The sequence below is a fragment of the Planococcus sp. 1R117A genome (genome assembly GCF_051417975.1).
Taxonomy (GTDB): Bacteria; Bacillota; Bacilli; order Bacillales_A; family Planococcaceae; genus Planococcus; species Planococcus shenhongbingii.
In genome coordinates this window covers 1,094,360-1,152,030 of record NZ_JBPRLO010000001.1, presented here as the reverse complement: position 1 = coordinate 1,152,030, position 57,671 = coordinate 1,094,360, and the positions used below count along the sequence as shown (strand labels likewise).

The window sequence follows — 57,671 nt, the reverse complement described above, 5'->3', positions numbered from 1 at the left end:
CGTAACTTGCAGCAGGGTCCGGACATCCGGATCCATTGTCGTATCCCATAGCTGTGTAGCGTTCATTTCTCCTAACCCTTTATAGCGCTGAATATTCGGCTTTGGTGTTGGAGACAATTTTCCAAGCGCATCTTTCAATTGCGCATCGGTGTACACATAATCTACGTGCTTACCTTGCTTGATTTGGAACAATGGCGGCTGGGCAATATAGATATAGCCTGCTTCAAGCAATGGCCGCATGTAACGGAAGAAGAACGTCAGTAACAGTGTACGGATATGGGCACCATCAACGTCAGCATCCGTCATGATAACAACTTTATGGTAACGCGCTTTCGCCAAATTAAACTCTTCACCGATTCCAGTACCAAGTGCTGTAATAATATTTCGAATTTCAGCATTCGTAAGGATTCTGTCAAGGCGCGCTTTTTCAACATTCAGGATTTTACCGCGCAATGGCAAAATCGCTTGGAAATGCCGATCACGGCCTGATTTTGCCGAGCCTCCCGCAGAATCACCCTCAACGATATAGATTTCACTAATTTTCGGATCCCGAGAAGAGCAATCCGCCAGTTTACCAGGCAAGCTTGATACTTCAAGGACCGACTTCCGGCGTGTAAATTCACGGGCTTTTTTGGCAGCCATGCGGGCATGAGAAGCCATGATGCCTTTTTCAATAATTTTGCGTGAAACAGATGGGTTCTCCAAAAGGAATCGCTCAAAACCGCCTGAGAACAAGTTATTGACAATAGGGCTGACTTCCGTATTGCCGAGTTTCGTCTTGGTTTGGCCTTCAAATTGAGGGTTCGGATGTTTAATCGAAATGATGGCAGTTAACCCTTCCCTAACGTCATCGCCTGTCAGATTGGCATCTTGTTCTTTCAGCATGCCATTTTTACGGGCATAATCGTTTACAACGCGAGTCAAGGCAGTTTTAAAGCCGGATTCGTGCGTTCCGCCTTCATGGGTATTGATATTATTGGCAAATGAAAAAATATTGGCAGCATAGCCTGCATTATATTGCATGGCCACTTCTACAGAAATGCCGTCTTTTTCAGCTTCCACGAAAATCGCTTCATCGTGGAAAGGATCTTTGGATTTATTTAAATGTTCGACGTAAGATTTAATGCCGCCTTCAAAATGATAGACTTTCTCTTTCTCTTCGCCTTCGCGTTCATCTCTTACAATAATTTTCAAGCCGCGGTTCAAATAAGCGAGTTCCCGCAGGCGATGGTCCAGAAGATCAAATTCATAGACAGTGGTTTCTTTGAAAATATCAGCATCTGCTTTAAACCGGATCGTCGTTCCTGTGTTTTCAGCTTCGCCGATCACATGCAGCTCTTCTGTTACCGCTCCGCGTTCAAACTTGATATAATGCCGTTTCCCATCACGGTTAACGTAAACTTCTGTCACTTCAGACAATGCGTTTACAACCGAAGCACCTACACCGTGCAAGCCGCCGGATACTTTATAGCCGCCGCCGCCGAATTTACCGCCTGCGTGTAGAACAGTCATAATGACTTCTACTGCCGGACGGCCCATTTTTTCCTGCATGCCGACGGGAATTCCCCGGCCGTTATCTTCTACTCGGATCCAGTCATCGGGTTCGATTGTTACTTGAATTTCGTCACAATAACCTGCCAGCGCTTCATCGATACTATTATCCACGATTTCCCACACCAAATGGTGAAGTCCTCTTGAACTTGTTGAACCGATATACATTCCGGGTCTTTTGCGAACAGCTTCCAATCCTTCTAAAACTTGAATCTGATTTGCATCATATGATGGTTGAAGATCTTTTTCTTCCATTGCCATTGCGTTCACCTACTCTTCCTTACAACATTCTGTTTCCTCTAGCTAACTTATAATTTGTGTTGCTGAATTTTTTTCAAAATGGCTTGGGCCCGCAAAGGCGAGCCGTAAGTAAAATCATCCGTCACAATATATGATTTTACTTTCTCTATAGGGACAAGCAGCTGTATAAAAGCAGCCGGCACCTGGTTTTCATAAGTTATGACGGCAATTATGTCGATTATGCGGATGGTCTGCTTTTTTCCAATCTGGATGTAAATAGCCGGTCACTCCTTAACCATCCCTTGTGCCACTTCGAAAAGACGGGCATTTTGAATGGTTTCATGCTGGATTCCGTCTACACTCGTCGTTGTTACAAATGTCTGGACAGAACCATGAATGGTGTTAAGCAAATGAGATTGCCGATAATCATCCAATTCCGATAAAACGTCGTCCAATAGAAGCACCGGTGCTTCTCCGACTTCCTGCTTAATCAATTCGATTTCCGCTAGCTTTAAAGACAGTGCGGTGGTTCTTTGCTGGCCTTGCGAACCGTAAGTCTGGACATCGTAGCCATTGACAAAAAACTGTAATTCATCACGGTGCGGACCGACAAGTGTCAAACCACGCTCTATTTCCCGTTTTCGTACTTCAGCCAGTTTTCGCTCTAAAAAAGACGCCATCTCTTCAGGCGTCCATTCGGGCTTTAGACCGCTGATTGGTTGATAGCGGATTTGAAGTTGTTCCAGCCCGCGAGAAATGCCGTGATGGATAGGTTCGGCCCATTTTTGCAATAACTCCATGAACTGATAGCGTTTTCGGATAACTTTCACAGCTGCTTCGATAAACTGGTCCGTGTAAACATCAAACATGACGTCATTAATGGCTTGTTTACCGTAGTTTTGTTTCAATATATGATTTCGTTGCTTTAAAAGTTTTTGATACATTGACAAGTCATGCAAATAGACGGGTGAAATTTGGCCGATCTCCATATCAATAAAGCGCCGACGAACTTGCGGACTCCCTTTTACTAAATTCAAGTCTTCGGGAGCAAACATCACTACGTTTAACTGGCCAATATAATCACTGAGCCGCCGTTGTTCCAAATGATTGACTTTTGCCTTTTTCCCTTTTTTAGACAAGATGATTTCCAAAGGCAATTTACCATATTTACGGAAAACATCAGCCTTTATTTTACCATAATCCGCTTCCCAGCGTATCAATTCTTTATCATTGGTCGTTCTGTGGGATTTCGCCATAGATAAGACATACAATGATTCCATTATATTGGTCTTTCCTTGAGCGTTCTCTCCAATAAAGACATTGATTTCTGGGGAAAAAGACAAATCCAATGTTTCGTAATTCCGATAATTCAAGAGTTCAAGGCGGTCAATCCACATCGAAGCTCATGCCTTCGGCTACAACTATACGAAACTCCCCATTTTCAGGAATTTTTACCGTATCGTTTGGACGCAGCTTGCGGCCTCTACGATCTTCAGCTTCTCCGTTTACAAATACTTCATGTTCACTGAGAAACCATTTCGCCATTCCTCCCGAACTAATAATATCGGTCTTTTTAAGTAGTTGGCCCAGTGTGATAAATTCTGTGTCAATTGCGATTTCTTTCAAAATGCACTCATCCTTCAATTCGTAGTCTATCCCTCTACTTTACCCTATTTAGGGTAAAAAGTAAAAAGGATAGCCTGTATGGCTATCCTAGAGGGTGGTTTCTCTTTTTAATATGTTCGGACAGGAAGAATTAATTGCAAAATGGAATCATCCAATGCCGATTTCAAAATGAAAGGACGCATGGCTCCAGTAAATTGAATTAGAACGTCCTGGCCATCGATTGCTTTTAAAGCATCCATCATAAATTTAGCGCTAAAAGAAATCTTCAGCTCTTCGCCTTCAATGCTTTGCGCTTGAAGCTGCTCTTCTACTTTACCGACTTCCGGAGAATTAGAAGAAACTTCTACTTCGTTGCCGGAAGTGGTGGAAAAACGCACCACGTTATTGCGTTCTTCGCGGGCTAATAGTGAAGCACGGTCAATTGCTTGAAGCAATGAACGTCCATTAACGGTCACTTCTGTTTTGTATTCAGATGGGATCAGGCGGGATGTGTCTGGGTAATTGCCTTCAAGCAGCCGGGAGAAGAACAAAATGTGTTTGGATTTAAACAACACTTGCTGATTCGTCATAACGATTTCAACGGGGTCTGAGTTGTCATCCAGAATTTTATTCAATTCAGTTAAGCTTTTCCCAGGAATTACAACACTGTATTCCCCTTCAGGCAAAGTTTCCAATTTTGTTTTGCGGCGGGCTAAACGGTGGCTGTCTGTCGCTACACAAACCAATTCCCCTTCTTTTACTTCCCAGTGAACACCAGTCAATACCGGGCGGGTTTCTGAACTTGATACTGCAAATACCGTTTCACGATTGATTGTTTTTAATAAGTCAGCCGGAATGGTGAACAAACGGTCATCTTGAATGTCCGGAAGCTGTGGATAATCCAGTGCATCCAAACCGATCAAGTGGAATTCAGATTTTCCAGAACGGATATGTGTTTGGAAATTCCCTGTAATTTCAATTTCCACTTCATTGGTCGGCAGTTTGCGAATAATTTCTCCAAATACTTTCGCCTGGAGCACAATGCTTCCGCCTTCAGTAACGCGAATGATTTGTTCCCCATCTTCTTCAGCCGGGATGAACGTCTGGATTGTGATATCTGAATCACTGCCTGTTAATCTCATTCCTTCTGAAGAAACATCCATTTTAATTCCCGTTAAAATCGGAATCGTTGTTTTTGAACTTACCGCTTTCATTACATCATTTAAACCTTCGACTAAACGTTCACGCATTATCTCGAATTTCATTCTCGAACCTCGCTTATATATATATTTTATTTAGAGATCTTTAAGTAATAATAGTAGTAGGGGCTGTGAATATGTGGATAACCCTAATTTACTGAATAAAGGCAGCTTATCCACATGTAGATAAGCTGTGCACAAGCTGCCCTTTAAAATATTGGGTTATCCACAAGTGAATTACCCTTTGCCAAGCGCACTTCTGATATCTTTTACATCTTGCTGGAGCTGCTGATTGTCTTTCAACATTTTTGAAATCTTCTCATGGGCATGAATGACCGTCGTATGGTCACGTCCCCCGAATTCTTCCCCGATTTTAGGCAAAGAAAAATCCGTCATTTCACGGGACAAATACATAGCCACTTGACGAGGATATGCAATATCTTTCGTGCGGCGTTTTGTTTTAAAATCCTCTAATTTAACATTAAATTGATCTCCGACTGCATGCTGGATGTCCAAAATCGTGACAACTTTAGGCTTGGAGTTCGGCATAATATCTTTTAATGCTTCCGCAGCAAGTTCTGCACTCATATCGCGGTTTATTAAAGAGGAATAAGCTACAACACGGATTAAAGCCCCTTCAAGTTCACGGATATTCGAGTCGATCGAATTAGCGATATACGTCATAACATCGTTCGGGATATCAAGGCCGTCTGCTTTCGCTTTTTTGCGCAGAATTGCAATCCGCGTTTCCAGATCCGGCGGTGTAATATCTGTGATTAATCCCCATTCAAAGCGGGATCTTAGGCGATCTTCCAACGTCGGAATTTCTTTTGGGGGCCGGTCGCTGGAGATGATAATTTGCTTTGATTCTTCATGCAGCGTATTAAAAGTATGGAAAAACTCTTCTTGCGTCTGCTCTTTACCGGCCAAAAATTGAATGTCATCAATCAAAAGAATATCGACACTGCGGTATTTATTGCGGAAATCAACGGTTTGGTTATCACGAATCGAATTGATGAATTCGTTCGTAAATTTCTCCGAAGACAAGTAAACCACTTTGGCATCCGGGTTGTGTTCGAGGACATAATGTCCTATTGCGTGCATTAAATGTGTCTTGCCAAGTCCTACTCCTCCATAGATAAACAGCGGATTATACGCTTTTGCAGGGGCTTCAGCTACTGCCAATGAGGCAGCGTGAGCAAAGCGGTTGCCGGATCCAATAACAAATGTGTCAAATGTATACTTTGGATTCAGCATGCCAGGAAGAAATTCCTGATGCTCATTTTGCCCTGGTTTTATGCGAGGGGCAGGAAGTTGAAAATCGTCCATATCCTGATCTTTTGGCACAACAAATTTTATCAGCAGATCATTGCCTGTGGAATCCGAAAGAATTCCAGTAATTAAATGCACGTAATGGTTTTCCAACCAATCACGTGCAAACGAATTAGGCGCTGAAATTGTCACTGTGTCATTCTGATAGGATAAAAGTTTTGTTGATTTTAACCATGTTTCAAAACTGGGTTTGGAGATTTTAGTTTCAACTTGGGCTAAGACACTCGACCAAAGTTCGTCTAAGTGTTCCAATAGCTCTTCTCCTTTATATGTAAAATATTTTTTAAGTATACCATACACAAAATCACAGCTTGTGGATAACCTTTATAAACAAGCCCGTGAATAACTATCCACATCTTACCCACAGTTTGTGGATAACTTATTTAGAGTAAAAATTATTAACAAGTGAAAACAAGTTAATGTTAACAAAAAAACTGAGACATTACAAGAAGTTCTTAAACTTATCCACATTTACTTTATTGTGCACAACAAAGCTATCCACAGGGGCTTTATATGTGAGGAAGTTGTAGATAAGGGGTGTGGATAAAAAAACTAGAAAAAAATTGGTGCACAATAATAATTCTGTTTTCTGGAACGATTGTGGATAACTTGATTCGAAGGAGGGAGAAGAGAAAAGGCTATTTTTGATGCTGTTTTGAAAGAGATAAGGGATTTTCTTTCTTGCTTAAACGGTATGTGCCGATCTGGTTGAAAATCGGCAAGAAGTCGGAATTAGGCGGCCAAATAAATGATGGGATTTTTATCTGTATATATAGAAACTGTTCTATAAGAGAAGCATTCGCCAGGAATTCTCTCTTCGGCAAGTTTGCGTCAGAACCGCAGAATCTTATGTTGTCTTTTTAATAAGACATTGACATTTGATGCATTGCGACTATATAATAGTCAAGACTGTCTTTGAGAAAAGAGTTAACTTTTATTCAGGAGGTGTCACCATGACATTACGCACATACCAACCAAATACACGTAAACACAGCAAAGTACACGGCTTCAGAGCACGTATGAGCACTAAAAACGGACGTAGAGTAATTGCCGCACGCCGTCGTAAAGGAAGAAAAGTATTATCAGCTTAAGTCCACTGACCGCATCAGTGGTCTTTTTTTCTTTTCTGCTGAATTTCAGTGGAAATGAACCAAAATAAGCAGGTGAAAAAATGAATAAGCACCAACGAATCAAGAAAAACGCCGAATTTCAGCGGATCTTCAAAAAAGGGAAGTCCTTTGCGAATCGCCAATTTATCGTTTATATGATGAAAAGCGATCAGCCAGAGTTTAGGCTGGGGTTATCTGTCAGCAAAAAAGTAGGAAACGCAGTTACGCGAAACCGCATTAAGCGTTATATACGGCAAACATTCTTGGAATTAAAAGAAGATTTGCTGCCAAATGCGGATTACGTTATTATCGCCCGGCAACAGGCGGCCGAATTGGATTTTCACGAAAGCAAGAAAAGTTTGGAACATGTTTTAAAAATTGCGCGTGCTCTGCCTAAGAAGTAGAAAGAGATATCGTTTGAATGTTATTATAGAAGTAATTGAAAAATAGTTTGGGGGAAGAAGGTTGAATAAGCGAATAGTTCTGCTTATTTCACTGGTGGCAGCAACTCTGCTGCTTGCCGGTTGTACTGAATTCGATCAGCCAATCAGTGGAAAAAGTGAAGGATTTTGGAACGAATTTATAGTCTGGCCATTGGTAGCAACAATCACGTATTTCAAAAACTTACTTGGAACATACGGATTAGGGATTATTGCAGTGACCATTATCATCCGATTAGCTTTGTTGCCATTAATGATCAAACAAACCCGCAGTTCTAAACGGATGCAGGAAGTGCAGCCGAAACTGAAAGAGCTGCAAGCAAAGTACAAGTCGAAAGACGCAGTAACTCAGCAGAAATATCAGCAGGAAATGATGGCTCTTTTCTCAGAAAATGGCGTTAATCCAATGGCTGGCTGTCTGCCGGTATTGATTCAAATGCCGGTATTGATCGGTTTTTATCATGCAATCAGCCGGATGAACAGCACACCGTCAATCGATTTAGGAAGCTTTTTGATTTTCCCTCTCGCTGAACCGAGCATTATCCTGGCTATTATTGCGGGTCTTATGCAATTCATCGTATTGCGGACTGGGCCAGCAATGGACAATCCGCAAATGAAAATCATGATGTACTTTATGCCGGTTATGATTATAGGCTTCGGGATTGTCTTACCGTCTGCATTAACGTTGTATTGGGTAGTCGGAAACATAATTTCTCTTATTCAGAACTTGGTTATTTACCGTCCATGGGAAAAGAAAGATGTAGCGTTAGCGGCAACGCCAGCAGCTGCGTCGAAAAAAGAAGTGAAGCAACCTGTTAAAACGAAAGCAGGAGGGGCTAAAAAGTGAAACAGATTACGCAAACGGGTACAACTGTTGAAAACGCGATATCTGCAGCATTAGAAAAACTCCAAGTGACACGTGACGAAGTAACCATCCATGTGATTCAAAGTGAAAAAAAGGGATTTTTGGGCTTTGGCTCAAAACCGGCTGAAGTAGAAGTGACAGTGAATGAGCCAGAAGCTGCGCCGCTTGTAAAAGAGGAAGCAGTGGCGAAAACAGCTGTCATCGAACCGGAAGAGATTTTAGAGAAATTGGTGGAAGAAGCGCCCAGTGAGTCAAATGAACAGGCGATCCAAGAAACCAAAGACTATATTCAATCGATTGCAAAAGGCATGATGATTGAAGATTTGAAAATCACCCATCAACAGAACGGCAAACAAGTCAGTTTTTATTTAGAAAGCGAAAAAGTGGCCATGCTGATTGGAAAACGGGGGAATACCTTAAACTCTCTTCAGCAGCTTGCCCAATTAGTCGCCAATAAATATTCCAACCAATTTATGATGGTTGAGCTGGACGCTGAAAATTATCGGGAGCGCCGGCAGGAAACACTGGAACAATTAGCTGAACGCATGGCTGACAAAGCAATTCGAACAGGAGGGCGTGTTCAATTTGAGCCAATGCCATCCTACGAACGAAAAGTGATTCATCAGGCCTTGTCCCGGCGGATGGATATCGATACGTACTCGGAAGGCAAAGATCCGAATCGCTATCTTGTAATTGAACCTCTAAGATAAAAGCAGTTTGATCAGTTATTGAATAAAATAAAGTGGACGGTTTGCTTCCGGGCAAGCCGTTTTTTTATGGCTTTTTAATGAAACTTTACAAAAAGTCAAGCGCTCTGCCTTTCGAATTACATCCATTTATGCTAATGTAATATGTTAGAAAGTCGTGTGCTTTTACTAGTTGTCCACATGTGGACAACTTTTTTAAAGAGAAAATTTGATTTTTTAGTTTAAAAAGTCTGGGGATAAGTTTTATGGCCAGATTTTTATTTTTTGACCATTCAAGCGTTTACGCTTTTTTACTAATTTAATCAGTTGTTTTAGGTTTTTTGAATTGTCTAGCTGCAAGAGCCAGCTTCTCGGGTCATAAGCCACTCCGGTGTCTAGTTCAGTGCCTAGCTCTTCGGGTCATAAGTCAACCCAGCTGTGTGGCAAAATGCGCCACTTCACTGGTTCATCTTATGCCTGTCAGAGCTAAACAGGCACTTCTACTTTTCGAGGCTGTGCGGCAAAAAGCGCCGCTTCGCCGGATCGTCTTATGCCTGTCGAAGCTGAACGGCTCTTTCCGCTTTTCAGATTGTCTAGCTCCGGTGCCCAGCCCCTCGAGGTCGCTTCAGTCTGACCAGCAATGGCAAAAAAACGCCATTACCGGCCAGACTTCCAGCACTTGTCGGGGCTACATGGACACCTACGCTTTTCTAAATTGTCTAGCTGCAAGAGCCAGCTTCTTGGGTCATAAGCCACTCCGGCTGTGCAGCAAAAAGCGCCGCTTCGCCGGATCGTCTTATGCCTGTCGAAGCTGAACGGCTCTTTCGCTTTTCTATATAAGGAGGAATATCATGGAATTCGATACAATTGCTGCGATTTCCACGCCAAGCGGTGAAGGCGCTATTGCCATTGTCCGTTTAAGCGGACCGGAAGCAATCGGGATTGCAGATAAGCTGTTCCGAGCGCCGAGCGGAAAGAAATTAGCAACGCAGGCCACGCATACGATACATTATGGGCATCTGGCGGATCCGTGGACGGAGGAAGTAGTGGAAGAAGTCATGGTATCGTTCATGAAAGCTCCAAAAACGTTTACCCGCGAAGATGTTATTGAAATAAATTGCCACGGCGGCATTGTGTCCGTCAACCGTGTATTGGCATTGGTGCTTCGTGCAGGTGCGCGACTGGCAGAACCTGGTGAATTTACGAAACGGGCATTTTTAAACGGCCGCATCGATTTATCACAGGCTGAAGCAGTCATGGATTTAATCCGCGCTAAAACGGACCGGGCAATGGATGTGGCGCTCAACCAAATGGAAGGGCGCTTGTCGAAGCTGATCGGGACGCTGCGCCAGGCTTTGCTTGAATCCATTGCACAAATGGAAGTGAATATCGATTATCCGGAATATGACGATGTGGAAGAAATGACGCGTCCGATTATGCTTGAAAAAGCCCAATGGGTGCGATCGGAAATTGAAAAATTGCTGCAGACCTCTTCTCAAGGAAAAATTTTAAGAGAAGGGCTTTCCACCGTTATTGTCGGCAGGCCGAATGTTGGAAAATCGTCTCTTTTGAACAGCCTAGTGCAGGAAAACAAAGCAATCGTAACAGAAATAGCGGGGACCACCCGTGATATAATAGAGGAATACGTGAATGTCCGCGGTGTGCCGCTGCGTTTAGTGGACACAGCCGGAATCCGTGAAACGGAAGATATAGTGGAGCGAATCGGCGTTGAGCGGTCACGCAAAGTGTTGAAAGAAGCAGACTTGATCCTTTATGTATTGAATTATTCGGAAGCCTTAACTGCAGAAGATGAATTGTTGTTTGAAGCGGTGAAAGATATGGATTATATTGTAGTCATCAATAAAACCGATTTGCCGAAGAACATAGATCTGAATCAAGTACAGGAATTGGCGGGCGACAAAATGCTGGTGACGACTTCTTTAATTGAAGAAGAAGGGATCGACCAGCTGGAAGAAGCCATCGCTGAATTGTTTTTTGAAGGCCAGATTGAAGCAGGGGATATGACCTATGTTTCTAATGCGCGCCATATTGCCTTGCTGCATCAAGCGCATCAGACAATTTCAGATGCCATTGAAGCAGCGGATATGGATGTGCCGGTCGATATGATACAAATAGATGTTACTCGAACATGGGAAATTCTTGGGGAAATCATTGGCGATACCGCTGACGATGGCTTATTGAACCAATTATTTTCTCAGTTCTGTCTAGGGAAATAAAATTTGAAGGGAATGAACGAACATGCCACAATATGAAGCAGGCACGTTCGATGTCATCGTAGTAGGGGCTGGACACGCAGGAGCAGAAGCTGCTCTTGCCTCAGCTCGCATGGGCGCTAAGACGCTTGTGTTGACGATGAATCTGGATATGATCGCGTTTATGCCATGCAACCCGTCAATCGGCGGACCAGCAAAAGGCATTGTTGTACGTGAAATTGATGCACTTGGCGGTGCCATGGGACGCGTTATCGATAAAACACACATTCAAATGAGAATGTTGAATACAGCTAAAGGGCCGGCTGTCCGCGCACTTCGCGCACAAGCCGACAAAGTGCTTTACCAGCAGGAAATGAAGCGCCTGATGGAAGAAGAGCAGAATTTAACGCTTCACCAGGGAATTGCAGAAAAATTAATTGTTGAAGACGGCAAAGTAACCGGATTAATCACTCAAGTAGGGGGCATTTACCGGGCAAAATCAGTAGTCATTACGACCGGCACTTTTCTGCGCGGTGAAATCATTATCGGAGACCTGCGCTATTCAAGCGGTCCAAACAACCAGCAGCCATCAATTAAACTGGCAGAAAACCTGGAAGAACTCGGCTTTGAAACAGTTCGTTTCAAAACGGGGACGCCGCCCCGCGTCAACAGCAATTCAATCGATTACAGTAAAACAGAAATCCAGCCGGGCGACGAAGAGCCGCGCGCCTTCAGCTACGAAACGACTGAGTTCATTACAGATCAACTGCCTTGCTGGCTGACTTATACGAATGAAAAAACACATCAAATCATTGACGAAAATCTTCATTTGTCGCCAATGTACTCAGGGATGATCAAAGGAACCGGACCAAGATACTGCCCATCGATTGAAGATAAAGTGGTGCGTTTCAACGATAAGCCGCGTCATCAGATTTTCTTGGAACCAGAAGGTCGTAATACGCGTGAGGTTTACGTACAAGGGCTTTCAACCAGTTTGCCTGAACATGTCCAAAGAAAACTGCTGGAATCGATCCCAGGGCTTGAGAAAGCCGAAATGATGCGTTCTGGATATGCCATCGAGTATGATGCAATCGTTCCGACGCAATTATGGCCAACTTTGGAATCAAAACAAATTGAGAATTTATACACAGCAGGCCAGATCAACGGAACTTCAGGATACGAGGAAGCGGCAGGACAAGGCCTGATGGCAGGCATTAACGCCGCTGCTAAAGTGCTTGGGAAAGAAGAAGTGATTTTGAGCCGTTCCGATGCTTACATCGGCGTTTTAATTGACGATTTGGTGACAAAAGGAACAAGCGAACCGTATCGTTTACTGACGTCTCGTGCGGAATACCGTTTATTGCTGCGCCACGACAATGCGGATATGCGATTAACGGAATTAGGCCATAAACTTGGCATGATTTCTGACGAACGTTATGCGAAATTCCAAGCGAAAAAAGAACGGATTGAAGATGAAATCAAACGGTTGAGAGGCATTATGATTAAACCGAATGAGATGACGCAGCAATTGATCAGAGATGCAGGAGGCAGTGAATTGAAAGATGGCATTCGCGGAGCAGATTTACTCAAACGCCCGGAAATGTCATACGACATGATTGCCCAGCTGATAGCTTCTGAAATTGACTTGGAAGCTGAAGTGAAAGAACAAGTCGAAATTCATATCAAATATGAGGGCTATATCGAAAAATCACTTCAGCAAGTGGCCAAACTGAAAAAAATGGAAGACAAAAAAATACCTGAAAACATTGATTATCATTCAATTTCAGGCATAGCGACTGAAGCTCGGGGTAAATTGTCCGAAGTTCGCCCACTTTCCATTGCACAGGCTTCCCGAATTTCAGGGGTGAATCCTGCTGACATTTCGATTCTTTTGGTGTATATTGAACAAGGTAGAATCGCAAAAGTATCTGTTTAAACAAGAAAAGTGCAGGCGCCTGTATAGATTCGCCAGGTTTAAGGCGCCGAAGCTGGACACATAAAAGCACAACATCTGCTCAAGTAAGGAGCAGGACGATAAAGCTGGACAAACAATAAATGGGCTGGCATAGACCAGCCCATTTTTACATAGTAGAACCGGACGGAATTTTAACACATAGAAGACAACAAGAGGGGGAAGAAACAAGTGAACGAACAACAATTCAAAGATGCCCTCAGTGAAAAAGGAATCGAGCTGTCAGAACTTCAAATGGACCAATTCCAGATTTACTTTAAAGAGCTGGTCGAATGGAACGAAAAGATGAACTTAACAGCGATTACGGATCAGCCGTCTGTCTACCTGAAACACTTTTTTGATTCCATTTCAGCGGCTTTTTACCTAGATTTTACGAAACCGTTAAAAGTCTGTGATGTGGGGGCCGGAGCCGGATTTCCCAGCATTCCATTAAAAATATGTTTTCCGCATATTGAAGTAACGATTGTGGATTCGTTAAATAAGCGCATCCAATTCCTTACACATTTAAGCGATAAGCTGAATTTATCAAACGTTCAGTTCATTCACTCGCGGGCAGAAGATTTTGGTCAATCAAAGCATCGCGAAAGCTATGACTTGGTAACGGCAAGAGCAGTGGCAAGGCTTTCTGTATTGGCGGAATTATGCGTGCCTCTCGTTAAAAATGGCGGAATATTTGCAGCCATGAAAGCAGCATCAGCTCCCGATGAATTGAAAGATGCAGAAAAAGCTTTGTTGAAGCTGGGAGTGAAAGAAGAAAGCATTCATTCGTTTAAATTGCCAATTGAAGAAAGTGATCGGTACATTCAAGTGTTCCGGAAGTTTAAAGAGACCCCTAAAAAATACCCTCGTAAACCCGGTATCCCGAATAAATCACCAATAACTTGAAATGTGAAAGTATCAGTTAATGTTTCACGTGGAACACTGGCATAAAGAAAAAGGTTCAACGATTAACAAACAGTAAACAAGTGAGCTTTTAAAAGGTGGTGCTTGAGGATGAAAAGTCCTTTTTCCCGGTTCTTCGGAGGCGAAGACAAAGCAGATGAACCAGAACAACCAGTAGAGGCAACAAACAAGCTTTCAGAAGAAGTAGTTAAGTTGCCAATTGATAAAATAAGCGCAAATAAATTCCAGCCTCGTACGGTGTTCGATGAAGAGAAAATCGAAGAACTGGCCCGTACGATTCATATGCATGGGGTTATTCAACCGATTGTTGTAAGAACGTCGGATGAAGAGGGCAATTACGAAATCATTGCAGGTGAACGGCGTTTTCGGGCAATGTCTTCTTTAGGATGGCAAGAAGTTCCGGCAATCGTCCGTCAGCTTAGCGATAAAGAAACCGCATCGATCGCATTGATTGAAAATCTGCAGCGTGAAGAACTGACTTCGATTGAAGAAGCGAATGCTTATCAAAATTTGCTTGAACTTCAAGGAATCACCCAGGAAGCACTTGCGCAGCGTCTTGGAAAAGGGCAGTCTACTGTTGCCAATAAACTGAGGTTGTTGAAATTGCCGGAAGAATTTCAAACAGCTCTGTTGAACCGGATCATTACGGAACGACATGCCCGAACACTGCTGAAAGTAAAAGATGTTGAAATGCAAAAAAAGCTTTTTGATGAAACAGTAGAACAAGGCCTTAATGTAAAACAGCTGGAGTTGAAAGTTGAAAAACTTTTGTCTGCTGAACCCAAAAAAGCAAAACCGAGAAGAAAAGCGATAAGCCGGGATATCAGAATCGCGATGAATACGATTAAAGAGTCCTTGAGTATGGTAACAAAAAGCGGAATTGATTTGTCGACTGAAGAAGAAGAACACGAAGAGTATTATCAAATTACCGTTAAAATACCGAAGAAAAAATCATAAAAAAGCTCTTTCCAATGATGGAAAGAGCTTTTTTAATAGGAATGTAATCATAAAATATCCATGGTTTTGTTACAATAAGGAAAGAAACTATTATTATTTTTGTTTTTATAATGGAATTAGTTATACTAGAGCAGTAAAATGAGAGAAGTATGAAAGAAAGTTGGTGCAAGTGTGGGTAGAATTATTGCGATCGCCAATCAAAAAGGCGGCGTAGGAAAAACAACGTCTTCAGTGAACTTGAGTGCCTGCCTTGCTTACTTAGGCCAAAAAGTTCTATTAATAGATATCGACCCTCAAGGAAATGCGACCAGCGGAGTTGGGGTCAATAAAGGTGAAGTCGACCAATGCATTTACGAAGTGTTGATCGATGACGTCGATATAAAAGATACCATTAAGGAAACAAAAGTAGAGAATCTGCATGTTGTGCCTGCCACCATCTCACTTGCAGGGGCAGAAATCGAACTTGTTTCGACTATTTCAAGAGAAGTGCGCTTAAAGCATGCACTTCAAGAAGTAAAAGAAATGTACGATTACATTATTATTGATTGTCCTCCTTCGCTTGGTTTGCTGACAATCAATTCATTGACGGCCTCAGATGCTATTATTATTCCAGTACAATGTGAATACTATGCGTTAGAAGGGCTGAGCCAGTTATTAAGCACGATTCGCCTTGTGCAAAAGCATTTAAACCACGACCTAATGATTGATGGAGTGTTGTTGACGATGCTTGATGCGCGGACGAATCTCGGCATCCAAGTGATTGAAGAAGTGAAAAAGTATTTTCAAGATAAAGTTTATCGGACCATTATTCCACGGAATGTACGATTAAGCGAAGCACCGAGCCACGGGGAACCTATCATTATTTATGATCCGAAATCCCGAGGCGCAGAAGTGTATTTAGAATTGGCAAGGGAAGTGATTCGTAATGGCTAAAGGATTAGGAAAAGGAATTAATGCATTGTTCCCTGGCGAATCATTAAGCGAAACAGAAACAATCAACCAGATCAGCATCGGTGAAATTCGCACTAACCCTTATCAACCGCGAAAAGTATTTGACGAAATAGCTTTGCAGGAGTTGTCAGACTCCATTAAAGAACATGGCATCTTACAGCCGGTTGTCTTGCGAAAATCAGGAAAGTATTTTGAACTGGTAGTGGGAGAAAGACGTTTCCGTGCTGCGAAACTGGCGAAATTAAAAGAAGTGCCGGCAATTGTCAAAGAGCTGACTGATCAGCAAATGATGGAACTGGCAATTTTGGAGAACCTCCAGCGCGAAGATTTAACACCTATTGAAGAAGCAGAAGCTTACCAGAAATTGATGGAAGCATTAAATTTAACGCAAGAGCAATTGGCGTTCCGATTGGGTAAGAGCCGGCCGCATATCGCTAACCACATCCGCTTACTGGCATTGCCTGAAAATGTGCGGCAAATGATTTCCGACAAACAGCTGACGATGGGGCATGGCCGTACATTGCTCGGACTACGGCAGAAAAAACTGATACCGGATATCGCAGAAAAAGTCGTGAAAGAGAATTTAAACGTCCGCCAACTGGAAAATTTAGTCCAGCGATTAAATGATGATGTTCCACGTGAAACAATTGAAAAGAAAAAAGATTTATTCATAGAAGAAAAGCAATCGGAACTGAGAGACCGTTTTGGAACAAATGTCCAAATCAAGAAAAGCAAAAACAAAGGGAAAATCGAAATTGAATTTTTCTCTGAAGAGGATTTGGAACGCATACTCGAACTTTTAAATTAATCCGTACCTATTCCCATAAGTCGGGGGAATAGGTTCTGTTTTGTAAAAGGAGAGCGGAAGGGGAAGTAGAAAGATGGTTCTCTTAGGAACGTTGATTAACGCTGTTTTGATTGTAGCAGGGACATTTATTGGTAGAGCGCTCCGAAACATTCCTGAAAAAATGAAAGAAACCGTAATGTATGCCATCGGACTTGCAGTAGTGGTTCTTGGACTGCAAATGGGCTTCGAAAGCCAAAATTTTGTCGTCGTCATTATCAGTTTGGTACTTGGTGCAGTTATTGGGGAATGGATGAATTTAGATGATAAGTTGAATAACTTCGGTCATTGGATGGAAGATATGCTGGGTGCGAAAAAAGAAAGCAAGGGCAGCCTTGCCCAAGGTTTTGTAACAGCAACGCTTATTTTTATTATGGGTGCCATGGGGATTATTGGGGCTTTGGAGAGTGGCTTGAGCAATGAGCACGGCGTATTGATTTCAAAAGGATTGATTGATGGTTTTACATCAATTATTTTGGCTTCAACATTAGGAATAGGCGTCATGCTTGCAGCGATTCCCGTGTTCGTTTATCAAGGATTAATCGCGTTGTTCGCGACTCAAATCAGTTTGATCATTCCTGATGCAGCTTTGGATATGTTTATTACGGAAATGACTGCAACAGGCGGCGTTATGATTGTCGCCATCGGTTTGAATATGATTGGCCTTACTAAAATAAGAGTAGCGAATTTATTGCCGGGAGTATTGGTCGTTGGATTAATTGTTACGGTAATCTATAAGATGAATTTAGGTTAACCGGAGGTAGGAAGGTGTTAAAGTGACTACAGATACAGTAGCAAATGCAGAACAAGCTGTGGAACAAGGGAAGAAGTTTCTCCTGGATCAAGAAATGTGGCTCAATATCGGTTTTGTCGGTTTAAAAGTGATGTTGATCATTGTAATGTCGGGAATTATTGTAAGGGTCGCAAAAATGTTGATTCGCAAAACATTTGCGGTACGCATAAAAGGTCCTTTGAAATACAACGAGCGGCGGCAACAGACGATGTCCAAATTGCTGGAGAACATTGTGTCGTATGCAGTCTATTTTATGGCGATTATCGCGGTATTGTCAGCCTTCACAATTGATATCACCGGGTTAATTGCTGGGGCCGGGGTTCTTGGCCTTGCCATTGGTTTCGGGGCTCAGAACTTGGTGCGTGATGTAATCACCGGATTCTTCATCATTTTTGAAGATCAGTTTTCAGTGGGAGATTACGTCCGGATTGGCCAAGCTGAAGGTACGGTTGAAGAAATTGGCTTGCGCACCACGAAAGTAAAAGGGTTTACAGGAGAATTATTTATTTTCCCGAACGGCAACGTGACGGATGTCGTCAATTTCTCTATTCATAACTCGATTGCAGTAGTGGATGTCAATATTTCTTATGAATCGGATATTGCACGAGTGGAAGGGCTAATCCAGGAGTTTCTAGTGGATCTTCCTGAAAAATACGAGCAGATTATAAAACCTCCTGAATTATTAGGGGTGCAAAACATCACCACAACAGAAATAATCATGCGAATTACAGCAGAAACCTTGCCGATGCAGCATTTTGCGGTTTCCCGCGGTATCCGCCGGGATTTGAAAGACTATTTGGACAAAAAAGGCGTGGAAATTCCTTACCCGCGGATGGTCATGGTGCAGCGGTCGCCTGAAGACTCCAATCCGTCGGTCATTGCTAAAAAGTAACGAAGGAGACAGGGCGATGGAAAAGAAAGAGTATGGACTGAATGATATCGTGGAAATGAAAAAAGGGCATCCTTGCGGAGCAAATGCCTGGAAAATTATCCGCATGGGCGCTGACATCCGAATCAAATGCGAAGGCTGCCAACACAGTGTCATGATTCCGCGCGTCGAATTCAATAAGAAAATTAAAAAAGTTTTAGTAAAAGCCGAAGAAGAATAATAGAAAATCTTATATGAGTATAAAGACAATACTTATATAACAATAGTAATGAATTTATAGAAGTTTTGAAAAATGGACAGAACAGTATTTCGTTCCTATAATGGAATGGTTGCAAAAAAATAATTCGTGTTAGACAGAAGAAAGGTTGTGAATCCTTTGGCATTAACTGCAGGGATTGTAGGTTTACCAAACGTGGGGAAATCCACATTATTCAATGCTATTACTAAAGCGGGGGCCGAAGCAGCCAACTACCCGTTCTGTACAATAGATCCAAACGTCGGAATTGTTGAAGTGCCGGATGAGCGCTTAGACAAACTGACTGAGTTGGTGGTACCGAAGAAAACCATACCGACAGCTTTTGAATTTACAGATATCGCCGGCATCGTAAAAGGCGCAAGCAAAGGCGAAGGGCTTGGAAATAAATTCCTTTCTCATATCCGTGAAGTAGACGCTATCGTTCAAGTGGTACGCTGTTTTGCTGATGAAAATGTCACACATGTATCCGGAAAAGTTGACCCGATTTCAGATATTGAAGTCATTAACTTGGAATTGATTCTTGCGGACATGGAAAGCATTGAAAAACGCATTGCCCGCGCTGCCAAATTGGTGAAGCAAAAAGACAAAGATGCGGTTGCTGAAGAGCCGGTATTGATGAAACTTCGTGAGGCATTCGAAGCTGGGGACTTAGCCCGTTCCATCGACTTTACAGAAGACGAACTGCGCATCGCAAAAAACTTGAATTTATTAACGCTTAAGCCGATGCTATACGCAGCAAACGTAGCGGAAGATGAAATTACCGATGCGGACAACAATGAATATGTTCAACAAGTCCGTGACTACGCAGCTCAGCAAAATTCAGAAGTCATCGTCGTTTGTGCGAAGATCGAAGAAGAAATGGCTGAACTGGAAGACGAAGAAAAAGAAATGTTCCTTGAAGAGCTTGGCATCAAAGAATCCGGTTTGGATCAATTGATCAAAGCATCATATAATTTGCTTGGGCTGGCAACGTATTTCACTGCTGGTGTACAGGAAGTGCGCGCTTGGACATTCAAAAAAGGCATGAAAGCTCCTCAATGTGCCGGTGTTATCCACTCTGACTTTGAACGCGGATTTATTCGTGCCGAAACAGTAGCTTACGAAGACCTGGTAGAAACAGGTTCAATGACGGCTGCAAAAGAAGCAGGAAAAGTTCGTCAAGAAGGAAAAGAATACGTTGTCCAAGACGGAGACGTAATGCTGTTTAGATTTAACGTTTAAAAGCGGAGGTGCCCGTTTAGCCCCGACAAGCGCTGGAGGTCTGGCTGGTAATGGCGATTTTGGCCATTGCCGGACGGACTGAAGCGACCTCGAGGGGCTGGGCGCCGCAGCTGGATACGTCTAAAAGCGAAAACGGCCATTCTCTTTTGACAGGGATAAGAAAGACTTATGCTTATAAAATCTCATTTCCGGAATCAGCCAGTTTGAAAAAGTATTGACCCCTTAGCCATTGGAATAAAATAAAAAATGACCGGATGCTTAGCTGCATTCGGTTTTTGATATAGGAGGATTGAAATGTTGTTATTTGTATATGGAACGTTAAAGCGTGGCGGAAAATATCATGATTATTTAGGTGAAGCAGAGTTGGTCGCAGAGCATGCAGTTGCCAAAGGGGAACTATACGATACTGGGCTTGGCTATCCGGCAATGACTTTATCTGAACAAGGTGAAATTCACGGGGAAGTCTATTACATTCCCAAGGAACTATGGCCGGCAATCGACTATCTGGAAGATTATACAGGCGGTGCAGCTACAGATCTTTTCAACAAAGTGACGATTGAAGTCGAAACTGAAGGAAAAGTATTGCAGAGCGCTGTCTATATCGCGGCATCTGAAAATTTGTTGAAGAGAAAATTGGAAACGGGCAACTGGGATGTGGCAGTAACCGTTTAAAAACCTTGATAAATGTCAAAAAAGCGCTGATTATTGATCGGCGCTTTTTATATTGGGATTTTGTTCATAAATATGGAGGCGAGGAAGTTCCGGGTCATCCAGCACCCAAACGTCGCTGCGTTCTTTCAGCAGTTCCCGGTACATATAAAAATCACCAATGGCGCCGGCTGCGAGCATGGCACCAAGAAGGACTAATACTTGGCTGTCTATCCAAAATCCAATGATGGTCGGGATGACGGCAGTCGTCCAGAAAGGCAGCAGCAGCGCTTTTTTCATGGCGTTAATGCGGATAGCCGTACTGGTCGTCGCATAAGCGATTCCCATTTTTAAATTAATGCCGTATTTCAATGAAGCAATTGTCACTTTGCCAAACAGCACAAAACCGATCAAGTGAAATAATTCGTGGAGCACAATCAGAGCCATATAGCCAAAGATAAACAACAGAACACCATTAAATGAAAAACGGAAAGAAAACGGTTCAGCAAACAGGTGGTAAGCGGCAGCAAAGAGAATCAGAAGCAGCACATTGATCCACAATGCCTTTGGTGCGATTTCTTCTAACTTCAATTCAATGGTATGAGTTGGTTCCATGCAATCACTTCCTTTATTAGCTACATAAATTATAGCTGAACAGGGCATGAAATACAGGGTTGCTGTCCCTTGCCGTTTATGATACAATACATTGATGTGAGTAATATTTTGAATTGCTTGCTCCTTGCCCGCTGGAATCAGCAGGGCCCAAGTCCATAAGGAGGTGACAACACGATGAGAGAGTATGAATTAATGTACATTATTCAGCCTGCAATTGAAGAGGAAGCTAAAAAAGCTCTAGTCGAGCGTTTTAACGACATCCTTACTTCTAACGGTGCTGAAATCATCGAGTCGAAAGAGTGGGGTAAACGTCGTTTAGCTTATGAAATCAACGATTTACGTGAAGGTTTCTACCAAATCGTAAAAGTAAACGCTGGTTCTGAAGCTATCAACGAATACACACGTCTTGCGAACATTAACGAAGACATTATTCGTCATATCGCTGTACGCAAAGACGCGTAAACAGCATATGCATCTGTAAAATACTATTGACTTAAAGGAGGTTGAATTCTGATGATTAACCGAGTTGTTTTAGTCGGAAGACTGACAAAAGATCCAGATCTTCGCTATACCCCAAGCGGTGCGGCAGTTGCCCGTTTTACACTGGCTGTAAACCGGACATTCTCCAATGCGCAAGGTGAGAAAGAAACGGATTTTATCAATTGTACTGTTTGGCGCAAACAAGCTGAAAACACAGCGAACTTCTTGAAAAAAGGAAGCCTGGCTGGCGTTGAAGGCCGCATTCAAACTGGAAGCTACGAAGGGCAGGATGGAAAACGCGTCTATACGACTGAAGTTGTGGCTGACAGCGTCCAATTCCTTGAGCCGAAAAACTCTGGAGCTAATGCTAATGCAGACCGTTCACAAGGCCAACAGCCATCCTATCAGCAGAACCAATCGCCGAGCCCAAGTCAGCAAAATTATACACGTGTAGACCAGGATCCATTCTCAAGCGGCAGCGGCCCGATCGAAGTATCGGATGACGATTTGCCGTTCTAAGACGGACCAGACTCGCGAAGAACGAAAAAATCCAATTAAAAAGGAGGTAATTCGATATGGCACCACGTCGCGGAGGAAAGAAACGTAAAAAGGTTTGTTATTTTACGTCAAACAACATCACGCACATCGACTATAAAGATACTGACCTATTGAAGAAATTTATTTCTGAAAGAGGAAAAATCTTGCCACGTCGTGTTACAGGCACTAGCGCTAAATGGCAACGCAAGTTGACAATCGCTGTCAAACGCTCTCGTATCATGGCACTTCTACCGTTTGTTGCGGAAGAAAGATAAGTAAGAAAAGCGGAAGCGCCCGTGTAGATTCGACGGGCTTAAGACGAACCGGCGAAGTGGCGCTCTTTGCCACACAGCCGGGTTGGCTTATGACCCGAGAATCTGGGCGCTGGAGTCTGGACACAGACATACTTCTTTCAAGCTGAAAGACTATATTTTCTTATATTATGAAAAGAGGCCGGGAAACCGGTCTCTTTTTTGTTGCCATAAATTCGACAAGCAGATTCTTCCGGGTATTCCCTTTTTTTGTTCAGCGACCTTAATCATGTTACAATTACAAGGATGAAATCAACCCGAAAGAAGGGGAAAAACAACAGAATGCCAAATCAACAAACAAAACAAATTACTCATGGGGCCATGATGGCGGCTGTCTTTACGGTACTGCTCGCCCTCTCTGTTTATGTGCCTCTTTTAAATGTTGTAACGACATTATTTTTAGCTTTGCCCATTGCCTGGTACAGTGCTAAATACCACTGGAAGGCTTCGGCGCTTTTTGCAGCAGTGTGCCTGATCTTATCGGTGCTGGTAGGCGGGCTGCTCGCTTTGCCGCTGGCGCTGATCCATATTCCGCTTGGCCTGATGATCGGTTTGTCGATCTATAACCAGAAAACCAAGCTATTCATGTTCATGGGTTCAGGCATTGTCTTGCTGCTGTCGGTGATGCTGCAGTATCTGGCATCCATTTGGCTGTTGGGCATCAATGTCATTGAAGAGATGATGACCGCAATGGAAGCTTCATATAAACAAACTGGCACTTTGCTGGACAGTATTGGCGCTTCCACTGACGAATACAATGAAATGGTCAATCAATTAATGACGACATTTGAAACATTGCTGCCGGCTTTACTGGTGCTGTCGGTTTTCATAATAGTGTGGTTGTTGCTGCTGCTGTTATTGCCGATTTTAAAGCGTCTGGGCATTGAAGTTCCAAAATTTCCGCCTTTTCGGGATATGAAATTGCCGAAAAGTGTATTATGGTACTATTTAATCGTTATACTCGTTTCACTGCTGTCTGATTTGCAGCCTGGTACAATGGCTTATATGATTTTCATCAATGCATCCGTCGTGCTTCAATTCCTGCTTTTCCTGCAAGGTGTTTCTTTTTATCATTTTTACATCAAGCAAGAAGGCTGGCCGACATGGGTGACCGTCATTGTTACCATACTGGCGTTACCATTGCAGTCATTCACGAGCATTGTCGGAATTATCGACCTCGGCTTTGATATCCGGGGATGGGTTAAACGAGCACATGATTTTAAAGGAAAATGAGGAGCTGAAAAGAAATGTCGGCTTTTTTTAGAAAAAGGAAACTTCGAATTCCCCTTCTGGTGCTGCTGTTTTTAGGACTGGCAGCGGCAATTTTGGTCTCGTTGAGGTCAGAGTGGGCAGGCGGAATATTCATCATCCTTTTCGGGGCGGTTTTCATCTATGCCTGGATTACTGAAAAGCGGGTGTACGAAGCAACCGAAAAGCATATAGAAACACTTTCCTACCGCATGAAAAAAGTCGGAGAAGAAGCACTGCTGGAAATGCCTATTGGTATTTTGCTGGTCAATGAAAAATTCGATATTGAATGGGCGAACCCTTACATGACATCAACACTTGAGTATGACACGTTAATCGGAGAATCTCTTTACAGCTTATCGGATGAATTTCATACACTGGTAAAATCGGAAGAAGTACGGGACATGACCATCACGCTGGGCGAACGCAAATACCGCGCTTATTACAAAGCGGATGACCGTTTGTTTTATTTATTCGATATTACCGAGCAAGTTGAAATTGAAACGCTTTATTATGCGGACCGGACGGTTATCGGCATTTTGTTTATCGATAATTACGATGAATTGTCGCAAGGCATGGATGACCAGACGCGAAGCAATTTGAACAGCCTGGTGACTTCATTGATCAATGAATGGGGCTCACATTACGGAATTTTCGTCAAACGGATTTCATCTGACCGCTTCATGGCGGTTTTCAATGAATCGATTTTAAAAGAGCTGGAACTGTCGAAATTCGCTATTCTGGATGATATCCGGGAAGTGACTTCGAAAGACAATTTGGCTTTAACTTTAAGCATTGGTGTCGGCGCTGGTTCAGCGTCGCTTGTCGAGCTTGGCAGCATGGCCCAGTCCGGACTTGATCTGGTACTCGGGCGCGGCGGAGACCAGGTGGCGATCAAGCATCCAAGCGGCAAAGTAAAATTCTACGGCGGCAAAACAAACCCGGTCGAAAAACGGACTCGGGTGCGGGCGCGGGTGATTTCGCATGCATTGCGCGATTTGATCCAGGAAAGCGACCATGTCTTCGTTATGGGCCATAAATTGCCCGACATGGATGCCATCGGGGCAGCGGTCGGCGTGTCCAAAATGGCAGCGATGAACAAAGTCAAAAGCAGCATCGTGCTCGATTTTAATGAATACGACCGCTCAGTCATGCGTTTGATGGAAGAGATCCGCCAAGACGATGACCTGTTTGACCGGTTTATCACACCGGAAGAAGCACTGTCGATGATGACAGATAACTCCCTGCTGGTTGTAGTGGATACCCATAAGCCTTCAATGGTCATTGATGAGCGGGTGCTTCAGCGCATGGAACGCGTTGTATTGATTGACCATCACCGAAGAGGCGAGGAATTCATCACCAATACGATGCTTGTCTACATGGAACCTTATGCATCCTCGACAGCGGAGCTTGTAACGGAATTGATCGAATATCAGCCGAAACATGAAAAACTGTCGATGCTGGAAGCGACCGCCATGCTTGCTGGAATTATCGTCGATACCAAAAGCTTCACATTGCGCACAGGTGCCAGAACATTTGAAGCCGCTTCTTATCTGCGCTCAAACGGAGCGGACACTGTGCTGGTCCAGCGTTTGCTGAAAGAAGATCTCGAGACATACTTAGAGCGGGCAAAAATCGTCCAGACTGTTGAATTCGTGGCAGACGGAATAGCGATCGCAAAAGGCGAGCCGGGACAGATTTACAGCCCGGTATTGATAGCCCAGACTGCTGATATTCTGTTAACAATGAAAGACGTCAATGCGTCGTTCGTGGTTGCAGAGCGTTCAGAAGGCGGCATTGGCATCTCGGCCCGTTCACTCGGCGAAGTAAACGTGCAAATCGTTATGGAAAATCTTGGAGGCGGCGGCCACTTAACAAATGCTGCAACCCAGATGCCCGGCACAACGATTGAAGAAGCGATTGAACAACTAAAAGAAGCGATAACGGAACAGTATGAGGGAGGAAAAATAGAATGAAAGTAATATTCTTAAAAGACGTAAAAGGAAAAGGCAAAAAAGGCGAAGTGAAGAACGTGGCGGATGGCTACGCGCATAACTTTTTGCTGAAAAATAACTTGGCGAAAGAAGCGGATCAAGCGGCTATCAGCCAGCTGGCCGGCCAAAAGAAAAAAGAGGAAAAAGAAGCGGCTCAAGAGCTTGAAGATGCGAAAAAGCTGAAAGAAAAACTTGAAGGCCTGACAATTGAATTGAAAGCGAAGTCTGGTGAAGCCGGCCGTTTATTCGGCTCTATTACAACCAAACAAGTAGCAACAGCACTTGAAAAAGCACATGGCATCAAGCTGGATAAACGCAAAATGGAATTGGATGATGCTATCCGCACTCTTGGCTACACAAACATTCCGGTTAAATTGCACCAGGATGTAACAGCTACGCTTAAAGTCCATGTAACAGAAGAAGCGTAAGCCTATGAACCAAATGAACGAAACCATAGATCGTGTCCCTCCGCATAACCATGAAGCCGAGCAGTCGGTAATTGGGGCCATCTTTTTAGAACCGCAATCGCTGATTTCCGTGGCGGAAATTGTCATGCCGGAAGATTTTTACCGCATCGCCCATCAAAAAATCTTCCAGACCATGGTAACTTTATCGGATCATGGCAAAGCGATTGATGTTGTTACCGTAACAGAAGAACTCTCTGCCAAAAAAGAATTGGAAGACGTCGGCGGTTTATCGTATTTGACGGAAATTGCCAATGCGGTTCCGACTGCTGCCAACGTGGCGCATTATGCCCATATTGTTGAGGAAAAAGCGCTTCTGCGGCGGCTCATCCGTGTAGCGACTTCCATTGTGGAAGACGGATTTACACGCGAAGATGAAGTGGAAGCATTGCTTGCCGAAGCAGAAAAGAAAATGATGGAAGTGTCGAGCAGAAAAAATGCCGGCGACTTTATTCATATCAAAGATGTCTTAGTCAAAACTTATGACAATATCGAATTGCTGCATACCCGCAAAGGAGACGTTACAGGCATTCCTACGGGCTTTAAGGACCTGGACAAGATAACAGCGGGATTTCAGCGAAACGACCTGATTATCGTGGCTGCACGGCCATCTGTCGGTAAGACCGCTTTTGCATTGAACGTAGCGCAGAACGTCGCAACAAAAACCGATGAAAACGTCGCGATCTTCAGTCTGGAAATGGGCGCTGAACAGCTGGTCATGCGTATGCTTTGTGCAGAAGGAAATATCGATGCACAAATCATGCGGACTGGAGCGCTCCAGAATGAAGATTGGCGCAAATTGACAATGGCGATGGGAAGCCTGTCAAACGCAGGGATTTTCATCGACGATACGCCGGGTATCCGGGTCAATGATATCCGGGCGAAATGCCGGCGCTTGAAACAGGAATACGGCCTTGGCATGATCATGATTGATTATTTGCAGCTAATACAAGGACCGGGACGCTCCGGTGAGAACCGCCAGCAGGAAGTCTCGGATATTTCCCGTTCCTTGAAAGGATTGGCGCGTGAACTTGAAGTGCCGGTCATTGCATTGTCCCAGCTGTCCCGTGGAGTGGAACAGCGCCAGGACAAGCGGCCAATGATGTCGGATTTACGGGAATCGGGAAGTATCGAGCAAGATGCCGATATCGTTTCCTTCTTATACCGGGAAGATTATTACGACAAAGAAACTGAAGACCAAAACATGATCGAAATCATTATCGCCAAGCAGCGGAACGGCCCAACCGGCACCGTTAAACTGGCGTTTGTGAAAGAATACAATAAATTCGTCACCATTGACTGGAGCCAGCATGAATCTGGCGGAGATTTCTAAACACGAACGTTGAATGCATAAATGCATTCTTACGTTCGTGTTTTTTCATGTTTTATATTGACGAAAGGCATTTTCGTTGGTACAATGAAGACTGTTTGAGATAGGGCATAAGCCTAACGGAGGTGCGGACGATGACATCAGTCGTAGTAGTAGGAACGCAATGGGGAGACGAAGGAAAAGGGAAAATCACGGATTTTCTATCAGAACACGCAGAAGTAATTGCGCGTTACCAAGGCGGAAACAATGCCGGCCATACTATCATTTTTGGCGGCGAAACGTATAAACTGCATTTGATTCCGTCAGGGATTTTCTATAAAGACAAGATTTCAGTAATCGGAAACGGCATGGTTGTCGATCCGAAAGCGCTTGTAACAGAACTTAAAGCGCTGCATGCACGAGGAGTCACTACAGAGAACTTGCGTATATCCAACCGGGCGCATGTTATTCTGCCATACCACATCAAGCAGGATGAAGTGGAAGAAGCAAGACGCGGAGCAAACAAAATCGGAACAACTGGCAAAGGCATCGGGCCTGCTTATATGGACAAAGCAGCACGTGTCGGCATTCGCATGGCCGATCTTCTAGACCATGTCGTGTTCGAAGAAAAACTTCGCATGAATTTAAATGAGAAAAACCGGATGTTCGAGAAGTTTTATGAAACAGACGGCTTTACTGTTGAAGAAATCATGGAAGAATACTTTGCATACGGACAGGAAATCGCAAAGTATGTAACGGATACATCTAAAGTATTGAACGACGCCATCGACCACGGTCGCCGTGTTCTTTTTGAAGGTGCACAAGGCGTTATGCTGGATATCGACCAAGGTACATATCCTTTTGTAACCTCATCCAACCCGGTAGCAGGCGGAGTGACAATCGGTGCCGGAGTCGGCCCGACAACAATCCAGCACGTAATCGGTGTCTGCAAAGCTTACACGTCACGTGTTGGAGACGGCCCGTTCCCAACTGAGTTATTTGATGAAGTGGGCAACCAGATTCGTGAAGTCGGCAAGGAATACGGTACGACTACAGGACGCCCACGCCGAATCGGCTGGTTCGACAGTGTCGTTGTCCGCCATGCAAGACGCGTCAGCGGTCTGACAGATTTGACAGTCAACTCGATTGACGTATTGAGCGGCCTTGAGACAGTGAAAATCTGTACGGCTTACCGCCACAATGGTGAACTGATCACAGAATACCCAGCAAACCTGCGTATGCTAGCTGAATGTGAGCCGGTATATGAAGAGCTTCCAGGCTGGTCAGAAGACGTAACAGGCTGCAAATCATTGGATGAACTTCCTGAAAACGCGCGCCATTACCTAGAGCGCATTGCACAGCTGACAGGTGTACAGATTTCCATCTTCTCTGTCGGTCCTGACCGCAACCAGACGAATATCGTCACAAGCGTTTGGCGATAAAAAGAAACTGAATAATTGAATGCAAAGAGCTGAAACGAGTTGGTTTCGGCTCTTTTTCTGTTGTTTTTCTACTTTTTTAACAAAAATGACACATCTTTATCGCTTTTATTAGAAGTTTTATGACAATTATTACGCTTCTGTGATGAAAATGACCGATTATTTCGTTTTTCAAAAATAGCAGTTATTACTTTCAGCATGTAAAAACCAATGATATTTGCATGCTGTTCTCAGCTTTATAGAAGGATTTGGCAAGAATGAGTCAGTTGGATTACAGACGCTAAAACCGGCTAAATTTGAAAGGGGATTGTGCTAGAGTGAGAAAGATTCATTCAAACAGACGAAAGCTGCAGAGCTTTACATAGGAATAAAAGGAGTTACAGATGAAATTATGAAAAACATTCAACAGCCAGGGGCAGGCCTGGCTTTTTTAAAAGCAGGTGCTGCATCGGCGCTGCTGCTGACAGGACTCAGCTTTACCCCTGTATTTGCCACATCGGAGGATGACCGCAATCTTCAGCCGATTTATCATCTATATAATGAAGGGCAGTATGTCAGCACGGTCTCTGACCAGCAGGCCGTGGAAGCTATGGTAGACGAAAAAATCAGCCAGCTTCAGCCGCAGTTTGCCGACTTGAAACTGGAAGTGGACAAAGACTTCAGCATGGTGGAAGAACAAGTATTTGAACGGAATCTTCCTCACGAAGAGGAAGCGATGGCGCAAGCGGCGGCAGAAGTGGAAATTAAAGCTTCTGCATTCGCTTTATCAATCAATGGCCGTGAAACAGTGCAAGTGAAAGATCAGGCTGCTTATGACGAGATGATCCGCCAAGTGAAACTGGCATACGCAACCCCCGAAGAGCTAGCCGCCTGGGAGCAGCGAAAAGGCATCAATGAGGCATTGCCGGAACTGCAGCCGGGGCAGGCGAACATCCTTAGCCTGACGATTGCGGAAAACTTGTCGGGAGCCGCAAATCAAACAAAACCATCGCTTGTTATGCAGCCTGAACAAGCTGCAAAATATCTGCTTACAGGCGAACGTTCTTACACAGTTCATGAAGGTGACAAAGCAGAAGAGCTAGCCGCTATTTTCGGTATGGAGCTGGAAGAGCTGACAGCCTTGAATCCAGGCATTGATCTGGGAAAAATGGCTCCGGGCACACAGCTGAATGTCTCCGAAGCCGGTCCGTTGGTGACGGTGCAAGTCAAAAAACAACAAAAGCAGATTGCTTTGATTCCCCATAAGTCGCTGCAAACGGATGATCCGACTTTATTGAAGGGGCAAAGCAAACTCAAGCAGCAAGGAAAAAATGGCAGAAAGCATGTCACAGCGGAAGTTGAAACCGTGAACGGCGAGCAGGTCTCGCATACCGTCTTGAACGAACAAGCGACGCTGCAGCCGATTGACCACATCGTGCTGAACGGCACGATGGAGCCTCCGTCAGTCGGTGCTGGAACATTTATGTGGCCGGCAGAAGGCGGCCGGATTACCAGCAAAAGGGGCCAACGCTGGGGCAGGCTGCATAATGGCATCGACATTGCACACCCAAGCGGCCCTGCCATTAAGTCCGCAGACCATGGCATTGTCAAAGCAGCCGGAGCCGCGGGCACTTTCGGGAACCGGGTCATCGTAGATCATCAGAATGGCTATGAAACCATCTATGCCCATCTTTCTTCTATTGATGTAAAAGTGGGGGAAGTGGTTCCTCAAGGAACGAAACTGGGCGATATGGGCAATACAGGTCGTTCTACTGGCGTCCATCTGCATTTTGAAGTATCTTTAAATGGTGTAACACAAGACCCCTTGAAATATATAAATTAAATGCCCAAAAGATCGGCCTCTACTATAGGCCGGTCTTTTTCGATTATCCACTGATTATTTCCCGGGAAATAATGCACAGGAAGTGAGAGGTGCGAAACCTTCAAAACAGTGATAAAGTAATGGTAGATAAGAATGTATTTCGGAGGGAATTCCACCAAAAAACGATGGAATAATAAGGGGGAAAAAACAATGAGTAAAACAATTTTGGTTGTGGACGATGAAAAACCGATTGCAGATATTCTGCAATTTAATTTAAAGAAAGAAGGCTTTAATGTCGTATGTGCCTATGATGGAGACGATGCCATCAAAATCGCTGAAGAAATCCAGCCTGATTTAATGCTTCTTGATATTATGCTGCCGAACCGTGATGGCATGGAAGTATGCCGTGAAATCCGCAAGAAATTTGATTTTCCGATTATCATGCTGACGGCAAAAGACTCAGAAATCGATAAAGTACTAGGCTTGGAGCTTGGAGCAGATGATTACGTGACGAAACCATTTTCCACGCGTGAACTGATTGCCCGCGTGAAAGCGAATTTGCGCCGCCAGAACGTGGTGCCGCTTGAAGAAGAAGGGCCAAATTCAAATGATATCCAAGTAGGTTCATTGACGATCCAACCGGACGCTTATTTGGTGCAAAAGCGCGATGAAACCATTGAATTGACTCACCGCGAGTTTGAATTGCTCCATTATCTTGGCAAACACATCGGACAAGTGATGACCCGTGAACATTTGCTTCAAACAGTGTGGGGCTATGATTATTTCGGGGATGTGCGGACAGTCGATGTAACGATCCGCCGCCTCCGTGAAAAAATCGAAGACAATCCGAGCCACCCGGCATGGATTGTAACCCGCAGAGGTGTAGGGTATTACTTGCGGAATCCTGAACAGGAGTAGGTCGAATGCAAAAAGTAAGCTTCTTTAAATCAATTCATGTGAAGTTTGTATTGATTTATATTTTGTTGATATTGCTGGCGATGCAGATCATCGGCCTTTATTTTGCTCAACAGCTGGAAGAGACGCTCATCGATAACTTTAAAGATTCGATTACAGAGCGCATGAACATCGTGGAATTTAGTGTCAGGGAAGAAATGATAAAGACGCGGACCGACGAGGATTTGACACTTGAGCAAAGCCTGCGATCGGTCCTTTACGGGTTTAAATCCGAAGACATTGATGAAATTCGTGTGATCGACTCCCGCCATCGGATTTTAGCTTCTTCGGCAGTCGACAACCAGTCGCTTGTTGGCCAGCGGTCGACCGATGAATTGGTGATGCAGTCAATGGTAGGAGAAACGGTCGAAGACAGGACCAAAGTCAATTCGCAGAAAAATCGCGTATGGGTCCGGACGCAGCCGATTATGGCAGAAGGCGGCGAAGTGCTTGGCACCTTGTATATGGAAGCGGATATCGAAAATGTATACGACCAGATGGATGACATCAATTCGATCCTTGCAGTTGGTACGGCCATCGCTTTGGCGGTAACCGCAGTGTTAGGAGTGTTGGTGGCACAGACGATTTCCAAACCGATTTCCGATATGCGGCGGCAGGCTCAGGCCATGGCGAGAGGGAATTTTTCACGGAAGGTCCGCGTCTATGGAGACGATGAGATCGGCCAGCTGGCGAAATCCTTTAACAACCTGACAAACCGTTTGCAGGAATCCCAGCAGTCTACGGAAAGCGAACGCCGGAAGTTGGCGTCAGTCCTTGCCAATATGACAGACGGGGTGCTGTCGACTGATAGAAGAGGGCGCGTTATCCTGATCAACGACCCCGGACTCCGGCTTTTAAATGTTTCACGTGAAACGGTTATAAACCGGCCCATTACATCGGTTTTAGGATTGGATACGGAATATACTTTTGAAGACCTGATCCATCTAAAAGAGGCCATCACGCTTGATTTAAGCACGTATGAAGAAAGCGCGCTTCTTCGGGTAAGCTTTTCCGTGATCCAAAAAGAAACCGGGTTTGTCAATGGCGTCATCGCTGTTTTGCACGACAATACCGAACAGGAAAAAATCGATATGGAACGCCGGGAATTCGTGGCTAACGTGTCGCATGAATTGCGGACGCCGTTAACGACAATGAGAAGTTATCTAGAAGCGCTTGCAGATGGAGCTTGGCAGGACCAGGAGCTCGCGCCGACGTTTTTGAATGTTACACAAACCGAAACGGAACGCATGATCCGGCTGGTCAATGACTTGCTGAAATTATCGAAGATGGATTCAAGCGAAACCGAAATAAATAAGGAAATGATCGAATTCAATGTGTTTTTCAACCGGATCATCGACCGCTTTGAGATGTCGAAGTCCCAAAATGTCTATTTCGAACGGGAGCTGCCGAAAGAGCAGTATTTTGTGGAAATCGATCCGGATAAATTGACGCAAGTAATCGATAATATCATTTCCAATGCGCTCAAGTATTCTCCGGAAGGCGGCAAAATCCAATTTGCCATGACCGTTGAAGACGGCTTTATTCTCATCCGCATTATTGACCAGGGCATGGGGATTCCAAAAGAAAACGTCGATAAGATTTTCGACCGTTTTTACCGGGTCGACCGTGCACGTTCGCGGGCGATGGGAGGCACCGGCCTTGGACTGGCCATTTCAAAAGAAATGATCAATGCACATGGCGGCCATATCTGGGCTGAAAGCCAATACGGCAAAGGGACCACCATTTTCTTCACACTGCCGTTTGAAGAAGACGACGGAGGTGAATGGGAATGAAATACATTGAGCACATCAAATCAATTGCCTTGTTTTTGCTGATTGTTCTCAGTCTTGTTCTAACTTTTGTCATTTGGACATTTACTCCGAGTTTTGAACGAATTGAAACGACGCCGGCTATTGAAGTAGCCCTCGGGGAAACGAAAACGGTGGACCAAGTGGTGCAGCCAAGCAAAGCGCTGTATCATTTCAGCGATGTGGTCACCGGCACGACGAAACAAGAGCAAGTCGATTTGCTGTTGGATGCGATGAAGCAATGGCAAATCCATGGCATCGTGGAGATTGACAAAGAAGCACCGGCAAAAAATTTGAAATCGTATATGCATGACCCTAACCGTGCCGTTCTGTATTATCCGGGCCAAGTGCCATTCCCGGTATTCGACAGCATGATGGAGATTGTGGATGACAGTATCCCGGAAGCTTCGTTTGACCGGCTGGTAATTGAATGGGACAAAGCGGAAAATACAGATTTAACTCTTTATTTTATTAATACAAAATCCGGGCGTGTCCATCAGGCTAGCGTCTCGGCTACTGAATTAGAGCAATTTCAATCACAGATTGTAGAACCGGCGTTTAACTACGACACTTATATCACAGATGAAAAAATTGGGACTTTGCCGATATATGTACCGGAAAATCCGCTCGAGGTAGCGACTTATAGATACCTGCAGGAAGACATTGACAGCCAGAAATTCGTTGATGGGCTGTTTGAAGATCCGGGCAGTGTGGAGTCGACCGGCGATTTGATGAATGAGGAATACAGCGATGAATCAGATGCCTTGATGAGTGTTGACAGAAACAAGAAAAGCATCAGTTATGTTCAGCCGAAAGCGGAAACACAGGATCCAGCCATACCGTCTGAATTGATATTTAAAACGGTTGATTTTATCAATGGCCATAGCGGCTGGACCAATGATTACCGTTATTTTGGAATGGAACCGCTCAATCAGAAAATCGATTACCGTCTTTACCTGGACAGCTTGCCGGTATTCAGCTCGACTTTCTCTACCAATCTGGAACTGGTATGGGGAATTGACGAAGAGACGGAGCAGGTATTCCGCTATAGACGCCCGTATTATGTCCTCGAATCATGGGGAGAGACTGGAACCATGACTTTGCCTTCAGGGGCGGCTGTGCTACACGCCATTACCCACCTGAAAGAGCAGGATTTAACCAAAATTACGGACATTGTTCATGGCTACGAACTGACACGGGATGAAAAAGATCCGGAACGGCTATTGAACTTACAGCCAGCCTGGTACTTTAAAGCCGACGAAACCTGGATCCGCTTATCGGAAGAACAGCTGGGAGGTGGACAAGTTGGATTGGAATAAAACCAAATCCATTTTCATCATCGTCTTTGCCATACTGAATGTTTTTTTATATTCCTTGTATTTAGACCGCTACAAAGAAGCGGAAAGTGTAGATTTCCTTTCTGAGTCTTCCAATGAGGAAAAGCTGGAAGCTGAATCCATCACTTATTCCGATTTGCCGAAAGAAGTAGAAGCTTTGCCTTATGTCACCGGAACGATGAAAACATTTGTCGCAACCGATGTTCCGGGTGTAGACTTAAAAAAGAACAATAGAAATGATAGATTTTTGTCAGCCACTTTTACGGAGCCCATCCCATTGAATGGCAAAGCAAGCTCAGAAACACTTCAGGAATTTGTAGAAGAAACCATCTACGAAGGAGAGCAGTATGCCCTGTGGGAAATTTCAGAGCAAGACAGAAAAGCTGTATTCACCCAGAAAATCAATGGCAAGCCTTTGTTCTACAGCGATAACGGGAGTTTGACCGTCTACTGGAATGAAAACGGAGAAGTTACGCAATATGAACAGACCATCTATGAGAATGTCGTCGAGGGCGAACAGCAGAAAGCTTTGATTTCTCCTATTCAAGCGATTCACAACCTTTACCAAAAAAGACTGCTTCCATCCAACACGAATGTCGATTCCGCGGAGCTCGGTTATTCCGAATATGTGACCGTCTCGGAAAACACCCAGATGTTCCTTCCGACTTGGCACATTAAAGCGACATTCGAAGACGGGAAAACAGAAGAATTTTTTGTAAATGCGGTAAAAGGAGACATCATTGAAATTAAAGAACAAACAGAAGTTACACAATAAGGAGATTTTAGTATGCGGTTTAGTGTATTAGCAAGCGGCTCAAGCGGCAATGCTATTTATATAGAAAACGATCAGCATTCATTTTTAGTCGATGCAGGCCTCAGCGGCCGCAAAATGGAAGAATTGTTTGCATCCATTGGCAAAAAAATGGGTGACCTGGACGGCATTCTGGTGACGCATGAGCATAGTGACCATATCAAAGGCCTGGGGATTGTAGCGCGGAAACACAAAGTACCAGTCTATGCCAATGCGAAAACCTGGCTGGCTATGGACGGACTTGTCGGTGCCATACCAGTGGAGCAGCGCTTCCATTTTGACATGGATACCGTAAAAGCATTTGGATCGCTTAATATTGAATCTTTTGCGGTATCCCATGACGCAGCCGACCCCATGTTCTATGTGTTCCATGAGAACGGCCGAAAGCTTGCGCTCATCACCGATACGGGCTATGTCAGCGACCGGATGAAAGGTGTTATCCAAGCAGCTGATGCTTATGTGTTTGAAAGCAACCATGACGTCGGCATGCTGCAGATGGGCCGTTATCCTTGGTCGGTTAAACGGCGGATCCTGAGCGATGTCGGGCACGTTTCAAATGAAGATGCGGCAGTGGCAATGAGTGAAGTCATGGCGGAAAAGCCGACACGCATTTACCTGTCGCATCTCAGCAAAGACAATAACATGAAAGACCTGGCGCGTATGAGCGTTGAACAAACGCTGCAAACCAAAGGGATCATTGTCGGAGAATATGTCGATTTATTGGACACTGACGCCAATGTCCCAACTGAATTGGTGATCGTTTAATTGATGAAAAGCCGGGAGCGGCAATGCTTCCGGCTTATTTTCATGGCTTTATTACCGCCGGATTTCCACTTGAATTGTCTGTTTCGTATTCTTAAACTAAGGCTATATAAGAGTATAGGAAAAGAGAAGAGAGGATGAAAGGCAAAATGGGCTATTATAACAATCAGGCGCCGGATGGCCGGCGAAAGCCGAACCGTGCAGGCACTTTTTTAGCAGGCTTAGCTGGAGTGGCCATTGGGGCTCTTTTAGTTTGGCTGCTGTTTTATTCCATTCCAGGGCTGACTCCTGGGAATGATGCAGCAACAGGCACGGAAGTTGTGGAAACGGACCGCCAGTCAGCCACCGCTTCGGTGGACATCACGACGGATGTAACCCAAGCCGTTGAAAGTGTGGCAGATGCAGTGGTCGGGGTGACGAACCTGCAAGAGACAAATGATTTCTGGTCACAGGCTCCCGGACAGGAACAAGCTGTTGGGACCGGCTCCGGCGTCATTTACAAAAATGAAGGCGGGACAGCGTACGTTGTGACGAACCACCATGTCATTGATGGAGCCAATGGCATCGAATTGACGCTTGCGGACGGTTCAAAAGCGGAAGCGACGCTTGTCGGCAGCGATATTTGGACCGACCTTGCTGTACTTGAAATGGACAGTTCCAAAGTGCCGGATGTGGCGGAAATCGGAGATTCAGATGCCTTAAAACGAGGGGAAACGGTGATTGCCATCGGAAACCCGCTTGGCCTTGATTTTTCGGGTTCTGTAACAACGGGAGTCGTATCGGGGACAGACCGTGCTGTACCAGTGGATTTGGATGGCAATGGCCAGCCCGACTGGCAAGCTGAAGTTCTTCAGACGGATGCCGCCATCAACCCAGGAAACAGCGGCGGTGCACTTGTGAATTTGGCCGGACAGCTGATCGGCATCAACTCCATGAAAATCGCGACGGATGCAGTAGAAGGAATCGGTTTTGCGATTCCAATCAATTCAGCGTTGCCGGTCCTTAAGTCGATTGAACAAAATGGCGAGATGATCCGCCCGGCGATGGGTATTACATTGCTCGACCTCATTCAAGTGCCACAGGCGCAGCGCCAGGAGACGTTGAACCTTCCAGATGATGTTAGGGAAGGAGTTGTCGTCAACTCGGTTGTAGAGGGCTCAGCAGCAGCAAAAGCGGGCATGCAGCAGTTTGACGTCATTGTTGAGATGGACGGCGAGCCAGTTGGCGACATTATTGAATTGCGCCAGCATTTATACAACGAGAAAAAAATCGGCGATACTTTAGCTGTCAAAGCCTATCGCAATGGTAAATTGATGGATTTTGAGTTAGAGCTTGTTGATAACTCAGCGTTGTAAATTTTAAGTATAGTTAAATAAGTGTGTTGATTTCCGTTTCAGGCGGACGCTTTCCGCGGGCGGTCCGTGAGCCTCCTCGTCGCAAGCTCCTGCAGGGTCTCACCTGGACACGCTTTTCCCGCAGGAAGCGAATTGTGCAAAAGTACTTTTGCATGATTCGTTTGCGACGAAGCTAGCGCAGCGATGCAGGAGCACAATGTTTGCCCTCGCCGCCTTTCACTACAATCAGTTAAATGATTAATACCAAGAATGAAATATAACAGACCTAATTTTGAGAGCAGACCCGAGGCGAAAGCTTCCGGATCTGTTTTTTTGTGCAGGAAAAACGGCTCTTTTCACGAATTAGGTAAATGCAATGAAAGACAGGAGGGATAGTATGTTCATTGATTTAGAAGATTTTTTGAAGGAATGGCAGCATGAAGCGGAATCGACCCAGAAAATACTCGATGCTTTGACAGATGAATCGCTCCAGCAGCAAGTAGCGGACGGTTTCCGGACGCTTGGCCGATTGGGCTGGCATCTGGTGACGACGTTAGATGAGATGATGAGCCATACAGGGCTGGCATTTTCAGCAGCTAAATTCGGCACGCCTGCTCCGGATACAGCTGAAGAAATTGCAGAAGCTTACCGTTTTTCGAATCAATCGATGGTGACGGCGATGAAGGAAAACTGGACGGATGAAACCCTGAAAGAAGAACATGATATGTACGGGGAGATGTGGAGCGTTGAAACGATTCTGAAGGTATTGTTTACACACCAGATTCATCATCGCGGCCAGATGACGGTGCTGATGCGCCAGGCAGGATTGAAGGTACCGGGGTTATACGGGCCGGCGAAAGAGGATTGGGCAGCTATGGGAGCGCCGCCTCCGGAAGTTTAAGAAGAACAGCAGAGACCACAAGACGCTTATAGGCGTTTTGTGGTTTTTTATTGAATGGGATTGTAGCTAAAGAAATCGCTCCTAGCGGACGCTTTCCGCGAGAGGACCGCAAGCCTCCTCGGACTTACGTCCTCCGGGGTCTCGCTTGGCCCTCTATTCCCGCTGGAGTTGCCGCTATCCGCTCTTTCTTTTAAAAGTTATTTGGAATTAAAGAAGGAAGGTTCTATTGATGGCTTCCTAAAAAGGGTATCAATCACTTCTTTAGAAGCCATGAAATTCAAGCGGAAAATAAGGAATTTCTTGTGTAACACTATTGTAATATTTATGAAGTTAGACTTAACAAATAACAGCTATTGTTCGGGAAAGCAGAAAAATGACATGTGGATAACTTTTTGAATTTATTGAAGTTACTAACTATCCACAGGTCTCCAGAAGCTTCGCTATTCGGAACGTTTCACTTCTGTTAAAATAGGTTGTGGATAAAGGTGAATAAATTGTGCATAACTGTGTGGAATATTCGGAAATCGAAAGGGGCGGAAAAAATGAAGATAAAATGCTGTAAAACCCATGTGGAGCATGGACTTGACATGTTTGTGGCCGAGACGAAAAGCTATCCTATTCTTACTGAATTATCAGAACAAGAAAAGTTATCCACAAAATGCGATTACTGTGAAGAAGCTGCGATGTATCTTGTGGCGAACGAATGAGCGGGCACAAGATGTAGAAAGGTCTGTGGATATGTGCATAACATCTGTGGGTAACTTGTTTGTAAATATTGTGTAAAGGGGGATAAGTTGTGAATATCTCAATTATCAGTGTTGGGAAACTAAAAGAGAAATATTTGAAATCGGGGATAGAAGAGTACACGAAGCGGCTTGGAAGCTACGCAAAAATCAATGAAATTGAAGTGGCGGATGAGAAAGCGCCGGAACAATTAAGCGATGCGGATATGGAGATTGTGAAGAAGAAAGAAGCCGACCGGATCCTGGCAAAAGTTTCTCCGGATGCTTACGTTATCGCCCTGGCAATTGACGGGAAGATGAAAACTTCCGAACAGCTTGCGAAAGACATCGAATCATTGATGACTTACGGCCGCAGCAAAATCGTCTTTGTCATCGGCGGGTCGCTTGGCCTCCATGATGAGGTATTGAAGCGGGCGGATGAGAAATTGTCGTTCTCCAAAATGACGTTTCCTCATCAGCTGATGAAGCTGATTTTGGTGGAGCAGGTGTACCGGGCGTTTCGGATCATGAAGGGTGAGCCTTATCATAAATAAAGGAAAACCATTAAGGGACTCTAGCAGGTCCCTTTTGTATTTATTAGCTGAAATAGAGCTTATTGACCAAATACTTAGCTGCTGTCCGAGGTCGTGATATATCTTTTTCAGTAATTCAAAGCAATCTTCCATAGACTCCATTGTGAAATCAAAGAAAAGGTTGATCCTTGTAATATGACGGCCAATACCACGTGGTGCTTCTAAGCTTATACGGATATCTTTAATGATGAATCGGAGCAGTACCTTCTGTTTTTCAGGTTCAACTAGTGAGAGAGAACCTTGAAAATCACCTAATAATCGTTGTATAGAATCATAATCAACAGGTGAAGTATCAGCTTCCGTTATTTCAGAATTTAACGGTTTAAGGCGATTTTCCGATTGGTTCTTTTGTTCCTGAGAAGAGACCATCCAGCTTATATAGAAAATATGCTAGACCCATATATAGACGCTATCCTAAAGTCAAGGCCAATCATAGTAGCATGACAAGGGGACAGGGACTTTGTCTTAAAACAAAGTCCCTGTCCCCTAAATCCACTTATTTTAATGAGTAGCCGCCATCTACGACTATTTCTGCACCGTTTATATAGGATGCTTTGTCTGAAGCTAAGAATAGAACGACTTCTGCAATCTCACTTGGTTTCCCGTAACTTCCTCTAGGGTGTCCCTTTGATTGTTTTTCATAATTCTCTATTCCGCCATATGCATTAATGGCTAGGTCGGTTTCTGTAGGGCCGGGAGATATGCAATTTACGCGGATTCCTAGGTTAGCAAAGCGCAGTGCCGTGCTTTGAGTCATCGCGACAACTGCTGCTTTTGTCCCGCTATAAGCTGGTAGCATAGGATTAACCTTATCGTTTCCAAGGATGGCTGCATTATTAATAATGACTCCATTTCGTTGCTTACTCATCACGACTAATGAATATTTCATGTAGGCGAAGATAGCCGTTTGATTGACAGCAATTAAATGATTCCAGTCATCTAGCTTTACTCGAGACAATGGCCCCATTCCTGTAGACAGAATACCAGCATTGTTAAATAGAATATCAACATTATGTCCATCATTTTCAAGTGCTTTAAAAAAGCTTTCGATTTCTTCCACGTTTTCGTTATGGACTTGGTAAAAATGAGCCTTCCCGTTGCATTCATTCTCTACCTGAGAGCCTTTGTTACGATCTCTTCCAGTAAAATGAACGGTAGCCCCTTCTTTACAAAAGAAACGAACCACTTCCTTACCAATTCCATCCGTTCCACCATTAACAATCACTACTTTGTTTTCGAACATCATGAGATCTCCTCCGAACATCATAGTAAAGTCATAAAGTATGTTTAATCAGTATATAACATTCGTATCACCATAGGAAATCTAGGTACTCACTACTTAAGAGGACATGGGCGTTATCTTATATGAAGGATTCGACCCCCACTTCTCTCTTCATTATGTGTGAGCCGTTCATGTTTTGTTCGCTTAACGGTTACTTCCCAACCTTTTATATCAGAAGAAAGTTATTCTTACCATTTTGTCATGTCATTAGATTTGTAGACAATAATGACTTCACAGATGAATAGGGATAGGGATCTTGTCCTATAGAATCTAAACCTTTTACTAGTAGAATTACGTAAATAAGTATATGTTTAGAACAACACCCAGATTTTATAGAATAACTAAAGAGATGATTGCAACCCTAGAAAATGAAGATGAAACTAATCTTCGTCTACTGAAGATTAATGCGGATAGTGAAGCAGGTAATAACTTAGTAAGAACTCTAATAAGAATTACACTCACCGCTGATTGTATCGGTACCCTTGCGCTAAACAGTTTGAAATAACAAACCCATAGATATCAATAAATTGAAGACAGTATGTTCGTAGATAGCTACATTCTACATCCACACTGCCTTTTGACTAAGGTTAATGTTTTACCCTATTCCAACGTTATGGTGAACCGTACCATAAGTAAATGAGATTTATAAAACAAGCCGTTCAGTTTAATAACTGAACGGCTTGTTTAAGAGATTATTTAAAAGAACCTTCAAATAAAATTTCATCTAATGAGCGGCGACCTGATGGTGTTTCGCGTTCTTGTAATTCGGGAGAAAGCAGTTCTTTTTCACCTTTGTAACCGATTGCGATTGCTAATTGTACATCGAAGTTTTCAGGAATATTTAATGCTTCCTTCGCCACATCTTTGTAAATACCGCTCATTGGGTGAGTGATTAAGCCTTCTTTAGCTGCTTGTAATGACAGGAATCCCCAAGCTGTGCCGGCATCAAATTCATTTGAACCTTTTGTGTTATCAGAAACTAATATTGCTAATACTGGTGCGTTTTTAGCCCATGCCAAGTTTCCTTCCATCAAGATTGGATAGAATTTTTCAAGGTCAGCTTCTGTTTTAGCAACGATGAAGCGCCAAGGTTGGTTGTTGCCTGAAGAAGGTGCCCAACGAGCTGCTTCGAATAGTCTATTCAATACGTCGTCCGCTACTGGTTTGTCAGCGTAAGAACGTGGAGACCAACGATTTAAAAATAAGTCTGCAATTTTGTGTTCAGGTGTTCGGTGATCTTTTGCTTCGAATGTCATAATAAAATCCTCCTAAGGGTATCAAACTCCCTTGTTTATATTAAATTATTTAAGCAAGTTTGCAAGTAATATGACTTACGAAAAGTAAGCGTGTAACTTATTCGTAAGATAGGGTAAGGAATTTACTCAATCAAGTTGAAATAATTAACGTCCGTATAATCGAAACTAAATACTTTTCTGTTCAGCATTTATACTAATGCATCAGCTACTAACCTCTTTACTAAAGTAGATTGATCGTTTTGGAGAATATACGCTGTAAGTGACACAGGCTATTTTAATAGGACTTACTATAGAAGCCAGCTCCAGAAAAATTAAACTAACGTAGAATTTCCAAAAGATAGTGAACCGTGTATGGTAAGACTATAAAACTTTAAGGAGAGAATAAAATGAACAATAATGAATTAAAAGAAACACCGCATATTAAGCCAAACGGAGTAGAAATAGCCGAAACGATCCTTTTGCCAGGAGATCCTTATCGTGCCAGGTTTATAGCGGAAACCTTTTTAGACAATCCTGTTCTTTTTAATGAGGTCAGAGGAATGCTGGGGTATACAGGTGAATATAAAGGGAAGAAAGTTTCTGTTATGGGTACCGGCATGGGGGCGCCAAGCATGGCCATCTATTCGTGGGAATTGATTAATGTTTTTGGGGTTAAAAATTTAATTCGTATCGGTTCATGTGGAGCGATGCAAGAGGATATTAAATTATACGATCTGATCTTTGCTATGGGCGCAGCGACAAATTCGAATTATGCGCATCAATGGAATCTTCCAGGCCAATTTCCGATTACAGCGTCTTTCGAACTATTGGAGAAAGCTAAGAAAGCAGCTGACGAAAAGAATTATAAGGTTCATATAGGGAATGTACTATCAAGTGATGTCTTCTATAATGCGGATGAAACGGCAACAGAAAAGTGGGCGAAGATGGGCATATTGGCGGAAGAAATGGAAACGACAAGTCTATACATGAATGCTGCCAGTGCCGGAGTTAACGCATTAACCATTTTAACAGTAAGTGACCATATGATTACTCATGAACAAACCACACAAGAGGAAAGACAAACTTCATTTACGCAGATGGTTGAAATCGCTTTGGATATGGTTTGAAAGTAGTCTGATTGAAGCTTTTTCGAGCATTGAGCCGAAAAACAGAGTGGCTAGACAGTTGCATGAAAAGCTGGAATTTAGAGCAGATGGCCGGCTAATCGACGAGGAAGTCATTCATAAACTGGCGTATTAAGAAGAGAGAAATATAAGAGCCCCGGTAATTTTCCGTCAGGAGAATGCCGGGGCCAATTTTTTGGCCCTAAGGTGAAAAGTCTGCATAAAATCTATAACTTTGTTATGTTTAAGCTGGATTGACAAACATTTATTAAGAGGAGGAAACAGCATGAAAGGTTGGCAATTTACTAAAACGCATGAACCACTTAAGCTCGTAGAACAGGAAGTTCCGAAAGCGGCTCCAGGACGTGTAGTGATTGATACGGCGGCAGTAGGTTTATGCCATTCTGATGTTGGGACTCTGGAAGATGAGGGCTGGATGGCATTGATGCATCCGCCAGTTATTATGGGCCATGAAAATGCGGGAATAATTTCTGAAGTAGGGGAAGGCGTCACGGATTTTAAAGTAGGAGATCGGGTCGCTATCTGTCCAACCGGACCATCCGGCACGAATCCAGGATATCATTACGATGGTGGTTTCGGAACAAAAATTCATGCCCCAGCAGAAGATTTAGTTCATGTTCCTGATGGGCTTTCAATGGAAATGGCTGCTGCAGCGACGGACGCAGGAATGACTTCCTATTCAGCCTTGTTTAATATAGGGCAAGCAACTCCTGATATGAAAGTCGGTTTAATTGGTATTGGCGGACTGGGTCAATTTGCATTGCAAGCGGCTATTGCAAAAGGATTTAAAAATGTCTATGCAGCAGATGTGAGCGAGAAAGCGCGTGAATTAGCTAAAGAAATCGGAGCAGTGGAAGTGGTAACCGATATTAAAGATTTAGCAGACAAAGACTTAGACTTAATTGTGGATTACGCCGGATTTGGTAATACCACTTCAGATGCATTAGAGGTAGTTAAAAGAGGTGGAACTGTCGTATTGGTAGGCATGGGGAAACTGGAAACTACCATTAATACGGCTTCATTTATTACAGGCGCTAAGAGATTATTAGCAAATGTGGGAGGGACGCCTCAGGATATTGCTGAAATTTATGAATTGATGGCGGCAGGCAAACTGAGTCCCAAATTAACGAAGATTAAATTTGAAGACATTCCTGAAGGCATTGAAAAGCTAAAAGCCGGAGAAGTACAAGGCCGTTTAGTAGCTGTGTATGATGGAAATGAATAAATATTAATAGGTAATTATATCAAAAAGTCTCAATGGAATTTGCTCATGAGACTTTTTGATCTTGTAAAAGACAGTCTCCTCCTCTCAAAGAGCTCCTATGCAAAATTAGTAGAGGCAAAGGCTATCTCAAATCTAAAATAACGGACTTTCGGATAGTTAGCGATAAAGGAGGCAGAAATATGATCAGCGAAACCGATTTAAAACACCTGCGGCGCTGTGTGGAACTCGCGGAAACGGCTTTGGAAAAAGGAGACGAACCATTCGGCTCTGTCCTGGTGTCAGCTGCTGGGGGAGTGCTTTTTGAAGACCATAATCATGTGGCCGGCGGTGACCATACGCAGCATCCCGAGTTTTCGATTGCCAGGTGGGCAGCAAATAATCTGGCTCCTGAAGAAAGAAGCAAGGCAACGGTCTATACTTCCGGTGAACATTGTCCGATGTGTGCAGCGGCTCACGGATGGGTCGGCCTGGGCAGAATCGTGTACGCCAGTTCTTCTGAGCAATTAGCCGGCTGGTTAAGTGAAATGGGCGCTGCACCGTCCCGTGTCCGGAATCTGGCCATTCCGGATGTGATTACGGATACGGAAGTGGAAGGACCGGTTCCTGAACTGGCGGAACAAGTTCATCAATTGCACCGCCGATCATATGAAACAAGCCGGTAAGCAGATTGTGACATCATCTTCATTTCATTTGTTGTTATAATATAAGAGTGTCAAAAGCTGAACCATAGCTTTGAACACTCTTTTTTTTGTACACAACACGGATTTTACTACCCAGGGAGTTGGAATTTGAGATGAACAATAAAGATATAGCAGATATCCGCAAACGATTTAAGCTCGATACCGATCTATTGAAGATCGCAGACATTTACAATGTGTACATCCAGCAGGAAAGCAGTGAAATTTTTCACGAAGAAAGCCGCTCGTTTTCTTTATTGGACCGGGAACAGCAAGAGCTGTTTCTTGCCAATTTCAAGAAAGTATTGGGCGGAAAACTCGATGTGAAGCTGTTTGAAGTGAAGTTCCAGCCGCAGGAAGAGGAACAGGCAGAGCATACGCAGCGGCTCCTGTATGAAGGGCTTGAGGCAGAGGATGTGGCGGAATGGCAGGCGAATATGCAGCGCATTGCCTTGAAGATGGTGGAAGAAAAACCGTATGAAAAAGATATGGTCATCACGTTTATTCGCGGAACGTATTTCAAAACGACGAAGCGCCAGGCAGATGAAACGGAAATCGACATGCGGGATGAAGTGTATACCACGCCGTTTATCCTCGGCAGCATGAACCAGACTGAACTGCCGAAAAGTTCACTGGTGTTTGACTTTGTCGAAAAAGAATTCAAGTCAAATGTGTTGGTCGATCCCGTCATTAAATTGGCTTCTCCAGTTGGCGGATTTTTGTTCCCGAGCTTCACGGACAATGCCGCGGACATTCATCACATCGTTTATGCTTCGGGCAAAGCGAACAAACCAGATTTCCAGTTTATCGAGAACGTCTTAAACGGCAATGAAATCATGACCGCCGAGGAAGACAAAGCGGTGTTTGAGGAAATCGTCAAAGCCGTAATCGGAGAAGAAGTAGATTCAAGAACCCTTGCCGGTCTCTATGATGAGATCAATCTCATGCTGGAAGTGGAAAAAGAAGCTGAGAATGAAGATGAGGAGCCGCCAGTTTTGGATACGGTAGAAGTGACACGTGTCTTGAAGGCGAGCGGCGTCAAAGATGTAAGTAGCGAAAAAGTGGAAAGGGCCTTCCAGCAAGTGGTGGAAGACAAAAACTACGAAATGAAAGCAAGCCACGTCGTGCCAAGCTATGCGTCCAAGTCGATCAAAATCAACACAAAAGTCGCGGAAATCAAAATCAGCCCGCAAGACTTACGATACGTCAAAGGCGTCAATTATAACGGCAAACGCTGCATCTTGATCGAAGTGGAAGAAGACACGATGATTGAAGGGTTTAAACTGCTTGAGGAAGAGCAGCTGGAGTAGCGATTTGAGCAATCCTTACCAGCTGAAATACACTGTTTTTAGGCTTTAAAATATCGTATATTTCCCGGGAAATAAAATGTTTACTGGTGAAGACAGTTGCAAATTCTCTTTAGGCTCTCTTCGTCCATCAAATTAAATCAGGAAAAAAAGCATCTCATAAGAGGTGCTTTTTTTTCTGTCTATATCCTTAAGTACTAGCTATAAGAAAACTCACTAATTGAATCGCTTGAGAGAGAAGATGGAAATATCAAAGGTGCTTTGGCCTTCCAACGCCATTTGGCTCAATACTTCTCCCATTACGCTGCCGAATTTAAAGCCATGCCCCGAAAAGCCGCAGGCAAAAATGACTTGCGGATGGTCTGGATGATAATCAACGATAAAATCATGGTCGCGCGAGTTTGTATACAGACAGGTTTTTCCTTGATTCAATGTGCCATTTGCTTGAGGCATATAGGTTTGAAGCATATGCCTTAAGTCGCCTTCATCACTTTCATACAGTCCGAAGTTCTGGGTATGCACGTCCGGGTCAATCAGCTGTCCGCCATCAGATTTGCCGATTTTAAGGCCGGCGCCGTTCAAATTAGGGAAACCATAAGCTTTTTTATCCCCGTCCTCGATAAAGAAGGCCGGAAAGTGGGCATCGCTGTACAGATCGGAAGGGGCATCAAACCAGCCGACGGCTTTGCGTGTCGGCTGAATCGGAAGGCTTAACTCCGGCAATAACTTTGCGGCCCAGGCACCGGCAGTGATGATCACTTTTTTTGCATAAAAGGCAGTATGGTCGGTCGAAATTTTTATCCCATTTGCATCATTCATGTCGATGTCCCGCACTGGTGTATTGGAGACAAGGTCCGCTCCGTTTTTAAGAGCGGTTTCCTTGTAAGCCCGGATGGCCGCCTCGCTGTAAATGATTCCCGATCCTGCTTCAAAGCACCCAATAAAGTGGTCCGGCACCGAAAAACCAGGCCACCTGCTTTGGATTTCCTGGCCGTTTAAGATTTCCAAAGGGAGATCATATTTCTGAGCAGCCGCGATTGTTTCTTGCAGAAAAGGCGAATCTTTCGGGCCAAGTCCAAGAACACCGGTTTTTTCAAAAATTTTGTAGCCTGTCTGCTGTTCGAGTTCCTCCCATAATCGCTGGGCACGCTTCACAAGCGTCACGTATTGTCTGCCTTCACCATAAGCATGCCGGATCAAGCGAGTGTCCCCGTGATGGCTTCCCTTAATGTGCGGCGGGTCGAAGGCATCAATTAGCAGGGTCTTTGCATTCTGTTTCGCCAAAAAGGCGCCAGCAGCCATTCCCATCGTTCCCGCACCTACGATGGCTACATCATATACAGGTTCTTTTGTCATTGCCAGTTCGCTCCGCTCTTCTTTAAATTTGGGCCATTGTTCAGAAAGTCAGGACAGCATAAAGTGAATTAGTAAAAAGGCATAAGAAGTATTATTAGATAGTATTTAAGATTCGAATTATTGTCAAATGGGTTGTTCAAACTTTGAAGTAGGGCAGAGGAAGCCCTCTTTGCAGAGATTTCAACCGCAACTGCAGCGCTGGCCAGTAAAATGAGCTCGTGTATTTCGATCATATTCTTTCTGTTTTCATAAAAAATAAGCGGTAAAAATTCGAAATAGAGAAAAATGTATTTGACAGAACGGGCAATGTAAAATACTATCTGTATTATGTAAAAATTAAATAACTTATCAAGAGAGACTGAGGGACAGGCCCGATGACGTCCAGCAACCATCATTTTTTATGAGAGGTGCTAATTCCTGCAGAGCGTTTGCTCTGAAAGATAAGATCTAGATTAAAACCTATTTCCTATCGGAATAGGTTTTTTGTGTTTTTTGGCCTCATTCATTCAAGCAGCGCAAAGCTTTGAGTATGAAAGAACTTTGCGACTCTCTTTACCAACAAAGGAGTTTTAACATGAAAAGAAAACAGTACATATCCCTTTCTCTGGTTTTATTGCTAGGCGCAGGCGGCATTCTAAGCGGATGTTCGTCAAAAGAAGCAGCAAGTGCTACAGGCGAGCAAGTGATTCTGGTCGGAACGCAAAACGATTATCCGCCTTTTGCTTTTGCGGATGAGAACAACGAACTGACCGGATACGATGTAGAAGTGGTCAAAGCGGTCGATGAGAAATTGGACGGCTACACGTTCGAATTCACCGCTGTTCCATGGGACAGCATGTTCCTGGCGCTGGAATCCAATAAAATTCAGGCCATCGCCGATCAAGTCGCGAAAACGCCGGAACGCCAGGAAAAGTATTTGTTCACCGATGAATCCTATTTTGCAGCGGAAACCGTTATTGCTGTGAAAGAAGGAAGGAAAGATATTCAAACCATTGAGGATTTAGAAGGCAAGAAAATCGGCGCTTTAGCTGGAGATTCTTACACGTTGTTGCTTGAGGAGTACAACAAAAAAGCGGCAAAAGCGATTGATTTGAAGTACAGCGAAAGCGGCAACCCTTCAGAAATTTTGCAGGATGTGCAAAACGGCCGGCTTGATGCTTATGTAAACGACCCGATCATGATTGATGCAGTCTTGGAGAAGAATGATTTGGACGTTGAAATTGTCGGCCAGCCTTTGGTTAATGATGATATGGGAATCGTATTGAAAAATGGGGAGCAGGGCGAAGAATTGAAGGCACTGATTGATCCTGTTTTGGAAGAACTCAAGCAAGATGGCACTTTAGCTGAACTGTCGAAAAAATGGACTGGCGGAGAGTACATCCCTGAATAGGTTTGTGGAGGGGAAGAGGCAATGGAGAATTTACTGGATATCAATTTTTTAATAGAAAGCTTTCCTGCAATTATTTCGCGGCTGCCCATCACCATAGGGATTGCGGTAGGTTCATTGATTTTAAGCTTGTTTATTGGCGTGGCCACCGCCCTCATCAAAATTTACCGGGTCCCGGTATTAAGGGTGATTTCATCCATTTACGTATCGTTTATCAGAGGGACCCCTTTATTGGTTCAGATCTATCTCGTATTTTATGGCATACCGAAAATTATTTATTACTTGCAGATTGAATACGGCTGGCTCCAATCGGCGGACGTCAACAGCATTCCACCCGAAGTTTATGCGCTATTGGCGTTTTCCGTAAATTTGGGAGCATACTTGTCCGAAACGATCCGTTCTGCTATTGAATCGGTTGATCGCGGGCAGTTTGAAGCTGCTAAATCGATAGGCATGAGCCCTGCACAGATGATGCTTAAAATCATCTTCCCGCAAGCTTTGACAGTAGCCATACCTAACCTTGGGAATATGTTTATCAGCACCATCAAAGATACCTCTCTTGTTTTCATTATTGGCGTTATAGACATTATGGGGCAAGCCAAAATTCTCGGTTCCCGCGGGTTAGCATTCTTTGAAGTGTATATCGCGGTATCGATTGTCTACTGGATTCTTTGTATAGCAGTAGAGCGATTGCTCGTGAAAATCGAGAAACGGGCTCGCAGATATGAAAGAGGGATTGCTGCATGATCAAATTGGAAAATATCCATAAATATTACGGTAACCAGCATGTGCTGAAAGGGATAAACCTTACAGTTGCCAAAGGTGAAGTGGTTGCCATTTTAGGGCCAAGCGGTTCAGGTAAATCAACACTATTGCGGTGTATTAATTTTTTGGAGCAGCCTAGCGGCGGAATTGTTGAAATCAACGATAAAAGAGTAGATGCTGAAACAGCGAGTAAAGCAGATATCGTTTCTTTAAGAAATTTGACAGGGATGGTCTTTCAGCAATACCATCTATTCAAGAATTTTACCGTGCTGCAAAATGTGATGGTCGGTTTAACCAGTGTCAAGAAAATACATAAAGTTGAAGCTAAGAAAAGAAGCATTGAAATTCTGGAAAGGGTGGGTTTAGCGAATAGGTTAAGCCACTATCCCGCACAACTGTCAGGCGGGCAGCAGCAGCGGGTTGGGATCGCTCGTGCACTTGCACTCAATCCGGAAGTCCTATTGTTTGATGAACCGACTTCCTCACTTGATCCAGAACTGGTTGATGAAGTTTTGGCAACGATCAAAAAGGTAGCCAATGAAGGAAATACGATGCTTATTGTCACCCATGAACTGAATTTTGCACGTGACATTTCAGACCGCGTCATTTTCATGGAAGATGGCCTCATTGTTGAAGAAGGAACAGCTGAACAACTTTTTAATGATCCTAAAGTCGAGAGAACGAAGCAATTTTTAAGCAAAGCAATCAGAACCCATTAAAAGATGGTGAAATAAGCTTGGATAGAGGAAGGATGTTTGGATTGAACCCGATAGAGCAAATTTTGAATAGCTTTCCTGTCGTTATTCTGGACGGGGCCATGGCTACAGAGCTTGAGAATCATGGCTGTAATTTGAACGATCGCTTGTGGTCCGCAAAAGTATTGATGGAAGATCCGGAGCTGATCAAGCAGGTGCATATGAGTTATTTTGAAGCGGGAGCGGATTGTGCGATTACTGCCAGCTACCAGGCAACTATTAAAGGGTATCAGGAAAGAGGGTTAACTGAGGAAGAGGCAATTGGATTGATCAAAAAGTCTGTTCAAATTGCAGCAGAGGCCCGTGATGAATTTTGGGAAGCGTTAAATGATAAATCCAACAGGCCGAGACCCTTAGTTGCTGCTTCTGTAGGCCCATATGGTGCTTTTCTGTCGGATGGCTCTGAATATCGCGGTAATTATTCTATCAGTGAAAGTGAATTGGTCGCCTTTCACAAAGAGCGAATCAAGGCATTGGTGGATGCAGGGGCCGATATTTTAGCGTGTGAGACTCTTCCCTGTCTGATAGAAGCTAAAGCCATCCTAGAGGTGCTGAAGGAATTCCCAGGGGTTTATGCCTGGTTCAGCTTTAGTGCCAAGGATGGCCGCCACATAAGCGATGGAGAAAGAATTTCCAGTTGTGCGGAGTGGTTGGATAAAGAACAGCAAGTAGCTGCAATCGGCATTAATTGTTCAGCACCCGATTTTATAGAAACGCTGATTGGAGAAGTAAAAAGCCGAACTTCCAAACCGGTAATTGTTTATCCAAATTCCGGTGAAGAGTATGACGCCATAAGCAAGACATGGGAGGAAGAGTCTTCAACAAATCACTTTGCCTTTAACACACAACGATGGTATAACGCTGGAGCTCAACTGATTGGAGGTTGTTGCAGAACAACCCCAGAGGATATTTCAGCCATTGCTGGATGGGGACGTAATATGGAAAAATAATAGCCAAAGAGGCAGCAGGCAATGGTATAGAGAGCCTGATGCCTTTATTTATCCCAACTATTGTTATAATAAAAGAGTTTAAAAGCGAAACTGTAGCTTTGAACAGTCTTTTTTTGTGCGCAACGCGGATTTTACTACTACATCAAGCAGGAAAGTATGGAATTTAATAAATTGGCGGTAAAAGAAGGAGCCTGTATCCCAAAAGGATGCAGGCTCTATTTCGTTCCTTGCTTTAAACACAATAATTTTTGTAATGACTCTGGCGCAGCACTCAGGACGGCAGCACCTTAACTTTAACTGATTTTATCTAAAGCCAATATGATCTCTGCGGCTTCTTCGGCCGTTGCTGCATCGATTTCTTTATAGAACGCAAGACGAACCGAATCAATTAATGCCAACAAAAATATCTAAATTTTCTTATAAATATAAAAATCTATTGATTTTGTATAATAATTTATATAGTGTGTTAACTATAGATGAAAATTGGAGAGGGTTTTTACAATGCACAAGATACTTGAGACATATATTCCGATAGCAGAGGTCATTGCAAAAACTTTTGGTCAAGATTGCGAGGTTGTAGTGCATGATTTAACAGTCCCGCAAAACTCAGTTGTTTATACAGTTAATAACCATGTAACGGGCAGAAAAGTAGGGCAAAGCTTTGACCACCTCATTACAGAAGTATTGCTTTCTCAAAACTTCACAAATGATTTTTCAGCAAATTATTATTTTCAAACGGAAGACGGCAGAATGATAAAATCTTCTACATTGCTCATCAGGGATCAAGAAAAAAAAGTGATGGGGGCCCTATGCATCAATGTTGATACCACGGCCATTACCGAGAACATCAATTGGTTAAGCAGGATGATTCCAGCCAACCCCAATCAATTTCCAAAATCTGTTCCTAAACAAGAAAATTTTAGTGAAATGGAGCATATACGGGAAATCGCCGATGAATTAATCGACAAAATCATAGGGGATAAACCACTGGAAAAACTACGGCGAGATGAAAAGGTTGAGATGATCCGTTTCATGGAAGAAAAAGGGGTTTTCTTAATACGCGGAACAATTGACAAAGTAGCTGAAAAATTGAATATCTCCAAAGTAACGGTCTATAGCTATATCGAAGAAATTAAAGGGAAAAGCAACAGCTCAGAGAAAATCGTATAAATTTTTTCAGCTCTTATAAAACTTTATACGATTTATAAAATAAATTCTAAGGAGAAATCTAATGATGAAATTCATTTCAATTGATGGGGCGAAAGCGAACCCGGGCCATTATTCAGCAGCCACACAACAAGGCAACTTTCTATTCGTTTCAGGACAGCTGCCAGTCGACCCTTTTACGGGAGAAGGAAGCAGTGGGGATATCGCGGTCGAAACAAAACAAGTACTAGCAAATCTAGACCACATTTTAAAAGCAGCGAGTGCTAAAAGAGAAGATGTCATGAAGGTCACTATTTACATTTCAGATATTTCATTATGGAATGCCGTAGATTCATTATACAAACGGTATTTCGGTGAGCATAAGCCAGCGCGTGCTGTTGTGCCCACGAATCAGCTGCATTATGGATATTCAATTGAACTTGAGGCAGTTGCTTATATCAGCGGGGAAAAGAGGGATTGAGGATGAACTATATTTGTTCCGGCTGCGGTTCCAGTTACCCAGTGGAAAGCAATAAATGGAAATGCGATTGCGGAAAGCTGCTGAACCTTGAATATGAAAAAAAGGCAATTGATTTTTCCGAAACTTCCATCTCGCGAAATCATTCACTTTGGAAATACATCGATTCATTGCCATTTGAAGAGGAAGATGTGTGGGAAGACATTACATTAGGAGAAGGTGGTACGCCGCTCATTAAACTATCCGGAAATGTCTATGCAAAAGCTGAATATTATATGCCTACGCTGTCATTTAAAGATCGGGGCGCTGTACTGCTCATTGCCATGGCGAAAAAACTTGGCATTGATCGAGTCGTTGCAGACAGCAGCGGAAATGCTGGCACAGCCATTGCTGCTTACGGGGCCAGAGCAGGAATCCAATGTGATATTTTTGTTCCGGATTCCACCTCCAGTAAAAAAATAAAACAAATCGAAGCACATGGTGCTGTCATTCATAAGATTCCAGGAACGAGAGAAGATACAGCAAAAGCGGCAATCGCCATGGTGGAAAAAACAAATTCGTTTTATGCCAGCCATATATACAATCCTATCTTTTGGGAAGGTACAAAAACGTATGTTTATGAAGTTTTCGAACAAATGAATGGCGAATTGCCGGATGCATTCATTATTCCAGTCGGAAATGGAACATTGCTGATGGGGGCTTATATTGCCTTGCAGGAGTTAATGGCAAGTGGCCAAATTGCGAAAATGCCTAAGCTTCTTGCTGTGCAGGCAGAAGCTTGTGCACCTGTCCTGCATGCTTTTGCTGAAGGAAGAAATACAGTTGATGCTATCAAAAATTCGGGAACTATAGCGGAAGGCATTGCCATTTCAGCACCCGCAAGAGGAACAGAAATTTTACAAGCTATCCGGGATTCAGGCGGGGATATAATCGGCGTGTCTGAGGAAAGTATTATGGATGCGAGAAATGAGCTTGCGTTAAAAGGAATCTATGTTGAAATCACATCGGCAGCTAATTACGCCGGATATCTGCAATATTTAGAGAAGTATCCGGAATTAAAAGAACAAAAAGTAGTATTTCCTTTATGCGGAGCCGGTATAAAGAGTAATTAGGAAATTGATGGAAATAAGGGAATCTGGTACGACCGCTTTCTCAATTTTAATTACTGAAGGAGTGCTTATGATGAAAATGACAGAATTAGATACACCAAGCTTATTGATTGATCGAGAGATAATGATGGATAATATCCGCAGAATGCAATTGTACGCTGATCAATATGACGTTCACCTTCGTCCGCATACGAAAACGCATAAGATGCCTGCCCTAGCAAAACTACAAGAAGATGCAGGGGCCAAAGGAATTACTGTGGCAAAAGTCGGCGAAGCAGAGGTAATGGCTGAAAACGGATTGAATGATATTTTCATTGCAAACGAAATAGTAGGCGAAGTTAAGCTGAATCGTGTAAAAAAGCTGGCCGAAACAATTGATATTTCTTTTGGCGTTGATAGTATCGAACAATGCAAAATGATTGAAAATGTATTTAGTGATAGTCATAAGCCTGCTCAAGTTCTTATCGAAATTGAAGTGGGTGAAAATCGTTCAGGTGTCATAGAAGAAAGTGATTATATTCGTTTGGTCGATTATATAAAAAATTGCTCTCATGTAAAACTAAAAGGAATCTTTTCCCATGATGGCCATACATACAAAGCAAAGGATCTTGAAGATTGCCGCCGTCTTTACAATGAAGCACAAAAGCGCACGCTTCGCTTTGCACAACTCGCAGAGGAGCAGGGATGTAAACTTGAAACAGTCAGTATCGGCTCTACCCCGCCGCTGCTGCACGATTTTGGAGTTATGGAAGGGATTACCGAGCTGCGAGTCGGAACTTATATCCTCATGGACGTATCCCAAGGAAATGCAATCGGTTCCTATTCTACCTGCGCTGCCAGTGTCCTGACGACCGTCATCAGCAAACCGACGAATGAACGGGTCATTACCGATGTCGGGGCCAAGGGACTGACCATGCAGACAAGAAGTGAAGGAATTTGTGCCACTACTGGAATAGGCTATATCAAAAATTCCGATCAGGTTCATATCGACCAGCTCTTTGATGAACACGCCATTATATACAATGAAGAATTCCGGAACCAAATTGCAATCGGTGAAAAGCTGGAAATTATCCCGAACCATATATGCCCGGTCTGCAATCTCTATGATTACGCTTATCTTGTTTCCGAAGGAGAGGTCGTGGAAGAAATCTCAATCTTAGGTCGAGGGAAGTTACAGTGATCAAGTCAATGAAACCAATGAGAAGGCAAAAGCGAAACTGCACCATGCACTAAGCATCTCCATCATTGAGAGTTAAATCCAAGTAAGTGACAATTGGCCGGGCTCTTTTTTGATTATTCCGTTAAAAATTAAGCGCAAACCAATCTTAATTTATTTTAAGACAAAGGCTCAAAATAGAACGAGGTACAAAATTAGTTTAAAGTTAGTAAAAGGAACAGTATATAAGCAAAGAAGCATCAAAAAATCTGGAACTAAAAATACGATGGAGCAGGTGAATTATGGAGTTATTAAATAAGGATGCCGATATCTCTCACTTCAATTTAGTCACTGAAAGCAATCAAGTAAAAGTTAAGTTTGATTTAGCCGATAAAGAGCTGACGATTGATTTGTATTTAAGCCCGGAAAAGAAAGTATGCATAATAGGCCAAAAAGCCAATTACATTTGCTGGTGCTCGATAACCGATTTAAATGATAGAGAAAACAATAAAAAGATATTCAATTACATAGCAAACAATCCTTTTGATAAGTTTACCTACGAATACTTAGCTATGGGAAACGAAAAATATGGTGAAATAAGGGATTGGTATAGAGGGGTAATAACAAGATCACCTAAAGAGGGAATAGCTTGGAAAACGCCTTTTGGACAATTTGGCGATGGTGAAGATCCTGAGGTCCACGGCGAATTTTTTGCCGACGATCTTGTATGGTTTTATCAAGAACTATTGGATAAATGCAGCTTCAGAATTAAAAGCAGCATGTATAAAGTTGTATTGAATAATTACTTGGATTTATTGAACAAAGAAGTGGATTACAACCAAATAGAACCGTTAATGTCTATTTTAGAAAACGAGTCTTATTTAAGACTAAGCCCTGACGAAACCATAAGAGAGCTGTATTTAGAATGCATGAAAAAAGGCCGTTATTTATATAACCGTTACATGGATAAAGTAAGGTGAAGCAGCTATCTTATTTCCTGAAAAAGGGCACTCTTAATCTTACAGATTGATGCAGCAATAAAACTCATTTTTATTAATGCATAGTGTCTCCGTTTGAGAATAGTCTCCTTTTTTCAGCTTGTTGAGAAAGTTGGAATTTGTGTTAGGCATCATCCTTAACCGATATTCCGCTAAACAGCTGAGAAGACATTGGCCGAGGTTTGTGAGGCCAAGTCTTTGCGACGAGCTTGCGCAGGAGCAGCGCACTTTCATGTCTCGAAGCTAGAGAAGCGATGCAGAGACAGTACGGTTTTCTCCGCTGGTTGGCTCCATATCTGGAGAGCAGGAAACAAGAAAAGAGAATTTACTCAAACAGTCACACTTTTAGAGCGTCTCTAGGAGTGACAAAAGCGAGCTGAATGCAGCGGAAGGCGGCGACTCCTGTGGGAATAGGGCGAGTCCTGAGACCCCGCAGAGAGCGTTAGCGAACGAGGAGGCTTAGGGCCGCACCCCACGGAAAGCGTCCGTCCTGGAGCGAAATGAAAAAGAACATAAGAAATTTTCGACAGCGTGAAAAAAGGAGCCTGCATCTTTTATGATGTAGGCTCCTTTTTTATAAGGATACTTTAGTTAAGGTGCTTCCTA

At 43.6% G+C, this 57,671-nt stretch carries 57 protein-coding genes and 1 riboswitch (2 of these 58 running past the window's edge); of the genes, 47 read left to right on the top strand and 10 right to left on the bottom strand.

Annotated features, from left to right (window positions below; translation table 11 throughout):
- The 5 genes from gyrB to dnaA form a co-directional block, all read right to left on the bottom strand.
- On the bottom strand, positions 1-1,812 hold the 5' portion of the coding sequence (gyrB, locus tag ACSFXN_RS05430) for a DNA topoisomerase (ATP-hydrolyzing) subunit B (protein WP_437149170.1). The gene continues 117 nt to the left of window position 1, outside the view; 1,812 of the gene's 1,929 nt are visible here — the first part of the coding sequence; its start codon is at positions 1,810-1,812; the stop codon falls past the left edge of the window.
- 263 nt (positions 1,813-2,075) lie between these two features.
- Entirely contained in the window at positions 2,076-3,188 is a 1,113-nt protein-coding gene (gene recF / locus ACSFXN_RS05425) for a DNA replication/repair protein RecF (RefSeq protein WP_300990863.1), read from the bottom strand.
- Positions 3,178-3,417 carry a S4 domain-containing protein YaaA gene (gene yaaA / locus ACSFXN_RS05420; RefSeq protein ID WP_437149135.1) on the bottom strand — a complete coding sequence of 80 codons (240 nt, stop codon included), beginning with the start codon at positions 3,415-3,417 and terminating at the stop codon, positions 3,178-3,180. Before yaaA ends, recF begins: the two co-directional genes overlap by 11 nt.
- 107 nt (positions 3,418-3,524) lie before the next feature.
- Positions 3,525-4,661, bottom strand: coding sequence for a DNA polymerase III subunit beta (dnaN, locus tag ACSFXN_RS05415; protein WP_437149134.1), 1,137 nt, complete (start codon positions 4,659-4,661; stop codon positions 3,525-3,527).
- Positions 4,662-4,832: 171 nt separating this feature from the next.
- Positions 4,833-6,179, bottom strand: a complete 1,347-nt coding sequence (gene dnaA / locus ACSFXN_RS05410) for a chromosomal replication initiator protein DnaA (RefSeq protein WP_437149133.1) — start codon at positions 6,177-6,179, stop codon at positions 4,833-4,835.
- Between the two features lie 701 nt (positions 6,180-6,880).
- Here dnaA and rpmH point away from each other — a divergent pair.
- The 16 genes from rpmH (at position 6,881) to ACSFXN_RS05330 (ending at position 20,698) form a co-directional block, all read left to right on the top strand.
- The gene (gene rpmH, locus ACSFXN_RS05405) at positions 6,881-7,018 is read left to right on the top strand and encodes a 50S ribosomal protein L34 (protein WP_006830546.1); all 138 of its coding nucleotides are present in this window, start codon (positions 6,881-6,883) and stop codon (positions 7,016-7,018) included.
- 80 nt (positions 7,019-7,098) lie between these two features.
- Positions 7,099-7,440 (top strand): ribonuclease P protein component, encoded by a 342-nt coding sequence (rnpA, locus tag ACSFXN_RS05400; protein ID WP_437149132.1) that lies wholly within the window; start codon positions 7,099-7,101, stop codon positions 7,438-7,440.
- A 61-nt stretch (positions 7,441-7,501) separates the two neighbouring features.
- Entirely contained in the window at positions 7,502-8,323 is an 822-nt protein-coding gene (gene yidC / locus ACSFXN_RS05395) for a membrane protein insertase YidC (protein WP_301856032.1), read from the top strand.
- Positions 8,320-9,051, top strand: coding sequence for an RNA-binding cell elongation regulator Jag/EloR (gene jag / locus ACSFXN_RS05390; RefSeq protein ID WP_300990857.1), 732 nt, complete (start codon positions 8,320-8,322; stop codon positions 9,049-9,051). The genes yidC and jag overlap by 4 nt, the downstream gene beginning before the upstream one ends.
- A gap of 827 nt (positions 9,052-9,878) precedes the next feature.
- Complete coding sequence (mnmE, locus tag ACSFXN_RS05385) at positions 9,879-11,264, top strand: tRNA uridine-5-carboxymethylaminomethyl(34) synthesis GTPase MnmE (protein ID WP_437149131.1); 1,386 nt, start codon at positions 9,879-9,881, stop codon at positions 11,262-11,264.
- A 22-nt stretch (positions 11,265-11,286) separates the two neighbouring features.
- On the top strand, positions 11,287-13,176 hold the full coding sequence (gene mnmG, locus ACSFXN_RS05380; RefSeq protein ID WP_437149130.1) for a tRNA uridine-5-carboxymethylaminomethyl(34) synthesis enzyme MnmG: 1,890 nt from the start codon (positions 11,287-11,289) through the stop codon (positions 13,174-13,176).
- A gap of 207 nt (positions 13,177-13,383) precedes the next feature.
- A complete protein-coding gene (gene rsmG, locus ACSFXN_RS05375; protein WP_437149129.1) occupies positions 13,384-14,097 on the top strand; it encodes a 16S rRNA (guanine(527)-N(7))-methyltransferase RsmG in 714 nt (237 codons plus the stop codon).
- Positions 14,098-14,205: 108 nt separating this feature from the next.
- Positions 14,206-15,072 (top strand): nucleoid occlusion protein, encoded by an 867-nt coding sequence (gene noc, locus ACSFXN_RS05370; protein ID WP_437149128.1) that lies wholly within the window; start codon positions 14,206-14,208, stop codon positions 15,070-15,072.
- Between the two features lie 171 nt (positions 15,073-15,243).
- Complete coding sequence (locus ACSFXN_RS05365; protein WP_300990852.1) at positions 15,244-16,005, top strand: ParA family protein; 762 nt, start codon at positions 15,244-15,246, stop codon at positions 16,003-16,005.
- Complete coding sequence (locus ACSFXN_RS05360; RefSeq protein ID WP_300990851.1) at positions 15,998-16,831, top strand: ParB/RepB/Spo0J family partition protein; 834 nt, start codon at positions 15,998-16,000, stop codon at positions 16,829-16,831. The genes ACSFXN_RS05365 and ACSFXN_RS05360 overlap by 8 nt, the downstream gene beginning before the upstream one ends.
- A 73-nt stretch (positions 16,832-16,904) precedes the next feature.
- Positions 16,905-17,621, top strand: a complete 717-nt coding sequence (locus ACSFXN_RS05355) for a DUF554 domain-containing protein (protein ID WP_300990850.1) — start codon at positions 16,905-16,907, stop codon at positions 17,619-17,621.
- 94 nt (positions 17,622-17,715) lie between these two features.
- On the top strand, positions 17,716-18,552 hold the full coding sequence (locus tag ACSFXN_RS05350) for a mechanosensitive ion channel family protein (RefSeq protein ID WP_300993544.1): 837 nt from the start codon (positions 17,716-17,718) through the stop codon (positions 18,550-18,552).
- A 16-nt stretch (positions 18,553-18,568) separates the two neighbouring features.
- Positions 18,569-18,769, top strand: coding sequence for a DUF951 domain-containing protein (locus ACSFXN_RS05345; RefSeq protein WP_300990849.1), 201 nt, complete (start codon positions 18,569-18,571; stop codon positions 18,767-18,769).
- Between the two features lie 156 nt (positions 18,770-18,925).
- Entirely contained in the window at positions 18,926-20,026 is a 1,101-nt protein-coding gene (gene ychF / locus ACSFXN_RS05340; RefSeq protein ID WP_437149169.1) for a redox-regulated ATPase YchF, read from the top strand.
- 50 nt (positions 20,027-20,076) lie between these two features.
- Positions 20,077-20,244, top strand: a complete 168-nt coding sequence (locus ACSFXN_RS05335; protein ID WP_437149127.1) for a hypothetical protein — start codon at positions 20,077-20,079, stop codon at positions 20,242-20,244.
- Between the two features lie 76 nt (positions 20,245-20,320).
- The gene (locus ACSFXN_RS05330) at positions 20,321-20,698 is read left to right on the top strand and encodes a gamma-glutamylcyclotransferase family protein (protein WP_437149126.1); all 378 of its coding nucleotides are present in this window, start codon (positions 20,321-20,323) and stop codon (positions 20,696-20,698) included.
- A gap of 30 nt (positions 20,699-20,728) precedes the next feature.
- On the opposite strand, the gene ACSFXN_RS05325 is transcribed toward ACSFXN_RS05330, so the two are convergent.
- On the bottom strand, positions 20,729-21,289 hold the full coding sequence (locus tag ACSFXN_RS05325) for a DUF3267 domain-containing protein (protein ID WP_437149125.1): 561 nt from the start codon (positions 21,287-21,289) through the stop codon (positions 20,729-20,731).
- A gap of 174 nt (positions 21,290-21,463) precedes the next feature.
- On the opposite strand from ACSFXN_RS05325, the gene rpsF reads away from it, so the two are divergent.
- The 18 genes from rpsF (at position 21,464) to rlmH (ending at position 40,055) form a co-directional block, all read left to right on the top strand.
- Positions 21,464-21,751 (top strand): 30S ribosomal protein S6, encoded by a 288-nt coding sequence (rpsF, locus tag ACSFXN_RS05320; RefSeq protein WP_106533339.1) that lies wholly within the window; start codon positions 21,464-21,466, stop codon positions 21,749-21,751.
- Between the two features lie 51 nt (positions 21,752-21,802).
- The gene (gene ssb, locus ACSFXN_RS05315) at positions 21,803-22,288 is read left to right on the top strand and encodes a single-stranded DNA-binding protein (protein ID WP_300990845.1); all 486 of its coding nucleotides are present in this window, start codon (positions 21,803-21,805) and stop codon (positions 22,286-22,288) included.
- 56 nt (positions 22,289-22,344) lie between these two features.
- Entirely contained in the window at positions 22,345-22,581 is a 237-nt protein-coding gene (gene rpsR, locus ACSFXN_RS05310; protein ID WP_300990844.1) for a 30S ribosomal protein S18, read from the top strand.
- Positions 22,582-22,899: 318 nt separating this feature from the next.
- Positions 22,900-23,850, top strand: a complete 951-nt coding sequence (locus ACSFXN_RS05305; protein ID WP_437149124.1) for a YybS family protein — start codon at positions 22,900-22,902, stop codon at positions 23,848-23,850.
- Between the two features lie 14 nt (positions 23,851-23,864).
- Entirely contained in the window at positions 23,865-25,841 is a 1,977-nt protein-coding gene (locus tag ACSFXN_RS05300) for a DHH family phosphoesterase (protein WP_437149123.1), read from the top strand.
- Positions 25,838-26,287 carry a 50S ribosomal protein L9 gene (gene rplI, locus ACSFXN_RS05295; RefSeq protein WP_300990841.1) on the top strand — a complete coding sequence of 150 codons (450 nt, stop codon included), beginning with the start codon at positions 25,838-25,840 and terminating at the stop codon, positions 26,285-26,287. The genes ACSFXN_RS05300 and rplI overlap by 4 nt, the downstream gene beginning before the upstream one ends.
- Positions 26,288-26,300: 13 nt before the next feature.
- Positions 26,301-27,656, top strand: coding sequence for a replicative DNA helicase (gene dnaB / locus ACSFXN_RS05290; RefSeq protein WP_437149168.1), 1,356 nt, complete (start codon positions 26,301-26,303; stop codon positions 27,654-27,656).
- Positions 27,657-27,787: 131 nt separating this feature from the next.
- Positions 27,788-29,074, top strand: a complete 1,287-nt coding sequence (locus tag ACSFXN_RS05285; protein WP_300990840.1) for an adenylosuccinate synthase — start codon at positions 27,788-27,790, stop codon at positions 29,072-29,074.
- A 388-nt stretch (positions 29,075-29,462) separates the two neighbouring features.
- A complete protein-coding gene (locus ACSFXN_RS05280) occupies positions 29,463-30,893 on the top strand; it encodes a peptidoglycan DD-metalloendopeptidase family protein (RefSeq protein ID WP_437149122.1) in 1,431 nt (476 codons plus the stop codon).
- Between the two features lie 189 nt (positions 30,894-31,082).
- Positions 31,083-31,790: a response regulator YycF gene (yycF, locus tag ACSFXN_RS05275; protein WP_300990838.1), complete on the top strand. Its 708-nt coding sequence runs from the start codon at positions 31,083-31,085 to the stop codon at positions 31,788-31,790.
- Between the two features lie 5 nt (positions 31,791-31,795).
- Positions 31,796-33,619, top strand: a complete 1,824-nt coding sequence (gene walK, locus ACSFXN_RS05270; protein ID WP_437149121.1) for a cell wall metabolism sensor histidine kinase WalK — start codon at positions 31,796-31,798, stop codon at positions 33,617-33,619.
- Positions 33,616-34,953, top strand: coding sequence for a YycH family regulatory protein (locus ACSFXN_RS05265; protein ID WP_437149120.1), 1,338 nt, complete (start codon positions 33,616-33,618; stop codon positions 34,951-34,953). The genes walK and ACSFXN_RS05265 overlap by 4 nt, the downstream gene beginning before the upstream one ends.
- Positions 34,940-35,746 (top strand): two-component system regulatory protein YycI, encoded by an 807-nt coding sequence (locus tag ACSFXN_RS05260; protein WP_437149119.1) that lies wholly within the window; start codon positions 34,940-34,942, stop codon positions 35,744-35,746. The genes ACSFXN_RS05265 and ACSFXN_RS05260 overlap by 14 nt, the downstream gene beginning before the upstream one ends.
- Before the next feature lie 12 nt (positions 35,747-35,758).
- Positions 35,759-36,547 (top strand): MBL fold metallo-hydrolase, encoded by a 789-nt coding sequence (locus ACSFXN_RS05255; protein WP_301856017.1) that lies wholly within the window; start codon positions 35,759-35,761, stop codon positions 36,545-36,547.
- A gap of 146 nt (positions 36,548-36,693) precedes the next feature.
- Positions 36,694-37,899 (top strand): S1C family serine protease, encoded by a 1,206-nt coding sequence (locus ACSFXN_RS05250; RefSeq protein WP_437149167.1) that lies wholly within the window; start codon positions 36,694-36,696, stop codon positions 37,897-37,899.
- Between the two features lie 376 nt (positions 37,900-38,275).
- Positions 38,276-38,779, top strand: a complete 504-nt coding sequence (locus tag ACSFXN_RS05245; protein WP_437149118.1) for a DinB family protein — start codon at positions 38,276-38,278, stop codon at positions 38,777-38,779.
- 542 nt (positions 38,780-39,321) lie between these two features.
- On the top strand, positions 39,322-39,486 hold the full coding sequence (locus tag ACSFXN_RS05240) for a CxxH/CxxC protein (RefSeq protein WP_300990832.1): 165 nt from the start codon (positions 39,322-39,324) through the stop codon (positions 39,484-39,486).
- Positions 39,487-39,575: 89 nt separating this feature from the next.
- Positions 39,576-40,055, top strand: coding sequence for a 23S rRNA (pseudouridine(1915)-N(3))-methyltransferase RlmH (gene rlmH, locus ACSFXN_RS05235; RefSeq protein WP_437149117.1), 480 nt, complete (start codon positions 39,576-39,578; stop codon positions 40,053-40,055).
- A gap of 535 nt (positions 40,056-40,590) precedes the next feature.
- Here the strand turns inward: rlmH and ACSFXN_RS05230 are convergent.
- On the bottom strand, positions 40,591-41,337 hold the full coding sequence (locus tag ACSFXN_RS05230) for an SDR family NAD(P)-dependent oxidoreductase (protein WP_437149116.1): 747 nt from the start codon (positions 41,335-41,337) through the stop codon (positions 40,591-40,593).
- A gap of 731 nt (positions 41,338-42,068) precedes the next feature.
- Complete coding sequence (locus ACSFXN_RS05225; RefSeq protein ID WP_437149115.1) at positions 42,069-42,632, bottom strand: nitroreductase family protein; 564 nt, start codon at positions 42,630-42,632, stop codon at positions 42,069-42,071.
- Between the two features lie 386 nt (positions 42,633-43,018).
- On the opposite strand from ACSFXN_RS05225, the gene deoD reads away from it, so the two are divergent.
- The 4 genes from deoD to ACSFXN_RS05205 all read left to right on the top strand — a co-directional run bounded on the left by deoD (position 43,019) and on the right by ACSFXN_RS05205 (position 46,968).
- Entirely contained in the window at positions 43,019-43,738 is a 720-nt protein-coding gene (gene deoD, locus ACSFXN_RS05220; RefSeq protein ID WP_437149114.1) for a purine-nucleoside phosphorylase, read from the top strand.
- Positions 43,739-44,021: 283 nt separating this feature from the next.
- On the top strand, positions 44,022-44,981 hold the full coding sequence (locus tag ACSFXN_RS05215; protein WP_437149113.1) for a zinc-binding dehydrogenase: 960 nt from the start codon (positions 44,022-44,024) through the stop codon (positions 44,979-44,981).
- A 179-nt stretch (positions 44,982-45,160) separates the two neighbouring features.
- Positions 45,161-45,643 carry a nucleoside deaminase gene (locus ACSFXN_RS05210; RefSeq protein ID WP_437149112.1) on the top strand — a complete coding sequence of 161 codons (483 nt, stop codon included), beginning with the start codon at positions 45,161-45,163 and terminating at the stop codon, positions 45,641-45,643.
- A gap of 131 nt (positions 45,644-45,774) precedes the next feature.
- A complete protein-coding gene (locus ACSFXN_RS05205) occupies positions 45,775-46,968 on the top strand; it encodes a DUF4317 domain-containing protein (RefSeq protein WP_437149111.1) in 1,194 nt (397 codons plus the stop codon).
- Between the two features lie 213 nt (positions 46,969-47,181).
- Here ACSFXN_RS05205 and solA read toward each other — a convergent pair whose 3' ends face one another.
- Positions 47,182-48,321 (bottom strand): N-methyl-L-tryptophan oxidase, encoded by a 1,140-nt coding sequence (solA, locus tag ACSFXN_RS05200; protein WP_437149110.1) that lies wholly within the window; start codon positions 48,319-48,321, stop codon positions 47,182-47,184.
- 342 nt (positions 48,322-48,663) lie between these two features.
- Positions 48,664-48,768, top strand: a riboswitch (SAM riboswitch).
- Positions 48,769-48,895: 127 nt separating this feature from the next.
- Between solA and ACSFXN_RS05195 the strand changes: the two genes are divergently transcribed.
- The 9 genes from ACSFXN_RS05195 to ACSFXN_RS05155 all read left to right on the top strand — a co-directional run bounded on the left by ACSFXN_RS05195 (position 48,896) and on the right by ACSFXN_RS05155 (position 57,047).
- Positions 48,896-49,711, top strand: coding sequence for a transporter substrate-binding domain-containing protein (locus tag ACSFXN_RS05195; protein WP_437149109.1), 816 nt, complete (start codon positions 48,896-48,898; stop codon positions 49,709-49,711).
- Positions 49,712-49,732: 21 nt separating this feature from the next.
- A complete protein-coding gene (locus ACSFXN_RS05190; RefSeq protein WP_437149108.1) occupies positions 49,733-50,455 on the top strand; it encodes an amino acid ABC transporter permease in 723 nt (240 codons plus the stop codon).
- Complete coding sequence (locus ACSFXN_RS05185; protein WP_437149107.1) at positions 50,452-51,192, top strand: amino acid ABC transporter ATP-binding protein; 741 nt, start codon at positions 50,452-50,454, stop codon at positions 51,190-51,192. The genes ACSFXN_RS05190 and ACSFXN_RS05185 overlap by 4 nt, the downstream gene beginning before the upstream one ends.
- A 41-nt stretch (positions 51,193-51,233) precedes the next feature.
- The gene (gene mmuM / locus ACSFXN_RS05180) at positions 51,234-52,178 is read left to right on the top strand and encodes a homocysteine S-methyltransferase (protein WP_437149106.1); all 945 of its coding nucleotides are present in this window, start codon (positions 51,234-51,236) and stop codon (positions 52,176-52,178) included.
- A 501-nt stretch (positions 52,179-52,679) separates the two neighbouring features.
- Positions 52,680-53,348, top strand: coding sequence for a helix-turn-helix transcriptional regulator (locus tag ACSFXN_RS05175; RefSeq protein ID WP_437149105.1), 669 nt, complete (start codon positions 52,680-52,682; stop codon positions 53,346-53,348).
- A gap of 61 nt (positions 53,349-53,409) precedes the next feature.
- Positions 53,410-53,805 (top strand): RidA family protein, encoded by a 396-nt coding sequence (locus ACSFXN_RS05170; protein WP_437149104.1) that lies wholly within the window; start codon positions 53,410-53,412, stop codon positions 53,803-53,805.
- A 2-nt stretch (positions 53,806-53,807) separates the two neighbouring features.
- Positions 53,808-54,914, top strand: coding sequence for a threonine synthase (locus ACSFXN_RS05165; RefSeq protein ID WP_437149103.1), 1,107 nt, complete (start codon positions 53,808-53,810; stop codon positions 54,912-54,914).
- A 70-nt stretch (positions 54,915-54,984) separates the two neighbouring features.
- Positions 54,985-56,091: a D-TA family PLP-dependent enzyme gene (locus ACSFXN_RS05160; RefSeq protein WP_437149102.1), complete on the top strand. Its 1,107-nt coding sequence runs from the start codon at positions 54,985-54,987 to the stop codon at positions 56,089-56,091.
- Between the two features lie 278 nt (positions 56,092-56,369).
- On the top strand, positions 56,370-57,047 hold the full coding sequence (locus tag ACSFXN_RS05155; protein ID WP_437149101.1) for a hypothetical protein: 678 nt from the start codon (positions 56,370-56,372) through the stop codon (positions 57,045-57,047).
- Positions 57,048-57,652: 605 nt separating this feature from the next.
- On the opposite strand, the gene ACSFXN_RS05150 is transcribed toward ACSFXN_RS05155, so the two are convergent.
- Positions 57,653-57,671 carry the 3' portion of an EamA family transporter gene (locus ACSFXN_RS05150; protein WP_437149100.1) on the bottom strand. It continues 881 nt past the right edge of the window, so 19 of the gene's 900 nt are visible here — the last part of the coding sequence; its start codon lies beyond the right edge, outside the window — the gene reads right to left on this strand; the stop codon is at positions 57,653-57,655.

Coding starts and splice junctions, on each gene's coding strand:
- recF (WP_300990863.1), bottom strand. CDS start 3,188: ATGTGGATTGACCGCCTTGAACTCTTGAATTATCGGAATTACGAAACA.
- dnaN (WP_437149134.1), bottom strand. CDS start 4,661: ATGAAATTCGAGATAATGCGTGAACGTTTAGTCGAAGGTTTAAATGAT.
- rpmH (WP_006830546.1), top strand. CDS start 6,881: ATGACATTACGCACATACCAACCAAATACACGTAAACACAGCAAAGTA.
- rnpA (WP_437149132.1), top strand. CDS start 7,099: ATGAATAAGCACCAACGAATCAAGAAAAACGCCGAATTTCAGCGGATC.
- mnmE (WP_437149131.1), top strand. CDS start 9,879: ATGGAATTCGATACAATTGCTGCGATTTCCACGCCAAGCGGTGAAGGC.
- mnmG (WP_437149130.1), top strand. CDS start 11,287: ATGCCACAATATGAAGCAGGCACGTTCGATGTCATCGTAGTAGGGGCT.
- noc (WP_437149128.1), top strand. CDS start 14,206: ATGAAAAGTCCTTTTTCCCGGTTCTTCGGAGGCGAAGACAAAGCAGAT.
- ACSFXN_RS05360 (WP_300990851.1), top strand. CDS start 15,998: ATGGCTAAAGGATTAGGAAAAGGAATTAATGCATTGTTCCCTGGCGAA.
- ACSFXN_RS05355 (WP_300990850.1), top strand. CDS start 16,905: ATGGTTCTCTTAGGAACGTTGATTAACGCTGTTTTGATTGTAGCAGGG.
- ACSFXN_RS05350 (WP_300993544.1), top strand. CDS start 17,716: ATGTGGCTCAATATCGGTTTTGTCGGTTTAAAAGTGATGTTGATCATT.
- ACSFXN_RS05345 (WP_300990849.1), top strand. CDS start 18,569: ATGGAAAAGAAAGAGTATGGACTGAATGATATCGTGGAAATGAAAAAA.
- ACSFXN_RS05335 (WP_437149127.1), top strand. CDS start 20,077: ATGGCGATTTTGGCCATTGCCGGACGGACTGAAGCGACCTCGAGGGGC.
- ACSFXN_RS05330 (WP_437149126.1), top strand. CDS start 20,321: ATGTTGTTATTTGTATATGGAACGTTAAAGCGTGGCGGAAAATATCAT.
- ACSFXN_RS05325 (WP_437149125.1), bottom strand. CDS start 21,289: ATGGAACCAACTCATACCATTGAATTGAAGTTAGAAGAAATCGCACCA.
- rpsF (WP_106533339.1), top strand. CDS start 21,464: ATGAGAGAGTATGAATTAATGTACATTATTCAGCCTGCAATTGAAGAG.
- ssb (WP_300990845.1), top strand. CDS start 21,803: ATGATTAACCGAGTTGTTTTAGTCGGAAGACTGACAAAAGATCCAGAT.
- rpsR (WP_300990844.1), top strand. CDS start 22,345: ATGGCACCACGTCGCGGAGGAAAGAAACGTAAAAAGGTTTGTTATTTT.
- ACSFXN_RS05305 (WP_437149124.1), top strand. CDS start 22,900: ATGCCAAATCAACAAACAAAACAAATTACTCATGGGGCCATGATGGCG.
- ACSFXN_RS05300 (WP_437149123.1), top strand. CDS start 23,865: ATGTCGGCTTTTTTTAGAAAAAGGAAACTTCGAATTCCCCTTCTGGTG.
- rplI (WP_300990841.1), top strand. CDS start 25,838: ATGAAAGTAATATTCTTAAAAGACGTAAAAGGAAAAGGCAAAAAAGGC.
- dnaB (WP_437149168.1), top strand. CDS start 26,301: ATGAACGAAACCATAGATCGTGTCCCTCCGCATAACCATGAAGCCGAG.
- ACSFXN_RS05285 (WP_300990840.1), top strand. CDS start 27,788: ATGACATCAGTCGTAGTAGTAGGAACGCAATGGGGAGACGAAGGAAAA.
- ACSFXN_RS05280 (WP_437149122.1), top strand. CDS start 29,463: ATGAAAAACATTCAACAGCCAGGGGCAGGCCTGGCTTTTTTAAAAGCA.
- yycF (WP_300990838.1), top strand. CDS start 31,083: ATGAGTAAAACAATTTTGGTTGTGGACGATGAAAAACCGATTGCAGAT.
- walK (WP_437149121.1), top strand. CDS start 31,796: ATGCAAAAAGTAAGCTTCTTTAAATCAATTCATGTGAAGTTTGTATTG.
- ACSFXN_RS05265 (WP_437149120.1), top strand. CDS start 33,616: ATGAAATACATTGAGCACATCAAATCAATTGCCTTGTTTTTGCTGATT.
- ACSFXN_RS05255 (WP_301856017.1), top strand. CDS start 35,759: ATGCGGTTTAGTGTATTAGCAAGCGGCTCAAGCGGCAATGCTATTTAT.
- ACSFXN_RS05250 (WP_437149167.1), top strand. CDS start 36,694: ATGGGCTATTATAACAATCAGGCGCCGGATGGCCGGCGAAAGCCGAAC.
- ACSFXN_RS05245 (WP_437149118.1), top strand. CDS start 38,276: ATGTTCATTGATTTAGAAGATTTTTTGAAGGAATGGCAGCATGAAGCG.
- ACSFXN_RS05240 (WP_300990832.1), top strand. CDS start 39,322: ATGAAGATAAAATGCTGTAAAACCCATGTGGAGCATGGACTTGACATG.
- ACSFXN_RS05230 (WP_437149116.1), bottom strand. CDS start 41,337: ATGTTCGAAAACAAAGTAGTGATTGTTAATGGTGGAACGGATGGAATT.
- ACSFXN_RS05225 (WP_437149115.1), bottom strand. CDS start 42,632: ATGACATTCGAAGCAAAAGATCACCGAACACCTGAACACAAAATTGCA.
- deoD (WP_437149114.1), top strand. CDS start 43,019: ATGAACAATAATGAATTAAAAGAAACACCGCATATTAAGCCAAACGGA.
- ACSFXN_RS05215 (WP_437149113.1), top strand. CDS start 44,022: ATGAAAGGTTGGCAATTTACTAAAACGCATGAACCACTTAAGCTCGTA.
- ACSFXN_RS05210 (WP_437149112.1), top strand. CDS start 45,161: ATGATCAGCGAAACCGATTTAAAACACCTGCGGCGCTGTGTGGAACTC.
- ACSFXN_RS05205 (WP_437149111.1), top strand. CDS start 45,775: ATGAACAATAAAGATATAGCAGATATCCGCAAACGATTTAAGCTCGAT.
- solA (WP_437149110.1), bottom strand. CDS start 48,321: ATGACAAAAGAACCTGTATATGATGTAGCCATCGTAGGTGCGGGAACG.
- ACSFXN_RS05195 (WP_437149109.1), top strand. CDS start 48,896: ATGAAAAGAAAACAGTACATATCCCTTTCTCTGGTTTTATTGCTAGGC.
- ACSFXN_RS05190 (WP_437149108.1), top strand. CDS start 49,733: ATGGAGAATTTACTGGATATCAATTTTTTAATAGAAAGCTTTCCTGCA.
- ACSFXN_RS05185 (WP_437149107.1), top strand. CDS start 50,452: ATGATCAAATTGGAAAATATCCATAAATATTACGGTAACCAGCATGTG.
- ACSFXN_RS05175 (WP_437149105.1), top strand. CDS start 52,680: ATGCACAAGATACTTGAGACATATATTCCGATAGCAGAGGTCATTGCA.
- ACSFXN_RS05170 (WP_437149104.1), top strand. CDS start 53,410: ATGATGAAATTCATTTCAATTGATGGGGCGAAAGCGAACCCGGGCCAT.
- ACSFXN_RS05165 (WP_437149103.1), top strand. CDS start 53,808: ATGAACTATATTTGTTCCGGCTGCGGTTCCAGTTACCCAGTGGAAAGC.
- ACSFXN_RS05160 (WP_437149102.1), top strand. CDS start 54,985: ATGAAAATGACAGAATTAGATACACCAAGCTTATTGATTGATCGAGAG.
- ACSFXN_RS05155 (WP_437149101.1), top strand. CDS start 56,370: ATGGAGTTATTAAATAAGGATGCCGATATCTCTCACTTCAATTTAGTC.